The 57,671-nt window shown below is 65.5% G+C and carries 45 protein-coding genes and 1 pseudogene (1 of these 46 running past the window's edge); 19 read left to right on the top strand and 27 right to left on the bottom strand.

The window, feature by feature from the left end; all coding sequences use genetic code 11:
* Window positions 1-283 carry the 3' portion of a hypothetical protein gene (locus ABU113_RS10755; RefSeq protein WP_454559516.1) on the top strand. It extends 395 nt beyond the left edge of the window, so the window shows 283 of its 678 coding nt (coding positions 396-678); its start codon lies beyond the left edge, outside the window; its stop codon occupies window positions 281-283.
* Window positions 284-387: 104 nt separating this feature from the next.
* Here the strand turns inward: ABU113_RS10755 and ABU113_RS10750 are convergent, their stop codons facing one another.
* The 5 genes from ABU113_RS10750 to ABU113_RS10730 form a co-directional block, all read right to left on the bottom strand.
* A complete protein-coding gene (locus tag ABU113_RS10750; protein WP_454559515.1) occupies window positions 388-1,020 on the bottom strand; it encodes an isochorismatase family protein in 633 nt (210 codons plus the stop codon).
* The gene (gene leuD, locus ABU113_RS10745) at window positions 1,017-1,646 is read right to left on the bottom strand and encodes a 3-isopropylmalate dehydratase small subunit (protein ID WP_454559514.1); all 630 of its coding nucleotides are present in this window, start codon (window positions 1,644-1,646) and stop codon (window positions 1,017-1,019) included. The genes ABU113_RS10750 and leuD overlap by 4 nt, the downstream gene beginning before the upstream one ends.
* A complete protein-coding gene (gene leuC, locus ABU113_RS10740) occupies window positions 1,643-3,052 on the bottom strand; it encodes a 3-isopropylmalate dehydratase large subunit (protein WP_454559513.1) in 1,410 nt (469 codons plus the stop codon). Before leuC ends, leuD begins: the two co-directional genes overlap by 4 nt.
* Window positions 3,053-3,139: 87 nt before the next feature.
* A complete protein-coding gene (locus tag ABU113_RS10735; RefSeq protein ID WP_454559512.1) occupies window positions 3,140-4,108 on the bottom strand; it encodes an alpha/beta fold hydrolase in 969 nt (322 codons plus the stop codon).
* Window positions 4,108-4,515: a c-type cytochrome gene (locus ABU113_RS10730; protein WP_454559511.1), complete on the bottom strand. Its 408-nt coding sequence runs from the start codon at window positions 4,513-4,515 to the stop codon at window positions 4,108-4,110. Before ABU113_RS10730 ends, ABU113_RS10735 begins: the two co-directional genes overlap by 1 nt.
* Before the next feature lie 316 nt (window positions 4,516-4,831).
* Between ABU113_RS10730 and ABU113_RS10725 the strand changes: the two genes are divergently transcribed.
* Window positions 4,832-6,280 (top strand): flavin monoamine oxidase family protein, encoded by a 1,449-nt coding sequence (locus tag ABU113_RS10725; protein WP_454559510.1) that lies wholly within the window; start codon window positions 4,832-4,834, stop codon window positions 6,278-6,280.
* Window positions 6,281-6,368: 88 nt separating this feature from the next.
* Here ABU113_RS10725 and ABU113_RS10720 read toward each other — a convergent pair whose 3' ends face one another.
* The gene (locus ABU113_RS10720; RefSeq protein ID WP_454559509.1) at window positions 6,369-7,925 is read right to left on the bottom strand and encodes an FAD-binding oxidoreductase; all 1,557 of its coding nucleotides are present in this window, start codon (window positions 7,923-7,925) and stop codon (window positions 6,369-6,371) included.
* A 329-nt stretch (window positions 7,926-8,254) separates the two neighbouring features.
* Here ABU113_RS10720 and ABU113_RS10715 point away from each other — a divergent pair, with 329 nt between their 5' ends.
* Together ABU113_RS10715 and ABU113_RS10710 are read left to right on the top strand one after the other, a co-directional pair.
* The gene (locus tag ABU113_RS10715) at window positions 8,255-9,094 is read left to right on the top strand and encodes a DUF1838 family protein (protein ID WP_454559508.1); all 840 of its coding nucleotides are present in this window, start codon (window positions 8,255-8,257) and stop codon (window positions 9,092-9,094) included.
* A gap of 252 nt (window positions 9,095-9,346) precedes the next feature.
* Window positions 9,347-11,929: a TonB-dependent receptor gene (locus ABU113_RS10710; protein WP_454559507.1), complete on the top strand. Its 2,583-nt coding sequence runs from the start codon at window positions 9,347-9,349 to the stop codon at window positions 11,927-11,929.
* Between the two features lie 641 nt (window positions 11,930-12,570).
* On the opposite strand, the gene ABU113_RS10705 is transcribed toward ABU113_RS10710, so the two are convergent.
* Window positions 12,571-13,938, bottom strand: coding sequence for an ATP-binding protein (locus ABU113_RS10705; RefSeq protein ID WP_454559506.1), 1,368 nt, complete (start codon window positions 13,936-13,938; stop codon window positions 12,571-12,573).
* Window positions 13,939-13,943: 5 nt separating this feature from the next.
* A complete protein-coding gene (locus tag ABU113_RS10700) occupies window positions 13,944-14,597 on the bottom strand; it encodes a response regulator transcription factor (RefSeq protein WP_454559554.1) in 654 nt (217 codons plus the stop codon).
* Window positions 14,598-14,778: 181 nt separating this feature from the next.
* Between ABU113_RS10700 and ABU113_RS10695 the strand changes: the two genes are divergently transcribed.
* The 4 genes from ABU113_RS10695 to ABU113_RS10680 are packed head-to-tail and all read left to right on the top strand — an operon-like array spanning window position 14,779 to window position 20,523.
* A complete protein-coding gene (locus ABU113_RS10695; RefSeq protein ID WP_454559505.1) occupies window positions 14,779-15,855 on the top strand; it encodes an efflux RND transporter periplasmic adaptor subunit in 1,077 nt (358 codons plus the stop codon).
* Between the two features lie 5 nt (window positions 15,856-15,860).
* A complete protein-coding gene (locus ABU113_RS10690; RefSeq protein ID WP_454559504.1) occupies window positions 15,861-18,965 on the top strand; it encodes an efflux RND transporter permease subunit in 3,105 nt (1,034 codons plus the stop codon).
* A complete protein-coding gene (locus ABU113_RS10685; protein ID WP_454559503.1) occupies window positions 18,962-19,270 on the top strand; it encodes a DUF3240 family protein in 309 nt (102 codons plus the stop codon). The genes ABU113_RS10690 and ABU113_RS10685 overlap by 4 nt, the downstream gene beginning before the upstream one ends.
* Window positions 19,270-20,523, top strand: coding sequence for a TolC family protein (locus ABU113_RS10680; RefSeq protein WP_454559502.1), 1,254 nt, complete (start codon window positions 19,270-19,272; stop codon window positions 20,521-20,523). The genes ABU113_RS10685 and ABU113_RS10680 overlap by 1 nt, the downstream gene beginning before the upstream one ends.
* A gap of 69 nt (window positions 20,524-20,592) precedes the next feature.
* On the opposite strand, the gene ABU113_RS10675 is transcribed toward ABU113_RS10680, so the two are convergent.
* Window positions 20,593-21,327, bottom strand: coding sequence for an imm11 family protein (locus tag ABU113_RS10675; RefSeq protein WP_454559501.1), 735 nt, complete (start codon window positions 21,325-21,327; stop codon window positions 20,593-20,595).
* 11 nt (window positions 21,328-21,338) lie between these two features.
* Window positions 21,339-21,761 carry a hypothetical protein gene (locus tag ABU113_RS10670; protein WP_454559500.1) on the bottom strand — a complete coding sequence of 141 codons (423 nt, stop codon included), beginning with the start codon at window positions 21,759-21,761 and terminating at the stop codon, window positions 21,339-21,341.
* Window positions 21,762-21,777: 16 nt separating this feature from the next.
* Between ABU113_RS10670 and ABU113_RS10665 the strand changes: the two genes are divergently transcribed.
* A complete protein-coding gene (locus ABU113_RS10665) occupies window positions 21,778-21,906 on the top strand; it encodes a hypothetical protein (protein WP_454559499.1) in 129 nt (42 codons plus the stop codon).
* 6 nt (window positions 21,907-21,912) lie between these two features.
* Here ABU113_RS10665 and ABU113_RS10660 read toward each other — a convergent pair whose 3' ends face one another.
* The 3 genes from ABU113_RS10660 to ABU113_RS10650 form a co-directional block, all read right to left on the bottom strand.
* Window positions 21,913-23,889 (bottom strand): flavin-containing monooxygenase, encoded by a 1,977-nt coding sequence (locus tag ABU113_RS10660; protein WP_454559498.1) that lies wholly within the window; start codon window positions 23,887-23,889, stop codon window positions 21,913-21,915.
* 138 nt (window positions 23,890-24,027) lie between these two features.
* The gene (locus tag ABU113_RS10655) at window positions 24,028-25,686 is read right to left on the bottom strand and encodes an AMP-binding protein (RefSeq protein WP_454559497.1); all 1,659 of its coding nucleotides are present in this window, start codon (window positions 25,684-25,686) and stop codon (window positions 24,028-24,030) included.
* 132 nt (window positions 25,687-25,818) lie between these two features.
* Window positions 25,819-26,997, bottom strand: a complete 1,179-nt coding sequence (locus ABU113_RS10650; RefSeq protein WP_454559496.1) for an iron-containing alcohol dehydrogenase — start codon at window positions 26,995-26,997, stop codon at window positions 25,819-25,821.
* 273 nt (window positions 26,998-27,270) lie between these two features.
* Here ABU113_RS10650 and ABU113_RS10645 point away from each other — a divergent pair, with 273 nt between their 5' ends.
* Window positions 27,271-28,914, top strand: a complete 1,644-nt coding sequence (locus tag ABU113_RS10645) for a long-chain fatty acid--CoA ligase (protein WP_454559495.1) — start codon at window positions 27,271-27,273, stop codon at window positions 28,912-28,914.
* Complete coding sequence (locus ABU113_RS10640) at window positions 28,911-30,056, top strand: CaiB/BaiF CoA transferase family protein (RefSeq protein ID WP_454559494.1); 1,146 nt, start codon at window positions 28,911-28,913, stop codon at window positions 30,054-30,056. Before ABU113_RS10645 ends, ABU113_RS10640 begins: the two co-directional genes overlap by 4 nt.
* Before the next feature lie 106 nt (window positions 30,057-30,162).
* Here the strand turns inward: ABU113_RS10640 and ABU113_RS10635 are convergent, their stop codons facing one another.
* Window positions 30,163-32,436: a TonB-dependent receptor gene (locus ABU113_RS10635; protein WP_454559493.1), complete on the bottom strand. Its 2,274-nt coding sequence runs from the start codon at window positions 32,434-32,436 to the stop codon at window positions 30,163-30,165.
* Between the two features lie 362 nt (window positions 32,437-32,798).
* A complete protein-coding gene (locus ABU113_RS10630) occupies window positions 32,799-33,416 on the bottom strand; it encodes a TetR/AcrR family transcriptional regulator (RefSeq protein ID WP_454559492.1) in 618 nt (205 codons plus the stop codon).
* 241 nt (window positions 33,417-33,657) lie between these two features.
* Here ABU113_RS10630 and ABU113_RS10625 point away from each other — a divergent pair, with 241 nt between their 5' ends.
* Genes ABU113_RS10625 through ABU113_RS10615 form a run of 3 tightly spaced genes read left to right on the top strand, consistent with a single transcriptional unit; the run spans window position 33,658 to window position 36,357 of the window.
* Entirely contained in the window at window positions 33,658-34,563 is a 906-nt protein-coding gene (locus ABU113_RS10625) for an MBL fold metallo-hydrolase (protein ID WP_454559491.1), read from the top strand.
* Window positions 34,564-34,613: 50 nt separating this feature from the next.
* Entirely contained in the window at window positions 34,614-35,081 is a 468-nt protein-coding gene (locus tag ABU113_RS10620) for a YbaK/EbsC family protein (protein WP_454559490.1), read from the top strand.
* A 43-nt stretch (window positions 35,082-35,124) separates the two neighbouring features.
* A complete protein-coding gene (locus ABU113_RS10615; RefSeq protein WP_454559489.1) occupies window positions 35,125-36,357 on the top strand; it encodes a cytochrome P450 in 1,233 nt (410 codons plus the stop codon).
* A gap of 190 nt (window positions 36,358-36,547) precedes the next feature.
* Here ABU113_RS10615 and ABU113_RS10610 read toward each other — a convergent pair whose 3' ends face one another.
* From ABU113_RS10610 to ABU113_RS10595, 4 genes are all read right to left on the bottom strand, one after another.
* Entirely contained in the window at window positions 36,548-37,981 is a 1,434-nt protein-coding gene (locus ABU113_RS10610; protein ID WP_454559488.1) for an MFS transporter, read from the bottom strand.
* Window positions 37,945-39,453, bottom strand: coding sequence for an RICIN domain-containing protein (locus ABU113_RS10605; RefSeq protein ID WP_454559487.1), 1,509 nt, complete (start codon window positions 39,451-39,453; stop codon window positions 37,945-37,947). Before ABU113_RS10605 ends, ABU113_RS10610 begins: the two co-directional genes overlap by 37 nt.
* Before the next feature lie 19 nt (window positions 39,454-39,472).
* Window positions 39,473-40,555 carry a glycerophosphodiester phosphodiesterase family protein gene (locus ABU113_RS10600; protein ID WP_454559486.1) on the bottom strand — a complete coding sequence of 361 codons (1,083 nt, stop codon included), beginning with the start codon at window positions 40,553-40,555 and terminating at the stop codon, window positions 39,473-39,475.
* A 67-nt stretch (window positions 40,556-40,622) separates the two neighbouring features.
* Window positions 40,623-43,097, bottom strand: a complete 2,475-nt coding sequence (locus ABU113_RS10595) for a TonB-dependent receptor (RefSeq protein ID WP_454559485.1) — start codon at window positions 43,095-43,097, stop codon at window positions 40,623-40,625.
* A 299-nt stretch (window positions 43,098-43,396) separates the two neighbouring features.
* On the opposite strand from ABU113_RS10595, the gene ABU113_RS10590 reads away from it, so the two are divergent.
* Window positions 43,397-44,512 (top strand): ROK family transcriptional regulator, encoded by a 1,116-nt coding sequence (locus tag ABU113_RS10590; protein WP_454559484.1) that lies wholly within the window; start codon window positions 43,397-43,399, stop codon window positions 44,510-44,512.
* Here the strand turns inward: ABU113_RS10590 and ABU113_RS10585 are convergent.
* A complete protein-coding gene (locus ABU113_RS10585; RefSeq protein WP_454559483.1) occupies window positions 44,509-45,669 on the bottom strand; it encodes a Ca2+-dependent phosphoinositide-specific phospholipase C in 1,161 nt (386 codons plus the stop codon). The genes ABU113_RS10590 and ABU113_RS10585 overlap by 4 nt on opposite strands.
* Before the next feature lie 230 nt (window positions 45,670-45,899).
* On the opposite strand from ABU113_RS10585, the pseudogene ABU113_RS10580 reads away from it, so the two are divergent.
* The 4 genes and pseudogenes from ABU113_RS10580 to ABU113_RS10565 all read left to right on the top strand — a co-directional run.
* Window positions 45,900-46,063, top strand: a pseudogene (locus ABU113_RS10580) (IS3 family transposase); the annotation flags it as partial.
* A 155-nt stretch (window positions 46,064-46,218) separates the two neighbouring features.
* Complete coding sequence (locus tag ABU113_RS10575) at window positions 46,219-48,306, top strand: TonB-dependent siderophore receptor (RefSeq protein WP_454559482.1); 2,088 nt, start codon at window positions 46,219-46,221, stop codon at window positions 48,304-48,306.
* A gap of 17 nt (window positions 48,307-48,323) precedes the next feature.
* Window positions 48,324-48,881 carry a hypothetical protein gene (locus ABU113_RS10570; protein WP_454559481.1) on the top strand — a complete coding sequence of 186 codons (558 nt, stop codon included), beginning with the start codon at window positions 48,324-48,326 and terminating at the stop codon, window positions 48,879-48,881.
* Complete coding sequence (locus tag ABU113_RS10565) at window positions 48,878-50,188, top strand: PepSY-associated TM helix domain-containing protein (protein ID WP_454559480.1); 1,311 nt, start codon at window positions 48,878-48,880, stop codon at window positions 50,186-50,188. The genes ABU113_RS10570 and ABU113_RS10565 overlap by 4 nt, the downstream gene beginning before the upstream one ends.
* Before the next feature lie 31 nt (window positions 50,189-50,219).
* On the opposite strand, the gene ABU113_RS10560 is transcribed toward ABU113_RS10565, so the two are convergent.
* The 7 genes from ABU113_RS10560 to ABU113_RS10530 all read right to left on the bottom strand — a co-directional run.
* Window positions 50,220-50,525 (bottom strand): integrase core domain-containing protein, encoded by a 306-nt coding sequence (locus tag ABU113_RS10560; protein WP_454559479.1) that lies wholly within the window; start codon window positions 50,523-50,525, stop codon window positions 50,220-50,222.
* 143 nt (window positions 50,526-50,668) lie between these two features.
* Window positions 50,669-51,448 (bottom strand): type I methionyl aminopeptidase, encoded by a 780-nt coding sequence (gene map / locus ABU113_RS10555; protein ID WP_454559478.1) that lies wholly within the window; start codon window positions 51,446-51,448, stop codon window positions 50,669-50,671.
* Between the two features lies 1 nt (window position 51,449).
* Window positions 51,450-51,656 (bottom strand): ParD-like family protein, encoded by a 207-nt coding sequence (locus ABU113_RS10550; RefSeq protein WP_454559477.1) that lies wholly within the window; start codon window positions 51,654-51,656, stop codon window positions 51,450-51,452.
* 506 nt (window positions 51,657-52,162) lie between these two features.
* Window positions 52,163-52,468: a DUF2149 domain-containing protein gene (locus ABU113_RS10545; RefSeq protein ID WP_454559476.1), complete on the bottom strand. Its 306-nt coding sequence runs from the start codon at window positions 52,466-52,468 to the stop codon at window positions 52,163-52,165.
* Window positions 52,468-52,947 (bottom strand): MotA/TolQ/ExbB proton channel family protein, encoded by a 480-nt coding sequence (locus ABU113_RS10540; RefSeq protein WP_454559475.1) that lies wholly within the window; start codon window positions 52,945-52,947, stop codon window positions 52,468-52,470. The genes ABU113_RS10545 and ABU113_RS10540 overlap by 1 nt, the downstream gene beginning before the upstream one ends.
* Window positions 52,934-56,824, bottom strand: coding sequence for a cobaltochelatase subunit CobN (cobN, locus tag ABU113_RS10535; protein WP_454559474.1), 3,891 nt, complete (start codon window positions 56,822-56,824; stop codon window positions 52,934-52,936). The genes ABU113_RS10540 and cobN overlap by 14 nt, the downstream gene beginning before the upstream one ends.
* A gap of 3 nt (window positions 56,825-56,827) precedes the next feature.
* Window positions 56,828-57,671: TonB-dependent receptor domain-containing protein (locus ABU113_RS10530; protein WP_454559473.1), on the bottom strand; the 844-nt coding region annotated here is incomplete at its 5' end.

Genomic DNA, 57,671 nt, shown 5'->3' with positions numbered 1-57,671 from the left:
CTGCATCACGTCGTTGCTGGGCTATGGGCCGCTCAACACCGGTCCTGGCATGTACTGGTATCCGGCCAAGCTGGGGCTCTACGGCTTCACCCTGATCATCGGCCTTGGCCTGCGTTACATCATGCGGGCCTGGACTACCCGGTTCCGGGTGCTGGCACTGGGCCCGAACCCGGCCGAGGAGGCCGCGCTGGCGCGGGAAGTCGCCTTCGGCCGCTGGATGGCCTACGTTTACTGGATCACCATTTCGGGCATCTGCTTCCTGGGCGCCACCAAGCCCTTCTGAGCACGAAAAGCCTGCAACGAAAAAACCTCCGCAGGGGTCACCTTGCGGAGGTTTTTCATGTCCGGTGGCGGGCGTCGCGCGCGGCGGCGGGCGCCGGCCGCCGACTATTTCAGGCCAGCGAGGAACGCCAGTGCCTCGGCCTCGCTCACCACGTCGGCATATTTCGCGTTCATGTCGAACAGGTTGGCCTCATGAGGGGCGGCGTGACGGTCACCGCAGGCCTCGGCGATCACCGCCGTCTTGAAGCCGTGGGACATGGCGTCAACGCAGCTGGCGCGCACGCAGCCGCTGGTGGTGAGGCCGGTCAGCAGCACGCTGTCGATGCCGGCGGCGGTCAGTGTCGCGGCGAGCGAGGTGCCGAAGAAGGCGCTGGGATACTGCTTGGGCACCACCAGTTCGTCGTCGTGGGCGACCAGACCCGGACCCCAGGCGCCCATCGGGTTGCCCTGGGTGAAGTTGCGCAGCGGTCTGGCCTTCTCGAAGAAGCGCCCGCCATTGATGCCGCTGGGGTGATAGACGACGTTGGTGAGAATGACCGGCACGCCGGCGGCACGGGCGGCAGCGCGCACCCGCAGCGCGGACTCGAGGGCGCTGACGGCGCCCTCGCCGGCGAACAGATCGCAGTCGGGTTCGTAATAAGCCTGGCAGAAATCGATCAGGATCAGCGCCGGGCGCTGGCCGAAGCCGACGCGGTTGTTGTAGGCGCGCGCGTAGTTGGCGGCCAGGTCGTTGCTCATGGACGGGCTTCCTCTTCGAACAGCCAGGGCTGGACGGCGCGATGCCGGGTTTCAAACACGGCGATATCCTTGCCATGGGCGTTGAGCAAGACCGCCGTCTCGTCCCAGCCGTTGATGAGCGCCTGTTTACGATCGGGGGCAATGGCGAAGGAGAGGGGCGCCATGCCCTCGACGGCGATGATCTGCCCCGGCAGGTCGATGGTCAGCTCGGCACCGGCTTCAGCGAGGGCGGCGAGACGCGCGACATCAGCGGCGGGCAGCGTGACGGGCAGAACACCATTGCGGTAGCAGTTGGCATGGAAAATCTCGCCGAAACTGGGCGCGATCACGCAGCGGATGCCCCGCCCGAGCAGCGCCCACACCGCCTGTTCCCGGCTCGAACCGGAGCCGAAATTGGCACCGGCGACCAGGATCGGTGCATCGCGCCAGGGCGCGCGGTTGAGCACGAACTCCGGGCGTTCCTGCCCGTCGGCGGTGAACCGCCGGTCGTGGAAGGCATAGTTCCCCAGACCGTCGCGGGCAGTGATCAGCAGGAAACGCGCGGGATAAATGACATCGGTGTCGATGTTCTCCTCCGGCAGCGAGGCCGCGATACCGGTGAGGCTGGTGAAGGGCTGGATGGTCACGACAGCAGCTTTCGAACGTCGATGAGGTGGCCGGCGATGCCGGCGGCGGCGGCCATGGCCGGGCTCATCAGGTGGGTGCGTCCCCCCGGGCCCTGGCGGCCCTCGAAATTGCGGTTCGAGGTGCTGGCGCAGCGTTCGCCGGGCGCCAGGCGGTCATCGTTCATGGCAACGCACATCGAGCAGCCGGCATGACGCCATTCGAATCCGGCGGCGGTGAAAATACTGTCCAGTCCCTCGGCCTCGGCCTGTTGTCTGGTCTGTGTCGAGCCCGGTACGACAATGGCCTGCACGCCGGCCGCCACCGTGCGGCCGCGCACGACCTCGGCCGCCGCGCGCAGGTCTTCGATCCGGCCATTGGTGCACGAGCCGATGAACACCCGCTGGATCGCCACCTGCTCCAGTGGCGTGCCGGGCTTGAGGTCCATGTAGGCCAGCGCTTTCTCCGCGTGCCGCCGGGCGCTGTCGTCGGCGATGGCGGCCGGATCGGGGATCGTCGCCGTGATCGGCAGCGCCTCGTCCGGGCTGGTGCCCCAGCTCACGTGTGGCGCGATGCCGGCGAGATCGAGCGTCACCTGCTTGTCGTAGCCGGCGCCCACGTCGGTCCGCAATGTCCGCCAGTACGCCACCGCCTGGTCCCAGCGGCTGCCCCTGGGCGCCATCGGCCGACCGCGCAGATAGGCAAACGTGGTATCGTCCGGGGCAACGAGGCCAATGCGGCCGCCGGCCTCGATGGTCATGTTGCACAAGGTCATGCGGGCGGCCATCGACATCGCTTCAACCGCGGGGCCGGCATATTCGACGGCGTGGCCCTGGGCGCCAAGCGCGCCAACCTTGGCGATGAAAGCCAGCGCCACATCCTTCGCGGTGACGTGCGCCGGCAGGGTGCCAACGAGCTCGACCCGCATGGTCCTGGCCTTGCGCTGCTTCAGGCACTGGGCAGCCATCACCGTGCCGCACTCGCTGGCACCGATGCCGAAAGCCAGCGCGCCGAACGCGCCATGGGTGGTGGTGTGGCTGTCGCCGCAGACCAGTGTGATGCCCGGCAGGGTGAAGCCGCTCTCGGGACCGATGACATGGACGATGCCCTGGCCATCGCCCGTCAGCGCGCGATAGGGCACGTCGAACGCGGCGGCGTTTTCCTCCAGCTCGGCGACCTGGGCGCGTGCCAGCGGGTCGGCAATGTCGCCGCCACGCTGCCGGGTCGGTACTGCATGGTCGGCAACCGCGAGGTGTGTCCGTGGCCGGCGCAGTCGCCGGCCTGCCGCGCGCAAGGAGGCAAAGGCCTGCGGGCTGCTGACTTCATGGACCAGATGGCGGTCGATATAGAGCAGGGTTTCGCCGGTGGGCAGCTCGGCGACGGCATGGCTGTGCCAGAGCTTGTCATAGAGGGTCTGTGGAGCCGTCAACGCATCGGTTCCCGTGGCAAGAATCGTGGACAAGGAGTCACGACAGGGCGGGTTGCCACCTGGTGTCCCGCCCTGTCGTGCATGTTATCAGCGATTCGGCGTGGCGGCTTCAATATAGGCCGACAACAGTTGCTCGAAGCGCTCCGGCACTTCAACCGGCGGATAGTGGCCGACATCCGGCATGATGACCCGCGAGATCTGGGCCTGCTTCAGATATTCGGCGATCCGGTAGGCGGCCGATTCCGGCAACAGGTGATCACTTCCGCCCCATAGCAGCAGGGTCGGCGCCTTCACCTGCGACATCAATGTCGTGGCTTCCTTGCCATCGCCGATCCGGGCCACCATGGCGACAGGATATTTCTCAGGCGTGCGGCGGTTGAAGTCGTAATATTCCTCGCGCTTGGCGGCGGAAATTCGTTTGGGGTCGCCGGCGAAGTACGACAGGTACTCGTTCCAGAACGTCATGTCCTGGAAACCGGTCGCCTTGGCTTCCGCCTGCGCCTTGATGAAGCTTTCCGGCATCACCAGGTGGTCGGTCTTGACGGGGTCGGATGGCGTGTTGGACAGGATCAGCCGCTCCACCAGGTCCGGCCGCCTGGCGGCAAGGAACATGCCGAGCGTGCCGCCGGAGGAGACGCCGACGAAGGTGATCTTGTTGACACCCAGCTGCGCCAGCAGTTTCTCGGCGATGTCGGTCGGCTGTACGTTTTTCGCCACCTCGTCGGACACCCGCCCGGAAAGGCCGTAGCCCGGAATATCGTAGCGGATGACCCGGTATTTCGACTTCAGGCGATCGGCGATGCGGTCCCAGGTGCGCAGCGAACTGGCCGAGCCATGGACCATCAGGATCGCCGGCCCCTGACCTTCGTCCTTGTAATAGACCTCGGCACCGTCAATGTTGGCGATACGGCCGGCCGGGTCCTGGTACTTGGCGCGCAGCGCCTCGATGGTCAGGTAGGGCTTGTCGGATTGGGCGGGGGACTGAGCGAAGGCGGAGGCGCCCAGCAGGGTCGAGGCCAGCGCGATCGCGGCGACGGTGCGGCGTACAGCGGACATCACTTGCCTTTCAGGGTCGAGAGATAGGCGATCATGTCCGCCCGGGCCTTCGGGTTGGCCATGCCGGCGAAAGCCATCTTGGTGCCCGGCACCATCGCCGAGGGTCGCTTCAGCCAGGTGTCGAGCGTCTCGGGTGTCCAGGTGATGTTGGCCTTTGTCAGCGCCGGCGAGAACTTGTAGCCAGGAACCGCGGCCGCCTTGGCGCCAACGATGCCCGCCAGATTCGGGCCGACGCCGTTCTTGCCGCCAACATCGACGGTATGGCAGGCGCGGCACTGCAGAAACAGCTTGGCGCCCGCCTTGGCGTCGCCTGCCGGTGCCGCGGCCTGGGCGCTGGTGGCGGCCAGTGCGAGGAACGTGCCGGCAACGATCGCCGAAAGAGAGCGGTGGGATTTCCTGTGGTGCATCACGCGACTTCCCTCTTTACCTCATTACATGCATACCCGCCGCAGCGCGGACGAGGATGCTGTCATTGTTGATTTAGCCTGTTTTACATGAGCGCAGTCTGAACAGTGCCAGGCTGATGGCCCTCGGTGTGCAGCCTAGCGGCACGCATGATGGCTTCGGCGATGCCGGCAGTCGTTATCCGCCTAGTGGTCAAGGGGGATCGCCGGATCGACAGCACCCGGTCGCCGGTGTCGTCTCAGGCAGAGAAAGCGCGCCAAAACGGCTACGGTAAATGTGGTCGACGCGTCGAGCAGTCAGGGAGCCTTGCAGATGGAAATGAGCCGACGGACCTTCACGCTGGGAGCAGCCGCGGTGGGTGCTGCCGCCGCCATGGCGTCGCCCGCGCAGGCCGCCCGTAAGGCAGGCAAATCGGCCACGACGCGGCCGCTCGACGCCATTGTGCTGGGCGCCGGTGTCTCCGGCCTCAATGCCGCCTGGCTGCTGGAGCAGCAGGGCCTGAAAGTGCTGGTGCTGGAAGGCCGGCAGCGGGTCGGCGGCCGTGTGCACACGCTGTTCGATCTGCCAGGCGTGCCCGAAATGGGCTTCAACTCGATGGGTGACGGCTATGGTCGCGGCATCGATGCCGCCCATCGCGCCGGGGTCGAGCTGATCGAGGTCGGCAAGCGCTACATGCATGGCAAGCCGCAGGAGCTGGTGCTCGACGGCAAGCCGCTGACCCGCGAGCAGTGGGCGGCCGCGCCGTTCAATCCGCTGCCCGACGCGCTCAAGACGTCGATGCCGTGGGAAGTCACCAACAAGCTGATCGCCATGCACAATCCGCTGGAGGACTGGGCGGCGTGGCTGGACCCTGCTAACGCATCGCTCGACATCTCGCTCCACGCCTTCCTGACCCAGCAGGGGCTCAGCGATGCGGCCATCCGGCTGGTGAACGATGTGTCACCCTACTATGGCATCAATGCCTACGATGTTTCCGCCCTGATGCTGGAGTTCAACTCCGGGTTCGTGATGACGCAGATCAGTGCCGGACCGAACTCCTGGGCGATCAAGGGCGGCAACGAGAGATTGCCTCAGGGGATGGCGGCGCTGCTCAAGGGCGAGGTGCTGCTGGGTAAGGAAGTGGTGTCGATCGACAGCCGTACCGATGTCGCCGAGGTGCGGTGCGCCGATGGTTCGGTCTATCAGGCCGGACGTGTGGTCTGCTCGCTGCCGTTCTCGACGCTACGGCATGTGGCGATCACGCCGGGCCTGAGCGGCGCGCAGGCGCGGGCGGTGGCGACATTGCCCTATCAGCCGTTGTCGATGGCCTTCCTGACCGCAACCGAGCCGTTCTGGGAGCATGACGGCCGGGCGCCAGGCATGTGGACCAACTCGGCGCTGGGCACGGTGCTGCCGCAGCGGTTCGGGGCGACGGCCGACGAGGTGACCGGCCTGCTGGTACAGGCGCGTGGCGGCCTTGCCCGGCTGTGGGACCGTCTGGGCACGGAGGCCGCGCTGGCAAAAATCGTCGCCACCTTCGAGGAACTGCGTCCGGCGGCCAGGGGCAAGCTCAAGGCGCACCGGCTGTTCAGCTGGGAGGCGGAATATTTCAATGCCGGTGACTGGGCCTATTTCGCGCCCGGCCAGATCGCGTCTTTCGTGCCGACCATGGCCGAGCCGCACGGGCGTATCCATTTCTGTGGCGAACATACGGCGACCGGCGCCCGGGGGCTGGAAGGGGCGCTGGAATCGTCGGAGCGGGCGGCGCTGGAGATCCTGTCGCTGTGAACGGGTGACGAGGCCCGCGAACAGGAAAGGGCGGCCTCGGCCGCCCTTTGTTTTTCACCAGCCGGTAATTCGCCAGCCGGCGCGTCCCTTACAGGCCGAGCGCGCCGGGGTTCATCAGGCACTGAGGGTCCAGTGCCGCCTTCACCGCTTTCAGCAGGGCGGCGGCCTGCGGGTCCAGCCGCGGCTGGTAGGGGTAGGCGCGCCCGAGCTGGAAATGCGCCGCGCCGTGCTTCTGCATCAGGGCAACCGCGTCGCGCTTCAGGCTGTCGGCGGCCGCGCGGGCCTCGGGATTGGCGGGGTAGTCCGGCAGGCCGGCCAGATACTCCTCGCCGAGCGTCCGGCGATGATAGTCGGTGCGCGCATCCGGCCAGTAGATCGCGATTTCATAGAGAAAGCCGCTGGGGCCGGTGGGGCTGAACATGGTGCCGGTCCAGACGCCGTGCTTGTCCATGTCCGCCTTTCGCGCCGCCAGCAGGGCCTGGAAGGCTTCGTGGAAGGCCACCACGTCGTTCTGGTTAAAGACGCCGTGGATGGGTACCCAGCGTTCGCCTTTGGGGCCGAGGATATTGCCCAGCGGCGCGAACGGCATGGAGCGGACGAAGGCCGGCACGGTGTTGGCGATCTCGCGGCCATGGGGCGCGATGATCGCGCGCAGCCGCTGGGCACGCGCCCAGGTGTCGGCCTTGTCGACGCCTTCGAGAATGAAATGCGCCATGTAGGCGCCGGCGCGCATGGCGCCTTCGCCCGCCAGCGCCATGCGCATCAGCTGCTTCAGGCCGGCGATCTTGCCGGGGGCCTTGCGCATCACCTGGGCCGCGATTTTCAGCCGCGCGCCCACCCCTTCCTGACGGGCGATCTGCCCCTGCGACAGGGCGAGGTCGAGGCCGAACAGCGAGTCCTCCAGCTTTTCCTTCTGCGCCAGCCGGACGGCGGCGTGGCAGCTGGCGAAATCGTCGAAGGCGAAGCTCAGCGCCTCGGCTTCGCTGCGGGCGGCGATCAGGGGCAGGGTGATCCGCGTCTTGATCCCGAGCGTGCCGCAGTCGCCGGTGAACAGGCCGGTCAGGTCGGGGCCATAGAAGCGGGTCGCCGAGGTGATGCCGGTGCGGATCAACTCGCCCGTAGCGAGCACCGCCTCGATCGACAGCACGGATTCGGCGGAAATGCCGTAGGCGGCGGTGCCATGGCTGACGGTGTTCTGGCTGATGCTGCCGCCGATGGTGGCGGCGATGCCGGAGAACGGTCCCCAGAACGGCGTGCGCAGGCCCAGCGGGTCGAGCCTGGCCTTCAATGCGGCCCAGGTGGCACCGGCACCGACGGTGACCACCGCGTTGCCGACATCGACCTCAATGCTGTCGAGCGCGCCGGTGTCAATCAGCACATGTCCGCCCGGCGTGTGGATGTAGCCGTCGGTGTAGGAGGCGCCGCCACCGCGTGGCACCATGGCAACGCCGGCGGCGGCGCACAGGCGTACGGCGGCCTGGAGCGCCTCGACGGTCGCCGGGCGCACGACCAGGGCCGGCAGGCCACCGCTGCGGTAAACATCGTTGCTGAGGTAGGACAGTTGAGCCGCGTCATCGGCAACCGCGTCAGCCCCGAGCGCGGCGACGAGTTTTTCCTTCAGAAACTGCATATTCCCGGTGGTCATTCCCTGCTCCCTGCGCGGCGCTGCCGCGCTTGCGCGGTGACGCCGATCCGACTGCCGACACTACCGCGAGCGCTGGCGATAGGCACGCGCACATTGATGCCAGTCTATACTGAGGACGTGTTTGCCCGCCTGGCCGCAGTCGGGCGAGGCGGCCTGGCCAACTATCCGGTGGGCGGGCACTGCCGATTCTGTCCGCATGGCGGATGCTGGCGCGAAGGGGAGGTGCGTGCGGCGGCGACTGGCCTAACTTCACGCAGAGCAGTCTGGAGGACTGGCCGGCGGTAAGATCGGCACGCTCGCAGGACCAGGATACTTCAAGGACGGGGACGATGCAGAGACGGGATTTTCTGGGCGCGGCGGCGGCGATGCCGCTGCTGGGTATGGCCTCTGGCGCGGCGGCCGGGCGTCGCGGGTTTGACGCGAACGATCCGGCGGATCGCTTCAGGGCCTATATGCTGATGCGCGGCGCGCTCGATGAGCGGCTGGTGATCGGCTATGTCGCGGGCAGCTATTATGGCGTCGTGGGCGCCGAGGTGACGCCGCTGTGGGACGTGGTGGGTGTCACCTTCACGCGTTATCGTCGTCGCGCCGACGGTGGCTATGATGGCTATACCGGCGAGATCGCGCATTTCCTCGATCCGGCCACCGGCAAGGCGACGGGTGCTTTCCACAACCCCTATACCGGCAAGACGGTGGCCGACCCGGCCACCAACCTGCCGCCCAATCGCGTCACCATATCGCCCGAGCTGCATTTCAGCGTACCCCGGCTGGCGCCCGGCACGCGGTTCGATCATGTCATCAAGGCGCCACAGGTGCGCGGCGACGATATCTGGATCACCGAGGTGACCCGTGTGGGCGTGCCCGTGCCGGGCAGGCCCGGCGGGTTCAATTACAGCGAGTCCGTGACCCTGCATGCCCGGGTGAGCGACCTTGCCGACCCGTCGGCGATCCGGGTGCCGTGCGCGACCCACTTCACCAACATCGTCGACTGGCGGCCGTGGATGAACATGGATGGCCATCCTGGCCACCTGACCGCCATTGGCGCCGGACGCTATGGCGTGGCGCTGGAGGATTTGCCGGAAACCTGGCTGGCGGCAACGCGCGAACGCTGGCCGCAATATCTGGAAAATCCCGGATCGCTGCTCGACCCGGTCTGGCCGCCGGCTTGATCGCGGTCGGGAAACTCGGTCGCGCGCCGGCGTGGAATTCCGGTGCGCGGCGGCGCGGGATCGGCTCGTCTGGCGTGCACATCGGTCTATCGCGTGTCGGATAGATTACAGCTTGGAGGCAGCGTCAGGCCACCGCGTTTTAACATGCACGCGGATCGATATTCATGGGGGCGGCTATTCGGCTTATACGGCCGAGAGGAAAAGACCCCTTCGATACAATCTCATTTACCATCTGGAAGGGACAGGGACGAAATGACCACAACCGATAAAAAGCGCAAATGGGGTGTTTCCATTCTCGCGCTGACGACCGCCGTGACCGGCTTTGGTGAGGTGGCGCTGGCGCAGGATACCGCGACCGCGGCATCCGGCTCGAATACGGTGGACTTCGGCGAAATCGTCGTCACCGCCCGCCGTCGCGATGAAAGCATCCAGAACGTGCCGATCGCCATCACGGCGATGACGGCGGAAGATCTGGCCAATCGCAACATCAGCAACCTGAACGACCTCACCAACACCACGCCGGGTGTGGCGATCACCTCGATCGCGGGCGGCACCATGCAGATGATCTACATCCGCGGTCAGTCGCCGGCCAACACCACCAACGATCTCAACGTCGAGGCCAACGTCGGCGTGTTCATTGACGATATCTACCAGACCAGCCGCAACACGCTGGACATGATCTCGGTGCTCGATGTCGGCCAGATCGAAATCGCCAAGGGTCCGCAGAGCGCGCTGTTCGGCCGTTCGACCTTTGCCGGCGCGATGTCGATCTCGACCCGCCGCGCCGCCAACGAGTTCGAGGGCAATGTCCAGGCAACCGTCGGCACCGACGAGGATTTCCGTATTCGCGGTTCCATTTCGACGCCGCTGAGCGAAACCCTGACGGCGCGCATTTCGGCCGGCTATCTGACCTATGACGGCTATGGCAAGAACGCCGCCAACACCAGTGACAACCTGGGCGGTACCGAGAAATACGCTGTCACCGCGTCGCTGGAATTCGCGCCGACGCCGGAGTTCTCGGCTCGCCTGGCCGCGTTCATCACTAGCTCCAAGACCGAGCCGTCGGCCGTGTCGCTGATGCCGCTGGCAAACTTCAATTGCGGTACCACCAATGCCGCCACCGGTCTGCAGACGCAGTACTGCGGCGAGTTGGAAGCGCAGAAGGTTTCCGACATCACCCCGGAAATTCCGCGCACCTCCGCCAAGACCCGCCAGGTGTCGCTGAAGATGAACTGGTCGGGTGAAGATGTGGCGATCACCAGCATCAGCGGCATTGCCGGCGCGGAAAACTGGACCTACAACGACTATGACGGCACCTCGGGCGGCACGCTGTTCGGTGTCTGCACCCTGGGCGCGTCGTGCAGCCCTGCCGGCGCTTACGAGCGTCTGGTGCGGGTCAACCTGCTGACCTCCAACCGCGAGCGGGTGCGGACCTTCAGCCAGGAATTCCGCCTGCAGTCGAACAACGACTCGCCGTTCCAGTGGATGCTTGGCGCCAACTACTTCATGTCGAAGGTGCCGCTGACCGCGATCGGCATCGCCACCGATGCCTCGGAGCTTGCCGCCAACGAGCGTCTGGTGCAGGTCAGCCAGATCACCACGCCGGCCGCGACCGGTACCGGCGCCTATGATTTCACCGCCAACCCCTATCTGGCCAGCGATCCGATCTATGGTCAGACCTTCTCCAGCTACACCGATGCGCAGACCCAGACCACGTCGATGTTCGCGGCGCTGGGCTATGATTTCGGCGGTCTGCGGGTCAACGCCGAAGGTCGCTACAACGTCGATCGCAAGCGCGCGCGGGTCAATTCAGTGTCGAACCCGCTGAGCCAGCCGGGCGTGAACCTGCCGATCGACGGCACCCATGTGCCGGACGAGGGCTATTTCCCGGTCAACGGCACGCCGTACAAGCGCAAGTTCACCAGTTTCACGCCGCGCTTCACCATCGACTACAAGGTGACGCCGGACGTGTTCCTGTTCGCCTCCGCCGCCAAGGGCGTGCGTTCGGGCGGCTTCAACACCGGCAATCCGGTGAGCGCCACCGGCATCCTCGCCGACGAAGTGTCGTACGACGAAGAGGAGAACTGGACCTACGAACTCGGCGTCAAGTCCGAGTGGCTTGACCGTCGCCTGCTGATCAACGCCTCGGTGTTCCATGTCGACTGGACCAATGCCCAGGTGTCGGCGTTCACCCAGAACCCGACAGCGGTCAACCCGGTGCGCATCGTCCGCAATGCCGGCAACATCAAGACTGACGGCTTCGAGATCCAGACCCGGTTCCGTGCCACCGACATCTTCAGCTTCGGCGGCAGCGTGGTCTACTCGGATCCCAAGTTCAAGGCCGGCGCCTATGACGGCTCCATCGTTACCCAGTGCGTGATCGGTTCCGGCGAGACCGCCACCGCGGCACCGGGCTGCCCGGACATCGTGCTGGTGACGCTGCCCAACGGTACCGTCCGTGCCCTGCCGTCGCTGGAAGGCAAGCGGCCGGCCCGTTCGGTCAAGCTGCAGTGGAACCTGCATGCCATCGCCGATGTGCCGCTCAATGACGACTGGCACCTGATGGGCCGTGTGGATGTCAGCTATACCGGGCCGACCTACTACAACCTGATCAACACCGGCGAGTTTGGCGAGCGGACGCTGACCAACGTGCGTGTGGCACTGGAAAGCGACCGCTACAGCATCGCGCTGTGGGCCAACAACCTGTTCAACAAGACCTATGTGGGCAACGCCATTGCCCAGCCGCGCTCCGGCGTGCCGTTCACGTTCAGCGTGCCCGAGATCTATCTCGGCGAGAAGCGTCGTGTCGGCCTCACCGCCGGCGTGAAGTTCTAAGCGCCGTGCGTCCGGGGTGGCTGCGGCGACGCGGCCACTCCGGCGCCTGGCCGGCCTTCCATCAGTCGGCGGCCTGAATCCGGGCGTGCAGGACGGGGGAACACTCCCCTGTCCGCACGCCCTTTTTCATGTCCGCACGCGGCTTCTTGCGGGCCGGGGGCAGGGGGGGGAATGACAGCCGCCCGGCAGGCAGCGCCCGCGCCGGCGTTGCCGGGCGGGGTGAGGGTACGCACAACACAGGTCCAGCAGACCCGACAACACACGCACGCGCCAGCAACACACAGGAACGACCGACCGGCGCGGGGTTGCCACCCTTCGTGCCCGGGACTCGATGACAGGTTCCGCGGCGTTGGCGACGGAAGGCTGTCGGTACATCGAGTTTTGGTCGGTGCCGGCGACCGGGGTCGTTGGTCCAGCGTGGGGCGACGGACCGGACCGCGTCTGGCACCTGTGCCGATCTTTCTGCGAGGCCTCGGCTTGTTCACCGGGACACCCGCGCCAGGTCGGTGCGGATCAGGAGGCCCTTTGAGGGACCACCCACCCGCCGGTTCACCCCCGCGTCGCGAGCGCCGAGGATGGTCGCACTGTCTCACGGAAAATGCCGCGCGTCAATAGGTAATTGACGATCAATACTGGCGGCGTCATGACATGTCCGGCGACGGGCGCGGCGCTGGCAGCCTGACCCCCGCGCGCAGGCCGCCGAGGGGCGAGGCGGCGAGATGGATTTCACCGCCGTAGAGCTGCACAAGATCACGCACGATCGAGAGTCCCAGGCCGGCACCCGGCACCCGTTCGTCCAGCCGTTCGCCGATCTGGAACACCACTTCTACCGCCTCCGGCGGCAGGCCAGGCCCGTCGTCGTCGACATGGATGATCACATGCGCGCCGTCGGGGTCGAGCGTCGCCTGTACCGCCACCGCCCGGGTCGCCCACTTACAGGCGTTGTCGATCAGGTTGGCGAGAATCTCGTTCAGGTCCAGCGGGTCGCAGACCACGCGGCTGTCGGGTGCGACGTCGATGGTGAAGGCGATCCCCCGCTCGCTGTAGAGCCGCTTCAGGGCACTGACGATCGCCTGCACCGTGGCGTCCACCGGCGCCACCACGCCCGGCACCGAACGCGAGGCGGCGGCACGGGCGCGGGCGATCTGGTAATCGATCTGCCGCTGCATCCGCTGGCACTGCTGGATGATCACCTGCGCCGCCTCGTCCGCGCCACGAGTGGACAGCCGGTGCGCCTCGTCCACCAGCACCGCCAGCGGCGTCTTCAAGCCGTGCGCCAGGTTGCCAGCCTGGGCGCGGGCACGCGCTACCATCTGGGCGTTGGCGTCGATAAGGCCGTTGAGATCGTCGACCAGCGGCTGCACCTCGGCCGGAAAGCTGCGCGGCAGTCGGGTCGCCTGACCGCTCTTGATCGCCGCCAGCGCCCGGCGCAGGCTGTTCATCGGCTGCAGGCCGAATGCCACCTGCAGCACCGCCGCCGCCACCAGTGCCAGCGCCAGCAATCCCAGCGAGATCACCAGCGCACGGTTGAAATGCGCCAGCACGCCATCGACGAACAGCAGATCGGCGCCGATCTGCACCCGCACCGGCGGCGCGCCAGCGAGCGAGACCGTGCGATCATAGACGATCACCTCGCCATGGGCGCTGGCCAGCACCTGGCGGCGCGTCATTCCCGCCGCCGGCGGATTGCGCGTGACGGGCAGCAGGTGCTCGACCACCGACGGCGAGGTGAGCACGACCTTTCCCGCCTGGCTCACCTGCCAGTAGAAGCCGGTGCCCTGCTGCTGGAAGCGCGGATCGCTGAGCCGGCGATGGATACCAACTCGCCCTTCTTTCACCTCCAGCAGCGAGATCAGCTCGACCAGGTGGCCTGACAGCTCCGCATCCACCAGCTCCACCACATGCTCACGAAACAGCGCGGAAATGGAAAAGCCAGCCAACAGCGCGCCGAGGCTGATCCACAGCACCGCGCCGGCGATCAGCCGGGTCTTGAGGCTATGCAGGATCACGCGCTTCATCCCAGTCGATACCCCAGCCCGCGCAGGGTCTTGATGACATCGCGGCCGAGCTTGCGACGCAGCCGCCCGACATAGACCTCGATGGTGTTGGAATCGCGCTCCTCGTCCAGCGTATAGAGATGGTCGAGCAGTTCCGCCTGGGAGATCACCCGCCCCTGACGGTGCATGAAGTAATTGAGCAGGCGGAACTCCTGCGCCGTGAGGTCAACCGGCTGCCCGGCCTGCCGCACGCTGCCGGAGGCCGGATCAAGCTCGATGTCGCCGTGGCGCAGCACCGGCGAGGCAGTGCCGGAGGCCCGCCGCAGCAGCGCGCGCAGCCGGGCGGCGATCTCCGGCACATGAAACGGCTTGGTGATGTAGTCATCGGCGCCGGCGTTCAGCCCTTCGACCTTCTCGGTCCAGCTGCCACGGGCGGTGAGGATCAGTACCGGCATCTCGCTACCGGCCTTGCGCCAGCGGCGCAGCACGTCGAGCCCCTGCATACCGGGCAGACCGAGATCGAGAATGGCGGCGTCAAAGTCGTCGCGCCGGCCCAGCGCGTAGCCGTCCTCGCCATCGAGCGCGACCTCGGCGGCAAAGCCATGCCCCGCCAGCCCGTCGGCCAGCCGCTTGGCGATGTCGGCATCATCCTCGACGACCAGAATGCGAATGATGAAACTCCCAGGGGTTTTGGGCTCTACAAGGGTTCTGCGCTCTATAGGCCGCCAAGCTGAATGACGGCTGACAGGCACCACCGTCCGGCCGCTGTCAGCCAGCGTTCAGCTTGGCGTCAGGATGGCGACAGCGACATCAAGCATAAGCGGCCATCCTCAGGCAACGTCTGGAATGCCCATGCCTCGCCTTACCCGCCTCCTGCCGTCCACCGCCGTGGCCGCCCTGCTGGCCACGCTGCTGACCAACACGTTGTTGGCGCCGCGTGTCGAGGCGGCACCGATCAAGCTGACCGCCACCCAGCAGAAGAATATCGGCATCCGCACCCAGGCCATCGTCGCTGGTGGCGAGTCTCCCGTCGTCGTGCTGGCCGCCGTGGTCACGGCACCGGCCAATGCCCGCGTCGCGGTTGCCGCGCCGTTCGCCGGCACTGTCGCCAGTATCGAGGCGCTGGAAGGCCAGAGCGTGCGCGCCGGCCAGCCGCTGGCCACCCTGTTCAGCCGCGACATGCTGGCCAGCGAGGCTGCCCTGACCCAGGCCCGCGCCGAGCGCATCGCCGCCGCCGCCAACGCCAGGCGCGTCGGCCAGCTGGTGCAGGAAGGCATCGCCGCCGCCGCCCGGCTGGAAGAGGCCCAGGCGCGACTGGCCGCCGCCCGGGCCATGGAAGCCGAGCAGCAGCGCCTGATGACGGTGGCGCGCCCCGTGGCCGGCCAGCCCGGCACCTACCGGCTCGCTGCACCGATCGCCGGTCGGGTCGCCCGCGTCGATGTCAGCGTCGGCAGCGGGGTCGAGGCGATGGCCAGCGCCTTTGTTGTCGAGCGCACCGAGCGATTGTGGCTGGAGGCCAGATTGCCGGCCGCCGATGCCGGCCGGGTGCGCCCCGGCATGGTGGTGAGCGTGGGTAATGTGCGCGGCAAGGTGCTGGCAGTGGGCAGCGCCGTCGATCCGCGCAGCCGCGCGGTGGTGCTGCGGGCGGAAATTCCCGGCACCGCCGGTCTGCTCACCGGCCGCGCGGTGGCGATGACCGTGCTCGCCCCGGCCCGGCCGGACGTCCTGTCGGTCCCGTTGAGCGCCGTGGTGCGGCTGGCGGCGCGCGACATGGTGTTCGTTGCCCGTGGCGGCGGCTTCGAGCCCGTGCCGGTGCAGGTGTCGGGGCGCGGCGAACGGACAGCAGCGGTCAGCGGCGCGCTGAAGCCGGGCGAGGCGATCGCGGTGGCCGGGCTCTCCGAGCTCAAGGCCCTGGCGACGCAGGACTGACGGCCATGCTGCAACGTCTCATCGAGTTCTCGCTGTCGCAGCGGCTGCTGGTACTGGTGCTGGCGGTGGTCGCGGCGGGCTTTGGCGGCTATGCCTTCTGGAAGCTGCCGATCGACGCCTTCCCCGACATTTCGCCGACGCAGGTCAAGATCATCCTCAAGGCCCCGGGCATGACGCCGGAGGAAGTGGAGGCGCGTGTCATCACGCCGCTGGAGATGGAACTGCTCGGCATCCCCCGGCAGACCATGCTGCGCGCGGCGGCCAAATATGCCATCGCCGACCTGACGCTCGATTTCGAGGACGGCACCGACGTGTTCTGGGCCCGCGCCCAGGTCGCGGAGCGTCTGGCCGCCGTGCGTGACTCGCTGCCCGAGGGCCTGGGTGGCGGGCTGGCGCCGATTTCGACACCGCTGTCCGACGTGTTCATGTTCACCATCGAGGGCGGCAACCTCAGTCTGGAGGAACGACGCACCCTGCTTGACTGGACCATCCGGCCAGTGCTGCGCACCGTGCCGGGAGTGGCTGACGTCAACACGCTGGGGGGGCGGGTAAAGACCTTCGACGTCGTGCCCGACACCGCCGCACTGGCCGCCGCCGGGCTCGGCATCGCCGACCTGCGCGAGGCGATCGAGCGCAACAACCGCAACGACGGCGCCGGCCGCCTGATCCAGGGCGAGGAAGCACTGGTGGTGCGGGCGGTGGGCGCCATGCAGGGTGCTGACGATCTTGCCGCCACCATCGTGCGCGACGACGCCCAGGGCCGTATCCGGCTCGGCGATGTCGCTGCCGTCGCCACCGGCAGCCTGACCCGCTACGGCGCCGTCACCCATGACGGCAAGGGCGAGGCGGTGGAAGGCATCGTCATCGCCATGCGCGGCGCCGACGCCAGCGCCGTGGTGAAGGGAGTCGAGGCCCGGCTGGAGGAGCTGAAACCCAGTCTGCCCGCCGGCGTACGCATCGGCGTGTTCTACGACCGCTCCGACCTCATCAGCCGCGCCGTCAAGACGGTGGAGAAGGCGCTCGTCGAGGCGACGGTGCTGGTGGTGGTGTTGCTGGTGCTGTTCCTCGGCAACCTGCGGGCCGCCTTGGTGGTGGCGGTGTCGCTGCCCTTCGCGGCACTGCTGACGTTCCTGATGATGCGCTGGGCCGGCCTGACCGCCAACCTGATGAGCCTGGGCGGCCTTGCCATTGCCATCGGCATGCTGGTCGATGGCGCGGTGGTGGTCGTGGAAAACGCCGTCGAACGGTTGGGGCATCATGGCGACGGCGCCCGGGTGCCGATGCTGCACCGCGTCTATCGGGCCGCCAGCGAGGTGGCGACGCCGGTGACCTCGGGCATCCTCATCATTGCCCTGGTGTTCCTGCCGCTGCTGTCGCTGCAGGGGCTAGAGGGCAAGATGTTCGGGCCGGTGGCGCTGACCATCATTTTCGCGCTGGCGGGCTCGCTGCTGCTGTCGCTGACCCTGATCCCGGTGTTGTCCTCCATGCTGCTCAAGCCCGGCACCCATGGCGAGGCCTGGCTGATGCGCCAGCTGCTGCCACGCTACCGCGCCGCGCTGCGCTGGGCGCTCGACCATGTGATGCCGGTGTACGTCTCGGCCGGCGTGGCACTGGCGGTGGCGGTCGGCGCCTATCTCGCGGTGGGCAAGACCTTCATGCCGACCATGGACGAAGGCGCGGTGCTGCTGCAGCTCAACAAGCTGCCATCCATCTCGCTCGACCGCAGCGTCGAGGGCGACCTCGCGGTCAGTCGCGCGCTGATGCGCCAGGTGCCGGAAGTCACCGGCGTGGTCGCCCGCGTCGGCTCCGACGAGCTGGGCCTTGATCCCATGGGCCTCAACGAGACCGACGGCTTCCTGGTGCTCAAGCCCAAGGAGGACTGGCGGGTGCCCGACAAGGAGTGGCTGATCGAGCGCATCCGCGCCGTGATGGCGGGCTTCCCGGGCATCGATTACGCCTTCACCCAGCCTATCGAGATGCGGGTGTCGGAAATGCTCACCGGCAGCCGGGGTGACCTCGCGGTGAAGATTTTCGGCCCCGACCTCGCCACGCTGGGCGATCTGGCCGGCAAGGTGCAGACGGCCATCGCCGCCGTGCCGGGCGCCAACGAGGTATACACGCTGGCCAATGACAATGTGCAATATCTGTCGTTCGAGATCGACCGGCTGGCCGCCGGCCGGGTCGGCCTGAGCATCGACACCGTGCAGGAGGAGTTGCGGGCGCGGCTGGAAGGCACGCAGGCCGGCATGATCGTCGAGCCGGGTCGGCGCACCGCCATCGTCATTCGCGGCGAGGACCGGATGCGTACCGACCCCGACTGGTTCTCGCGGCTGGAAATCCCGACGCCCGATGGCGGCAGCGTGCAGGTGGCCGACATCGCCCGCATCAGCCAGCCGGAAGGGGCGGTGAAAATCGATCGCGAGAACGCCTCCCGCTTCGCCGTCGTGCAGGCCTATGTATCTGGCCGCGACCTCGTCGGCTTCGTCGAGGAAGCCCAGGCCGCCGTCGCCGCCAGGGTGCCGCTGCCGGCGGGCTACCGCATCGTCTGGGGTGGCCAGTTCGAGAATCAGCGGCGCGCGGCCGCCCGGCTGGCCGTCGTCGTGCCGGTGGCGCTGACGATGATCTTCTTCGTGCTGTTCGCCACCCTGCGCTCGGTGCGCCAGTCGCTGCTGATCCTCGCCAACGTGCCGTTCGCGCTGGTGGGGGGCATTCTCGCCCTGTGGATTTCCGGCCAGTATCTCTCGGTGCCGGCCTCGGTCGGCTTCATCGCGTTGCTGGGCATCGCGGTGCTCAACGGCCTGGTGCTGGTGACCCATTTCAACCAGCGACGCGACGCCGGCGACGACCTTGACACCGTGGTGTTCGAGGGCGCCATCCGCCGGCTGCGGCCGGTGCTGATGACCGCCAGCATCACCGCCTTCGGCCTGATCCCGCTGCTGTTCGCCAGCGGGCCGGGATCGGAAATCCAGAAGCCGCTGGCCATCGTCGTCATCGGCGGTCTGGTCAGCTCGACGGCGCTGACGCTGATCCTGCTGCCGATCCTCTATCGCGCCTTCGGCATCGATCCCGCCGACCGCGCGTCGCCCCTCCAGCAAGGAGACGCCGCATGACGACCCCGCTCGTCAAGCTGACCCTGGTCTATCCCACCGAGGTCGACGAGATGCTGGTGGAAGCCCTGCTCGACCTGGAGCCACCGCTGAGTGGGTTCACCACCCACCGGGTGGATGGGCACGGCACCCGCTTCGATACCGCCACGGTGGGCGAGCGGGTACGTGGTCGCACCGCGCGTGTCATGCTGATCACCATATTGCCGCCCGACCGGGTGACGGCGGTGATCGACCAGGTGCGCGCCACCCTGCGCTTTGCCCACGGCACCTGGTGGGTGGAACCCATTTCCGAATTTGGACGGTTGTGATGCGCGTGCTTCTGCCCTGCCTTGTCTTTCTTTCCCTGATGCCACCGCCGGCGTCGGCGCAGGAATTCCTGCCGGCGCCTGAACTGGCGGCGCGCTCGATCAACGACCATCCGCTGGTGGCGCGGGCCGAGGCGGCGTTGCGCGCGGCCACGGCCGATGCCCGCCGTCTGGCCGCCGGTGACCACGAGTTCGTCGCCGCTGCCGGCTATACCCGCCGTGACATCGAAGGAGACCGACGTTACGACGAGTGGGAGGGTTCGATCTCGCGCGCCTTCAGGCTGCCCGGCAAAGCCGGTCTCGATCGACGGGCTGGGGTACTCGGCATCACGGCGCAGGAGAATGCGCTTGATGACGCCCGCCACCAGACCGCGCTGAAGCTTGCCGATGTCTGGATGGCGTGGGTCGGCGCGGAAGCGCACGCGCATCTGGATGCTGAAGATGTGCGCGCCTGGGAGCAGGAACAGGCCGCGATGGCGCGCCGTGTCGCCCTCAGGGATGCCGCGCCGCTCGATCTCGACCGCATTGGGGCCGGATTGGCGCTGGCGCGTACCGCGGCGGTGCGATCGGCCGGTCAGGCGCACGTCGCACGTATGGCGCTGACACGCGAATTTCCGGGTCTGTCGCTCCCGAAGGACGCGCCACGCCCGAAAGATCCGGCACTGCCGGAGCGGGGATTGTCGGCGTGGTTCGACGTCATCGTCGCCCGCAGTCATGAGTTGCACTTCGCCGAGGCCGAGGCGGAACGTCAGGCGGTGCTTGCAAGGAGGCAGGCGCTTGATCGGTGGGCGGACCCCAGTGTCGGCGTGCGCGTCTTTTCGGAGCGGGGGGGCGCGGAAAATGGTGTGGGGTTATTCTTGTCAGTACCGCTGGGCGGCCCTCACCGTCGGGCGCTGGCGGACCGCGCCCTCGCCGAGGCCAGCGCTGCCGTCGTTGATCTGGAGATGACACGTCGGGAGATCGAGGGTGTTGCGGAGCGCGACATCGCCGAGGTGGAAAGCAGTTTCAGTGCCTGGCAACACGCGCGGCAGGCGCTTGACGCCGGCGAGCGTGCATTTGTCCGCACGCGTCGGGGCTACGCGCTGGGCGACATTGATCTCGCCGATCTGCTGACTCTTCGTCGCCAGCAGCAGGAGCTGGCCCGAGCCGAATTGCAGGCGCGCATCGACGCCAACGTCGCGTTGCTGAAGTTGAGGATTGATGCCCACGAACTCTGGCTCCAGCCCCATAAGGATCACCCTGACGAACAGATGTAGTGGCGGCGGGCGCTTGCCGCCTTCCGCGCTTCGCGCTCGCCGAAGGGGCGTGCTCGGCTGATGCGGGGTTCAGGCGCCGTAGGGCTTTTTCAGCGCCTCGAAAGCGGCGCGATGCTCTCTTTGCGATGCCGGTACCAGCGGCGTCTCGAAAACAGGGACGGCCAGCCCCGAGGCAACGATGGCATCCCGCAGCTGCGGTGAAATGAAACGGCGCCCCCCAAGACCTAGAATGCCGAACAGGTGGTCACTGACCGACGGCACGGTCAGGCAAAGTCGCTGCCATCTACCCCAAACCTTCCGTTTCCCGTCGATGCTCCAGCGAAAGTCCGAGACCGAGCGCTCGATGTCGTAAATGTCGAGGCGGTTCCAGTGGTGCACCCACCAGTAACCCTCCAGGTGCTCGCCCGAACCATCATCCGGCGAACCGTCGTCCGGGCGGGCCGGGATGTGCAACGTCACCGGGAAAAACTCGATCTTGTCGGTGACGAAAGACGACAGCAGGGTCTTGAACGCCTCGGAGACAATGTTGGGCCGGTTCCACCCGCCCCAGAAGTCAAAGGGATAAGAAAATTCATCCATGGTCCGGTTGGATCGCAACCGCACCGGGGGAATGAATTCGCCCGCCAGGGACTCTTCCTGAGAATCGCGCCCCAACAGTGACAAAAACCGCGTCTCCCGCCCCGGCCACGGCGCCAGGTCGATCGCACGGGGTTCAAAGCTCGCCACATGCGGCCTCAGCTCGTAGAGGAACTCGCCACTGAAATCCTCGGGAAGATCGGCCAGATCGGGTTCATGGATGCTCATAGCGTCTGCTCCTAAAGGTTGGGGGCAAAGGACCATAGCTGGCCGCAGGATATGCGCTCCAGCTTAAACATGCCCGCCACCTGATCGTCCGGCGTGAAATAGCGGTGGACCACCGGCCATCCACCCGCTGGCTGGAAGCCGCGCGCGATAGACACCGACAACCAGTTGTACGCCTTCTCCAAGTCCTGCTTGACGCCACACCCAAAGGCGTAATGCAGCGCCAGCAGAAACTGGGCGCGCGGCATAGCTTGCCTGGTGGGGTCGGGTGATGCCGAGATGCGGGCGCTTTCCGCAAGGCCAGCCGCCGCGGATCGATATGTCGCTGAATAGACCATATGATCATGCGCGGCGCGATTGAGCCAGATCGCGGCCTGCTCATACAACCCGGCTCGCCCATAGCGATCGGCCAGCCCCATCTGGGCCTGCACCGCCATGTCGGGCTCCAGCGGGATGACCACGCGTTCCGCCCGCATCACCGTGTCGTCCAGCCGGATGCGCGCGGTGCAGACCGGCCCGCGCGACGGCCGCCGCCGGCACATGGTCCGGCAGGCGTCGGTGCTGGAGTGCGTCCGGCCGTAGCCGTGGTCAGGCCGAGGCAGCCGCCGGCGGCGTGGCGGGCTCCTGCTCGGTCGGCGCGGTCGCGGGAATGAACTGGAAATCCCCGGGTTGGGCCTTGCGGGTCATGCGCCAGAAGGCGTCGTTGCGCCACGGCGTAATGGCGATGACGCGGCCCTGCGCGTTGCGATACCAGTTCTCGGTGCCCGGATGGGTCCAGACCAGTTTTTCATGCGCCGCGTCGACCTTGGCCACATAGTCGTTGTAGGTCTGTTCCCGCACTTCCACCGCCGCGGCGTCGTGGTCCAGCATCGTCTGCAGGATCTGCAGCGCATAATGGGTCTGATTCTCGATCGACCGGATCATGCTGCCGCCGTGCCCGGCACCGACGTTGGGGCCGAGCAGGATGAAGAAATTGGGGAAGCCCGGCACCACCGTGCCCAGATAGGCGGCCGCATTGTCCTGGCCCCAGAATTCCTTCAGCACCCGGCCGTCGCGACCGACCACCTCGTAGGAACCCAGCACGTTGGCGGCCTGGAAGCCGGTAGCGAGGATGAGCACATCCGCCTCGATGGTCTCGCCGTTGGCGCTGGTCAGGGTCGAGCCCTCAATGCGGGCCAGCCGGTGCGGCACCAGACGGACATTGTCCCGGCGCAGGGTCTTGTACCAGCCGTTGTCCAGCAACATGCGCTTGGCGAACGGCGGGAAGTCAGGCAGTACATGTTCGAGCAGATCCTGGCGATCACCCAGCTGCTCGATGACGTAGCGGGTGAAGTGCTGGCGGTGGCCATCGTTGATGGCATTGACCGAGCGGGCCGGTTCCTTCCAGTCGGGGTCACGGAACAGCGTGCCATGAACGCGGTCGTTGAACGTCCACGACAGGCGCTGCTCGTACCAGGCGCGGTAGAGCGGCAGCACCTGGATCAGGTAACGCACGCCCCTGGGCACTTCCTTGCGGAACTGCGGGAAGGGGGCGGCCCACTGCTTGGAACGGGCGAAGATCGTCAGGCTGGCCACCTGGTCAGCGATGGCCGGCACCACCTGCATGGCGGAGGCGCCGTTGCCGACCACCGCGACGCGCTTGCCGGTGAGATCGACATCCTCCGGCCAGTCGGCGGTATGGATCACACGACCCTTGAATGACTGAAGCCCGTCGATTTGCGGCACCAGCGGCATGTTGAGAATGCCGACGGCGCTGAACACCACATCGGCGTAGTGGACTTCCTCAACACCATCGGCGTTGATGACGGTCACTTGCCACTGATTGGTGTCGCTCTGCCATCGCGCCTTCTTCACCGTGGTCCGGAAGCGCACCAGATCGTACAGGCCATATTCGCGCGCGGTGTCGATCAGGTAGCGGGATATTTCCTCGCGCAGCGGGAAATAGTGCGACCAGTCGGTGCTGCGAAACGAGAAGGTGTAGGTGAGGTTTGGGGTGTCGACGCCGCAGCCCGGATAGCGGTTTTCCCACCAGGTGCCGCCGATTTCGTCATTCTTCTCGAAAATCTGGCAGGGAATGCCGATTTCCTTCAGGCGGATGGCGGCACAGATGCCCGACACCCCGGCACCGATGATGATCGCGCTCAGGGGCCGCTTCACCGCCGGCGGCGCGGCCGGCTCGTCCAGCTTCATGGTGGCGGCGATGACCTCGCCATATTCTTCCGGCACAGGCTCGGCCATGGCGGCCGTCAGCATCGCGGCAAGCTGCTGGTTGCTCGGCCGCGGCATGGCCAGGGGCTGGCCATCGAGCCAGGCGGTCACGGCCGCGAAGGCGGCATCGCGGATTTCCTGCTGCACGTCCTCGGGCAGGCCGGCGGAATCATTGTCATCAAGGCCAACTCCGCGGCGCGGTGTGTAAGGGGCATCCAGCCATTTCATATCGCCCGTCATCTGCACCAGGCACATCAGCAGGGAGGGAATATTCGCCTGATCGACACCGCTACGCAGCAGGGCAAGGTCAACCTGGGCCTTGTCGATCGGACGGTCGGTGATTTTCTCCACGGTCACATGCTCCCCTGAAAGTCTGGCGCCACTCCGGCAGGACGGGCGATCGTCCCGATGGCGCGGGTTTGTACCAATAATTTAAAATAACTACTCATTAGTAGTAATAGTTGTCAATGTGCTCCTGCCAGCCTCTGGTGCCGCCTAGCTCGTCAGGGTCTCGCGCCGGATGCGCATGCCGGCGCTCTCCCGGTCCCAGGTGTCCGCGGTCACGCCGTCGCGGCGCAGCTCGGCTTTCATGATCTTGGCCGACGGCGTCTTGGGCAGCTCGTCCATCAGCCGGATGTAACGCGGCACCATGAAGTAGGGCATGCGCTTGATCAGGAAGGTCGCGAGCTCGGCGGGGTCGATGGTGGCGCCGGGCACGGGCGCGACAATCACCATCACCTCGTCTTCGGAATATTCGCTTGGCACGGCGATGGCGGCGGCCTCGCGCACATGCGGGTGCGCGCAGACCTCGACCTCGACCTCGAACGACGAGATATTCTCGCCACGCCGGCGGATTGCGTCCTTCACACGATCGACGAAGTAATAATAGCCGTCGGCATCACGCCGGAAGGCGTCGCCGGTGTGGAACCAGCCATTGGCCCAGGCCTTGGCGGTGGCTTCCGGATTGCGGTTGTAGCCGCTGTTCATCGCCCACGGGCGGTCGGTCCGCACCAGCATTTCACCGATTGCGCCCACCGGCACCTCGCAGTCCCGCTCATCGACCAGGCGCACCTCGACCCCGGGGCGTACCCGGCCGCAGGTGCCGCGCTTGGTGGGGTTGGCCTCGGAAACGATTGGCGAGGAAATCTCGGTCATGTTGAAAATCGTGTAGACGTCGATACCGAAGCGGGCCGTGAAGGCAGGCGCGTCATCGGTGAGCGGCACCATGAATGCCAGCCGCACCTTGTGATCCCGGTCCTCGGGCAACGGCGGGCGCTTCATCAGGAAGGTCGCCATCACGCCCAGCAGAAACACCACCGTGCACCCGGTCGTGCGGGCGATCTCCCAGAAGCGGTCGGTGGTGAACTGCTCGACGACGGCGACGGAGGCGCCGCGCGCCAGCATGACGAACGGCGGGCCCATGCCGCCAATATGGAATATCGGCGCGACGCAGAGATAGCGATCATCGGCGCCGACCATGGTCCAGGTTTCGGGGCCGGCGTTGGAATACATGTGCAGATAGGATGACAGCACCCCCTTGGAAGGTCCGGTCGTGCCCGAGGTGTAGATGATCGACTGGATGTCCCAGGGGTCGATCGGCCGCTCCAGTGGCGCCAGGTCGCTTTCGTCGCCGTCCAGATCGCCGAAGTGCGCCACGGCGAGGTCGATGTCGGGGAGGCCGGCACCTTGCGCGCCGGTGACGACCAGTGTCTCCAGTTCGCCGCGCTCGACCTCGTGCAGCCGTCCGACCAGATCCGGGTGGGCGATGATCAGCCGGGCGCCGGAATTGGTCAGCACGTGAGCGAGCAGATTGCCGCGATAGGCGGTGTTGAAGGGTACGAAAACCGCGCCGAGATAATTGATCGCGTAGAAGGCCAGAATGGCGTCGCGGCCATTGGGGAGCCAGACCGCCACATGGTCGCCCTGACGCACGCCGAGTTTCTGCAGGCCGACGGCCTTGGCGATGGTGCGTCGGCGGGTCTCGGCGAAACTCCAGCATTCGCCGTCCTCGAACACCAGGTGGGTCTTGTCCGGCTGTGCGCCGGCCCAGCGGTCGAGCAGATAGCGCAGGACGCAGACATCGCGGTCGGGAATGCGCGGGTCGGCGAAGTCACGCGGCTTGAGAGGCTGCGAGGTCGAGTTGATCTGGGACATGTTTTGCTCAGCTTCCCTGTCAGCGGGGGCGGCTGGCGCGTCACCTCTGGCCTTGCCGGCATCGGGGTGTCCGCACCATCGCCCTGACTATCCTGGCGCACCGGTTGGTCCGGCGCTGCCAGAGGTTGTTATTCAGGCGGCCCGCCTGAGGATTTCCAGAATGTCGGCGGGGGAGCGCACCGGCCGGGGATTGGTGCGGCCCCAGATGTCCAGCATGGTGTATTCGGCCACCTTCTGGAACTGATCCGCCTCGACGCCGACTTCCTTGAGCGTGCGCGGCATGCCGAGGCTGCGGATGAAGGCGTCCAGGCAGTCGGCGGCGGTGGCATGGGTGCCGCCGAGGCAATCGCGGATACGCCGCTGCAGGCTGTCGTCGTGCTCGGCGTTCCAGGCCAGGACATAGGGCGACATCACGCACGACGTATAGCCGTGCGGCACATTGCAGGTGCCGCCCAGAATATGACCGATGGCGTGGCTGGCGCCCATCGGTACGCCGCCGATGATGGAAATCATGGATTGCCAGGCGCCGACCTGACATTTCAGGCGGCCTTCGAGGTCGCCGGGGTCGGCCTTGACGCGCGGCAGGCCCTCGACCAGCAGACGCAGCGCACTGTCGGCCAGACCGTTGGCGAAATCGTTGGACTGGTATGAGGCCAGGGTCTCGACGGCATGATCGACGGCCCGGACGCCGGTGGACAACCACAGCCATTCCGGCGTGTGGACGGTGATGGCGGGATCGAGAATGACCATGACCGGCGCCATGCGGCGATGCTCATAACCCTGCTTGTGCATGGTCTTCTCGTCGGTCGCGCCCGAGAGCGCGTTGAATTCACCACCTGACAGAGTCGTCGGGATGCAGATCACCGGGATATCGGGACCGATCGTCAACGGGTTGATGACCGCGCCGGAATCATCGACATACGTGCGCAGCGGCTCGAAGCCATCGACATCCCGGACATTGTGGCGAATCAGCAGCGGCACGATCTTGGCGGAGTCGGTGACCGAGCCGCCGCCAATGGAGACGATCAGATCGGCGTTCGCGGTGCGCGCGGCATTGGCGGCCGCCAGGACATCGGAACGTGGCGCGTGGGGGGCGATGCCGCTGAAGGTGCCGGCATGCGTGGTGCCGAGCGCGGATTCGATCCGCGAGATTTCGCCGGTGTTACGGCGCAGGCTTTCGGAGGCGAGCAGGAACACCCGCCGGGCGCCCAGCGCCCTGGCCTGGTCGACGATCGCATCGCTGGCGGGCCAGCCCATGGTCACGCGTTCGGTGACGGTGAACGTCATCTGGCGAGCCGTCGGCACGGTCATTCCATCCTCCCCAATTCGCCCTTGTCGCTTTAGCGGGCTTTGTCACGATGCGCCAATACCATATAGTAGAAAAATATACCGTTCAAACATTATAAGGGCCTTATTTGACGACAATGGTACCGGATAGTAGTCGGGATGGACGGCGTCTGCGGCGGGGTCATGCAGCCAGGGTGGTTGAGGTTTCGCGGCGACGGGCAGCAGCGGGCGCCGTTATCCGCAATGAGCAAGCATGTGGAGCGGCGCCGTGCCGCTTCGGGGGGAGACGCACACAGCATGACTGAGAACGCAGCATTGCCGGGGCTGATGCAGCACCACGGCCTGACCGTGGATCGCTTCCTTGATTTCGCGGCCCAGTGGCACGGCGATGTGCCGGTCAACGGACGGGATACACGCGGCGGCCGTGAAGAGACAACGTATCGCCAACTGCATCGCCGTGCCCGCCAGCTCTCGGCGGCGCTGCGAGCGACGGGCATCAGATCAGGCGACCGGGTGGCGACCCTGGCGATGAATCACCTCCGTCACGTCGAGGCCTGGTATGCGATCATGGGCGTCGGCGCGGTGTGCCATACCGTCAACCCCAGACTGTTCGACGAGCAGATCGCCTATATCATCAATCATGCCGCTGATCGCATCCTGATGGTCGATGCGGCGTTCCTGCCCACCGTCGGCCGGATACTTTCGGGCTGTCCGTCCATCGAGACGGTGATCGTCTTTCCAGACGGCAGTGCCGACGGGCTGCCGGCCGACCGCCCGGCCGCATGCATCGACTACGAGGCTTTTCTCCAGGCCGGCGCCGGCCTGTCGGTCGCATGGGGTGAGGTCGACGAAACCGCCGCTTGCGGCTTGTGCTACACCTCCGGGACGACGGGCGCGCCCAAGGGCGTGCTCTATTCGCATCGCTCCAACTACCTGCATACGCTCGCCAGCCTGCAGCATGATTTCATGAACCTGTCGGCCACGGACTCGGTGCTGCCGATCGTGCCGATGTTTCATGCCAATGCCTGGGGTCTGGTGTTCTCGGCGCCGGCGGTTGGTGCCAAGCTGGTCCTGCCGGGCGCGCGGCTGGATGGTGCGTCGCTGCATCGGTTGATCGAGGAGGAAGAGGTAACCTTTTCGGCCGGGGTGCCGACCGTCTGGCAAGGACTGCTGCAGCACCTGGCGGCATCCGGCGGGCGCCTGTCCACGCTCAAACGGGTGCTGGTGGGCGGGGCAGCCTGCCCCGAGGCGCTGGTGCGGGCCTTCCAGGACGATCACGGCATTGAGGTGCTGCATGCCTGGGGCATGACCGAGACGTCGCCGGTGGCGGCCGCCGCGGCACCTACCTGGTTTACCCGCCGGCTGCCCGTGGACCAGCAGCGTCGCCAGGCCCTGAAGCAGGGTCGGCCGATGTTCGGCGTCGATCTCGCGCTCAAGGGCGATGCCGGCGATCCGCTGCCGCACGACGGCGAGACGCCCGGGTATCTGATGGTGCGTGGTGCCACCGTCGCGGAACATTATTTCGGCGATGATCGCGAGATACTCGATGCCAACGGCTGGTTCGATACTGGCGACGTGGCGACCATCGATCCGCACGGCTTCATGCGGATCACCGATCGTTCGAAGGATCTCATCAAGTCCGGCGGCGAGTGGATCTCCTCGATTGAAATCGAAAACCACGCGGTCAGCCACCCCAAGGTGGCAATGGCGGCGGTGGTCGGCGTCGAGGACGAGCGCTGGGGCGAGAGGCCGCTGCTCGTCGTGCAGCTTGTCGAGGGCGAGAATAGCTCGGCGGAAGAGCTGCTGGGGCATCTGGAGGGGCGGATCGCGCGCTGGTGGATGCCGGATGCGGTGATGTTCGTCGCCCGGGTGCCGCTCGGCCCCACTGGCAAGATCGACAAGAAGCGCATCCGCGCCGAACTGGTGGGAGACGCCGCATGAGTGGCCCGCTTCGGGACCTGAAGGTGCTGGAGTTCGCCGGCCTCGGCCCCACCCCCTACAGCTGCATGATGCTGGCGGACATGGGCGCGCAGGTGCTGCGGATCGACCGGATCGATGCCGGCAGCAGTCCCGTCGACATGAGTCGCGAGCTGCTCAACCGTGGCCGGCCGTCGATCGCGCTCGACCTCAAGTCGCCTGACGGCATCGCCTTCGCGCGGGAACTGGCCGCGACCGTTGATGTCCTGGTGGAGGGCTTTCGTCCGGGCGTGATGGAGCGCCTAGGCCTGGGACCGGCGCCACTGATGGCGGACAATCCCCGGCTGGTCTATGCCCGCATGACCGGCTGGGGCCAGGAGGGGCCGATGTCGCAGCAGGCCGGCCACGACATCAATTATCTCGCGCTGACCGGCGCACTGCACATGATGGGGCCGGCGGATCGCCCCCCCGTGCCGCCCATCAATCTGGTCGGCGACTATGGCGGTGGCGGCATGTTTCTCGTCACCGGCATCCTGGCCGCACTGCTGGAGCGCGCCAACAGCGGGCGTGGCCAGCAGGTGGATGCGGCCATGGCCGACGGCGCTTCGCTGTTGCTGACCCAGATGTTCGGCTGGTCGAGGATGGGGCTCTGGCGCGAGGAGCGCGAGGGAAACCTCCTCGACGGTGCCGCGTACTTCTACCGCTGCTATGAAACGGCCGATGGGCGTTACATGGCCGTCGGCGCGCTGGAGCCGCAGTTTCACGCCAATCTGATCCGCGGGCTGGGGCTCGATCCCGAGGCCTTCGCCAATCATCTGGACCGGCGGCACTGGGCCGCGCGCGCCGCCGAGCTGGCGGCAGTGTTCAGGACCCGTAGCCAGGCCGACTGGGTGGCGACGTTCGAGGGTATCGATGCCTGTGTGTCGCCGGTGCTGACGATGGCTGAGGCGGTGAACTATCCCGCCAATGTCGCGCGTCGGGCCCACGAGACTCTCGCCGGCATCGAGCAGCCGGCGCCGGCGCCGCGGTTCTCGCGTACACCGGCATCGTTGTCGACACCGCCGGTTCTGCCTGGGGAGGGCGGGGCGTCGCGGCTGGCGGACTGGGGCGTGCCCGGGGCTCGGCTGGACATGTTGCGCGGCGCCGGGCTGCTTCGCGCGTCCTGATACCGCGTGCGCACTCGCCAGTCCCGCCGACGGGACGCCGGCCGGCCACGAAAAAGGGCCGCTCCTTCCATGGAAGGAGCGGCCCGGCAGGTGCCATAGGCAGGGACTAGAAGCTGTAGCCGATCGTCAGGCCGTAGGTGCGCGGCGGCATCAGCGAGCCGACGCGTACCGAACCGTAAAGTGGCGCCGACACGATATTGTTGGCGATGATTTCCTTGTCGGTCAGGTTGCGTACCCAGGCCGTTGCCGACCAGTGTTCGTCCACGGACTTGAAGCTGGCGCTCAGATTGACCAGCGCATAGGCCGCCTGGGTGGCGTCCTGGTTGTTGAACTCGGTGAAATAGACCCGGTCCTGCCAGTTCATTTCCGCGCGCAGGTCGAGGTCGCCGGCGTCACCCAGCGGCACCGTGTAGGTCAGGCCCGCGCCGAACGAGAATTCCGGCGCGTTGGGCAGCTGGTTGCCTTTCAGACTGACCAGCGCGCTGTTGGTCGGGCAGCGGCCGTAGACCGTACCGCCATCTTCCATGCCGTCGCGATAATAGCCGGTGCAGAAGCTCTTGAACTTGGCGTTCAGGTAGGTCGCGAAGGCATCGAAGTTCAGGCCGCGGGCGATTTTGGCCTGAAGTTCGACCTCAAGGCCGTAGTTGCGCGCCGAGGCGGCGTTGATCGTCTCGACGATGCTGTTCTCATTGACGAAACCGACCTGAAGATCCTTGTAGTCATAGTAGAAGGCGGCGGCGTTAAGGCTCACCCGGTCGTCGAACGCCTTGGTCTTGAAGCCGGCCTCGTAGTTCCAGACAAATTCCGGATCGATGACGTCGTTCTGGCTGCCGACGTTGATGACGCCCGACTTGAAGCCGCGGGTGACGGTGCCATAGAACAGCACGCCGCCGTCCGTGCGATATTCCACCAGCAGCTTGGGTGTCACCGCGCCCCAGCCTTCGGACTTGTCGGTGGGGATGGTGATGCCCAGCGCGTCAAACTGGAAGGTGCCGACGCCGGACTTCTTTTCGTAATTGTAGCGGGCGCCTGCGGTGACCCGCAGCTTGCTGGTGACGTCGTAGGATGCCTGCAGGAATGTGCCGTAGGCGTTGGTCTTGACGGTGCCGTTCTGCCAGTAATAGCCATCGTCGAAGGTGTCCGCCGGCAGGCCGAACACCAGGCCGAGATTGACGGTGGGAACCTGCACGCTGCCGAACAGCTTTTCATGGAAATACATGGCGCCCGCCATCACTTCCCAGCTGTCGCTGGTATAGGTCAGCGTGAATTCCTGACTGAACGTCTTGCTCTTCTCGTCGTAATTGTTCTGACCGAACATCCAGACGTCCGACACGTCGAGGTCGTCGCGGTTGAAGCGCTTGAAGTTTCGGTATGCCGTCACCGACTTCAATGCCCAGGCGTCGTGGCTCCAGTCGACCAGCGCGGTGATGCCTTCGCCATGGCGCCGGTTGATGGCGTCTTCGTCGGAGTAGATGTTGCGCAGATCGGCTTTCTCGCCGCGCGCGGCGTAATAGTCGAAGATGGTCTGGCCGCCCAGCAGGTTGTGGGCCAGGGAGTCCTCGGGAACGACGGTGGTGCCGAAATAGTGAAAGGCGTAGTTGTTGTCGTCCTCGTGGAAATAGTCGCCCACCAGCGTGATCTGCAGGTCATCGCTGGCCTCGAATAGCAGGCTGCCGCGTACCGCCTGGGCATCGCGATCGTCGACGTCATTGCCCGTGACCAGGTTCTTGCCATAGCCGTCGCGCTTGTCGAGCTTGCCGGCGACACGGAACATCAGACGGTCATTGCCCAGCGGGCCGCCGACGGCTGCTTCGAGCGACATCGCGTCATAATTGCCATAGGTCGCCCGGACATAGCCTTCGAACTCCGGTGTGGGTTTCTTGGTCACCATGTTGATGGCGCCAGCGGTGGCCCCGCGACCGTAGATGGTGCCTTGCGGACCGCGCAGCACTTCCACCTGCGCCAGGTCGTAGAAGCCGGCGAGCTGGGCGGAGGGGCGGGCGATCATCGCGCCGTCCTGCAGGAAGGCGACCGCCCCGTCGGCGCCGAGGTCGATGCTGGTCATGCCGATGCCGCGAATGAACGTGCGGTTGACACCGAACTGGTCACCCACCGACAGGTTGGGCACGGAGGCCTGGAGGTCACCAATATCCTGGATGCCGCCAGCACCCAGTGCATCGGCCGTGATCGCCGAAATGGCGGCGGGGGTGTTCAGGATGGTGTCCGCCCGCTTGGTGGCGGTGACAACGATATTGGGTAAGGCGTCGTAGGCTTCTTCGGCCTGCGGCGCGGCGGCTTCCTGGCCATGTGCGCTGGCACTGGCCAGCATGGCGACGAGCATGGCGGTGTAGGAAATCTTGCCGGATTCGATAGCGAGCACTGGCGTGGTCCTCCCTGTGGAAACGCGATTGTTCTGGGTTGGGTATCGATCGGCCGGGCGGGTTGTTCGCCCGCGGGGGACGATGCATGCCCCGTCGCAGCGTGTGCGTGCGGGGACAGCGTCGTGCCGCGCGAGCAGGCGGGCGCCACCTGGGCCTTCGTTGAACTTTGTGTACGGATTGTTCAGGCGCGGCTGCGTGCGCGACTTGTGTGCATGCAGGCCATTCGCCGGGCGTTGGCTGCCTCCTCCCCATACTCGACGTCTGGTCGGTTTATTGTTGTAAATGCATATCTACCGATGAGTAGATGCATTTGCAAGGGGGTTCGTGCGGGATGCAGCGTGCAAAGGGGCGGGGAAGGGCGTCAGGCGCGGGTCGGGGTGACCATGCGCATCGCCAGCCCGATGGTATGCATGACGACTTCGGTCGGCGACCACTTGCCACCTGGCCGATACCAGTTGGAGATCCAGCTGATCAGGCCGCTGATGCTGTTGGCGGTCATCGCGGCGTCGCCGATCTCGAATTCGCCGCCGCGCGCGCCCTCCTCAAGCAGCGTGGCCACTTTCAGGTCGAAGCGATGGCGCATGTCGCGGATGCGGCGGGCGTCCTCGGGGTCGAGGTTCTTTTCCTCGCGCTGGTAGACGACGATATATTCCTGATTTTCAATGATGATGTGCGCGACCTTGTCCACCAGCAATTTCAGGCGGCTGCTGGCCGAGCCGCCCTGCGCGAGCGCCCAGTCCAGCGCCTCCAGCGATTGCTGAATGCCGATCTGGCAGATCTCGGCGAGCAGTTCGCCCTTGTTCTTGTAGTAGGAGTAGATGAACGGCTTGGTGACGTGCAGCCGCTCCGCGACGGCATCGAGCGTCGTCGATTCATAGCCGTTGGAGAAGAACAGGTGGCTGGCTTCCTCCAGCAGGCGACGCCGCTTGAAGGCGGCGACCTCGTGTTTCAACTGCCTGGTTTCTCGAGCGGTCGGCATCGCGTGTTGGTGTCCATTCGCGCCGTGATCGGCCGTTGTCGTGGGCTTCGATCGTTAGGCCAATGGCTTGGCGTTGGCAACTCTCGGGCGTCACCAACTCGCGACCCGGCTTGACGCAGGGTTGCATTGAAGTTACCAATGAGTAGAAAATAAAAATTGTTAGAACATTGAATTTCCTGAAAGTAAGCCTGTGCCGGCCGCAACCGGCGCCAAAGCGGATCAGGAGACGGGGGGGGAGGTCGTGGACAGTTTTCGCATTGGCGACATTCGCGTCAGTCGTATCGAGGAGTGGCAGGGCACCTTCGCGCCGCCCGACTATCTGTTCCAGGGCTTCGAGGTGGCGGCGTGGCAGTGTCATGAAGAACAGTTCGTGCCGGAGTTCTTCGACCCCGCTTCAGGCAAGTTGTTCGCATTCTTGCAGAGCTGGGTGCTGGACACCGGGCGGCGGCGCATTCTGTTCGATACCGGTGCCGGCAACGACAAGGATCGCCCCAACCTGCCGGTCTTCGGCAACCTGCAGACCGACTTCCTCCAACGGCTGGCGCGGGCGGGCTATCAGCCCGGCGACATTGATGTCGTCGTCTGCTCCCACATCCATGTCGACCATGTCGGCTGGAACACGCGCCTGATCGATGGCGTCTGGCAACCGACATTCCGCAACGCACGCTATGTCCTGCCCGCCGCCGACCGCGATTACTGGGACCCGAGGATGACAACCGCCGGTCCCGGCACGATTGGCACCGCGGTCAATGCCGGGATGTTCGAGGACAGTGTGCGGCCGATCATCGAGGCGGGCCGGGCCGAGTGGGCGTATGACGGCTTCGAGGTCGCCCCTGGCATCGTGCTGCACGCGCGCCCCGGCCACACGCCCGGCAGTATGGTGATGGAAGTCAGCGACGGCGACGATCTCGCGCTGTTCGTCGGCGATATCATGCACCATCCGGCGCAGATCTTCCGGCCCGACTGGAACAGCATTTTCTGCGAGGATGCCGAGATGGCGCGACAGAGCCGGCGCCAGGTGCTGGAGGACGCCGCCGTGCGCGAGGCATTGGTCGTGCCCGCGCATTTCGGCGGGCAGCATGTGGTGCGGGTGATGCGGGAAGGCGCCGGCTTCCGGCCGGTATTGCGCCCCCTGGCGGACGGCTGATCCCGAGCCCCACCAGCGGCGGCAGGCAGCACAAGGAAAGCGTCTTCACCATGAGTATCGACTCCGTGCGACGGTTTTTCCAGCAGCAAGCGCCCGACATCCGTGTCCGGGAAGCGGCGCAGAGCACGGCGACGGTTGACGAGGCGGCTGCGGCCCTGGGCGTCTTGCCGTGCCGGATTGCCAAGACGCTGGCCCTCCATGTCGGGCGACCAGCGCTGGTGGTGATCCCCGGCGACGCGCGGCTGGACAATGCGAAGTGCCGGGCACTGTTCGGCGTCAAGGCGCGGATGCTGGATGCCGGGGCGGTCGAGCGCCTGACCGGCCATCCGCCCGGCGGTGTCTGCCCCTTCGGGCTGCCTGAACCGATGCCGGTCTATTGCGATTACGCCTTGCGTGCCCATGGCACGGTTTTTCCCGCTGCCGGTGCGCCCAACAGTTTCGTCGAGCTGACGCCGGATCGTCTGGCGGCGCTGGCGGCTGGGGCATGGGCCGATCTGGTGCGGGCCACGGCGGACTGAAGCCGGGATTGCGACATAAGACAGAAGAAACGGGGAGTATTCAATGAACGCGCATGAGCCGATTGCCTCTTTCGATCCGATGGCGCCCGAGCTGATCACGGATCCCTATCCCACCTTTGCCGCGTTGCGGGAGAACGACCCGTTCCACTGGTCCGGTACTGGCTATTGGGTGGTGTCGCGCTACGACCATGTCCGCGAGGTGCTGATGAACCGCAAGGACTTCGGCACCGGTGATTTCGAACGGAACCTGTCAGCCTTCTACGGCCCGGGCTTCCGACTCACCGATCACCCGGCCTATCGCTGGCTGTCGGAGGTCTTCATCTCCCAGGATCCGCCGCAACATACCCGTATTCGGGGCCTGGTGACCGGCGCGCTCAGTGCCAGGCGTGTCCGGGCGATGGAGCCGCGCGTCCGGGCCATCTGCCAGGAACTCACGGCGGCATTCGTGGCCGACGGCGAGGCGGAACTGATGGCGCAGTTCGCCTACCGGCTGCCGGTCATGGTGATCTGCGATCTGATGGGGATCGACTATCATGATCCGGCGATCGCCGATCTGGTGGCCGGCATTCCCGAGGCCTTCGTGGTGTTCGAGGCGCGCAAGCTCTCGGCGCAGGAGCTGGCGCTGGCCGACCGTCGTATTCTGGAACTGGAGGCGTTTTTCCTGGCCCGGTTCGAGGAACGCCGGCGCTGCCCGCGTGAGGATCTGCTGACATCGCTGGCCAACACGGAGTCGATGCCGGACGGCTTGTCCGTGCACGAGGCCACCACAGTGGCCATCGCGCTGTTCGGTGCGGGCTTCGAGACGACCGCCAACATTATCGGCAATGGCCTCTATCACCTGCATCGGTGCTCCGACCAATGGCAGGCCCTCGTCGCCGATCCGGCCCGGCTGGCGGCCTCGGCCGTTGAGGAGGCGTTGCGCTATGAGAGTTCGCTGGTGGCGACCTACCGGACGGCGCTTCAGGACACCGTGATCGACGGGCAGCCCGTCAAGTCGGGGCAGCGTGTGCTGACCCTGATCGGCGCCGCAAATCGCGATGGCCGCAAGTTCGCCGATCCGGACGCATTCGATATCCGTCGCGGAGCGGCTGACCATCTGTCGTTCGGTGGCGGCATCCATTTCTGTGTCGGCGCCGAGCTGGCCCGCATCGAGGGGCGAGTGACGTTCGAGCATCTGGCGACCGTGATCCCGCACATGCAGCTGAACCTGCAGGCCGCGACCTGGCGGGACAATTTCCTGTTCCGGGGGCTGACGCAACTGCCGGCCCGCTGGTAGGCGGCGCACCGTCGTCCGCGAGGCAGGCGCCCGCCCGGACGGATTGAGCGGCTGTCTGCCGTGATGGCCTCGCTGACCGCCAGACCGTCCAAACAGGCGGGATCACCTCATAAGTGCATTCCAACGGGAATTCTGAAACCTGGCATTCGGCATCCGGAAATTTTCCCAGAGCCACGAACTGATACAGACTCTAGGAGTTCGTAGCCTCGTTGATCGGGCCAGAGCCCCGTTCGCGCTCGATGATGAACAAGCCGAAGCCGGCGACCACGCAGCACAGCGCTCCCATGCCTGGCAGGACGGCCATCAGGCAAATCAGTGCCTCGCTGTCGCCGTCACGAAAGGCGACGCCACCCAGCGCGGTGGCGAGCAACAGGCCGCCGGCGGCCAGGGACAGCTTGCTTGTGGCTGCGAACAGCCCGTAACTGAATCCGGCGCGGTGCCGGCCGAGGCGTGCCACTGTTTCGCTGAAGGCTGCCCACTGGACCATGCCGACGCCACCGTTGCCGAGTCCGAACAGGAAGGCCGCGCCCGCCGAGGTGGCGGGGCAGCGGGCACCGGCAGACCAGAAGATCGTCAGCGCCACGACCTGAAGCAAGGCATTGGCCAACATCACCTTGCCGCCAGGTGTTCGCGCGCTCAGACGTAACCAGAGGGGCTGACCGACCACGATGCCCACCGCCATCAGCATGATCACGGCACCGCCCCACCAGGCGGAACGCAGGGCGTAGGCGGCGAAATAAGGCTCCAGTTTCCCGAACGCCGGCGTGAACATCGAGGTCGCGACCATGACCAGCAGAAGCAGCCGGAAGTCGGGAGGCAGTCGCCCGCGGGTGGCGGAGGGCAATGTCGGTGGCGGCACCGGCGGTGCGGCGGCAGGTGTGGCGGGCGGCGGCGGGTGGTGCCACAGACGTGCCAGCAGCCAGGCACTGCCGATGGCGGCCAGCGCGAACAGCGCCGCGAGCCCCAGGAGAAAGGTGACAGCGTCCGGGGCGCCCCGCTGCGCGACCAGGGGGCCGATGGTCGTGGCGACAACCAGCGTCGCGGCACCGCTGAACCAGATGCGGATGGAGGCCAGGCGCAACCGGCCAGGTCTATCCTGCGTCGCCAGCGCCATCAGCGCGTTCTGCGGGATGTCGTAGGTGGCGAAGCCGAGACGGAAGGTGATACTGGTCGCGAGCGCGTAGCCGAAGCGGCAGTGCGCCGGTAGCCAGGCGCCCACGAAGACCGCGATCAGACTGATCGAGCAGATCACTGCGCCGACGAGTTGCAGGCGGCTGGCTGACGCGGCGCTTGCCAGATATCCCGCCAGTCCGCGGCCAATGAGGAGATCGATGGCGGCACTGAGCACGAACCCGCTGGCGATGACAGCCCCCATGTGAGGTGGGGACAGGCCGACGATCTCGGTGAGGAAGTAGGCGAACAGCAGTTCGCTGGTGTACCAGAACAGGCTCTTGCCGAGGTGAGCAAGGCCGTAGACGAGCGTTTCAGCGCGGTTCTCCGCACGTCCCAGGATGGCACACCTCCTGCCGTTCAATGCCTGCTCCCATCGCAGTTCCGTGTGGCGGGGGTGTGAAGCCGCCGGCGGTGTCAGCAGAATGGCGCGATATACCAGGCGGGATGCCATTGCGCTTTTTCCGGCGCGTCGAGCATCGGCTGATAACTGTCACCTTCCTGGCGAACCGTCAGCACCATGCCGCTGCTGGACGACAACAGCCTGAATCCCTGCGCTGTGGAGTCCGTCGGGTAATAGGCGTGCCATATCTGTGCTGGCGCCAGCTGGGGTTCGATGAGCGTCTCGCTGTACAGGCGGCCGCCGCGTTCGGTCAGTACGGTGTTGGTCGCCTCGTTGAAGAGGATGTAGTTACCTGGTCCGAGCTTGCGCAGTGCCTCACGCTTTACCACCGTCCATTGCTGACGCATCGGGTAGGCGGGGCCACAATGTCCGCGCGCGGTCCGTACCGGTTCCCCCGGCATGCCGGCCTCAAGATTGACCTCCGGATCGGCCGTGACCGCCAGTGTATAAGGACGGTCGGCACTGAGGATTTCCGGCGCCGGGGACTCCTTGTTGCCGCAGACGGTGATGGCACGCGCTTCCTGCCGTTCGCTGCCGTTCAGGTGCCTGCCGGTGTTACACGGCGTCAGCGTGTAAGGACTGCGCGGGTTCAGCGAGATGTGGAGGGCTGTCTCGATCCACCCGCGAAGCTCCTGTGGTGTGAGCGCGCGTCTGAAAAGGTGGACCCCGCCAAGGCCGGGCAGCACGGGCGCCGCCAGACGGTCGTTCGAATAGTCCATCGAGCCCAGCAACGCCTTGTTGGCCGGCAGGAAAGTCTTGGGCTGACGGCCATCAGGGTAGGCGGTAATCGGCCAGCCGGTTTCGATGAGGCTGGACTGCATGGTGACCGGACGAGCACCGTCGGGACGATGGACCTGATCGACTCGCAGTTTGCCATCCTTCTGGAATGTCGCGGCGAGCGCCACCCATGCCGGCGTATCCGGCGTTGCCGGTATGGACGGATCCCACAGCGGGAGCCAGTGCGATCGGTCCTGGCCGACGGGACCGCCACGACCGACCAGCAGCTTGTTCCCCTTGATGCCGAACGCCACCATTGTCGCCGCCAGCGGTGCCTTGCCCGCGCGTTGGAAGGCGGCGCTGAACAGCGTGTAGAGTTTGTCCGGGTCGCGCGGGGCATCCGTATAGTAGATCATGACAACCGTAGAGCCGCCGCCGGGGTTTTCGCCCATGGTGCCCAGATCGATATTCAATGGCAGGAAACGGATATCCCGGCTCTTGTCATTCTGGACAAGATAGGCATGGGGCGGGGTCGACGTGGACGCCATGCTGGCATTTTCGGGTAGCGACTGCGTGCGTCGCTGGTTGCCGGCGTCCGAGATGATGAGGCAGCCGCGCCCCTGGGTGTTGCCGCAGGCAGCTTCGTTCCAGACCTGAATGCGAGCCTGAAGGGCGGCCTGGGCTGCCCGCGTGCACGACACAATATCGGTGCATGTCGCCTGTGCGCCGCCGCTGGCGCCGATCAGCGCGGTCAGCAGGAGCAGCCGGCGATAGTGGATGCCGATACGCATGTGGCTGATTACCATGGTGGTCTCCCGACTGTACCTATCGCAGTTGATCGAGATTTCTGAGATGACGTGCCGCCAGATAACTGTGGAGGAACTCGACCGTATCCGCGGTGATCCAGTTCGCGCCGATCTGGAGCTGGTATTCGAAGCTGCCGGAGTAATCCAGGTTTCGGGACGTGTCGTCGGCGTCGGTGTTGCGGCTCATGCAGCACAGCCCGCTGGAGAACGCCACTCCCTCGGGGTAATCATTCCAGCCCGGAAACCCCGGTACGGTTCTGCCGGCCTGCTTCAGGCGTTCGATCCATTTTGCCGCCGTCTTCTGGGTGCTGGATTCCATCACGGCCTCAAAGCCGATGGCGTGGGGGCTGTCGAAATATTGTGCGAGCACGCGATCCCCATTCGGCTCGTCATCCGGATGCATCACCGGCATGAAGTGAAATACATCGTTCGCCGTCAGCGCGAGGTCGTTCGCCAGCACCTCCGGTGAGGGGATTTCCTTTGCCTTGAGCTTGAACACAGTAGCCCGGCGCAGTGGAACACCGGTGGCCTGCTCGATCCGCCTGAGCACTGCCCACGAGGCCTTGAGGGCCTGATACCCCGATACGGACCCGGCCTTCGGGTCGCCGCCAGGCGGGCTCTTGAGGTCGATGATCAGCACCGCACCGCGCAAGCGGGTCGTGTGCTCGCTGGCGTCAGACAGGTATCCCGCAAAAAAGCGGAACATGGCTTCCAGCGATACAAGCTGATGATCCGTGACGATGCCGTGGCGATCGCGCAGGCGGACCGTTTCGAGCGTCGCGTCCCGGTAGGAGGCGAGTGGCCCGTGCGCTTCGGTCAGACGGTCCAGATTGTAATCATGCATCAGCCAGGGCGTGCCGCTGCCGTTGAGCCGGACGTCGATTTCCACCGTCTCGAAACCGGCACGCAGCGCACGCTCGACCGCGTCGATCGTATTCTCCGGCACGTCCTCCCAGAGGCCACGATGTGGCGTGAGCAGCACCAGGTCGGCCGGCGTAGAACGAAGCGCCGCCATGACCTTGTCGACGTCGTAGATTGCCTCGGCATGAACAGGGAACGTCGACAGGAGCAGACAGGTGATGGCGAACAGCGAGCGTCTCATGGGCGTTCCTCGATCTTGGAAGGGAAGGGTCATTGCCCGGGCCGGCATCCACCGGTACTGCGGGCGCTTACATCTTCCACTTGAAGCCAAGCCACCAGGCGCGGCCGTACTGAACCTGCTCATACCAGTTAGGCAGGCCGGTGACCTTGTTGGCGTTAGTGAAACGCTGCTTGTTGTTTGCGAGATTCCAGACCTCTCCGATGATCTCCAGACCATCGATCACGGCAAGACCGACCTTGGCATCGAGCTGCTGATAGTCGTGGACGATGAGATCGGCGGCGCCGTTGATGCTCAGTTCCTGGGTCTGTCGGCTGACGTGGCGCCAGGCCAGGCGTGCCGAGAGTCTTCCATCCTCGTAGAACAGCGTGGCATTGGCCAGGCGTCTGGACATGCCTGGTGGCGCGGTTCGACGGGCAACCGCCCCGGCGGCATCGAGCAGCTCGATGCGGCCGCTGTTGAAGGTGACGTTCGCGCTGACGCCGAGGTGGGCCAGAGGGCCGGGCAGGAAATCCAGCCGGTCCTTCATCAGGCCGAACTCGACGCCGGTGACATGGGCACGGCCAGCGTTGGTGGGCTGCACGAAATAGGAGTCGACATCGTCCCCCAGGTCGTTGGTGAAGGTGTACGGTGTCTGCAGATCGAAAATCTCGTTCCGGATCTCCTTGTGGAAACCGGTGACCGAGATCAGGCTCCTGCCGCCATCGAAGTAATATTCGGCGGCGGCGTCGATGTTGGTCGAGCGGCGCGCCCTGAGGTCGGGGTTGCCGCGCTCGAACACGCCGTTGTCCTTGGGCGGCGTCTCGCCACGCGCGAGGTCGCGGATATCTGGCCGGCCGATGGTGCGGCTGGCACCGAAGCGTAGCAGCAGGCTATCTCCCGGCGTGAAGGTGACGGCAAGGGATGGCAGAAAATCCTCATAGTGGCCTGCTGTGCGGATCATGTCGCCATCGTCGACACGATTGAAGCGATTGAGCGCGCGGGTGTCGGTGGCTTCGTACCGGACACCGCCGACGACATGCAGGCGGTCACTGGTGTAATTGAGCAGGGCGTAGGCGGCCGCGACCCGTTCGCGCACCTGATAGTCGTTGCCGTTGCCGGTGCTTTCCCGCCGGGCGAAGCTGGTTTCGCCCAGCCCCTCGACATAGGCGCTGAGCGCCGCGATGTCACTGAGCACAATCCGCGCGTTGCTGGTGCCCGGGAAGCTATAGTCCTCGGCGGACAGGAATTGCGGCAGGTTGAGGCCGGCGACTGGGTTGCGCCAGCGGAAGTAGCTGGACGTGTAGTCGACCGAGGTTTCCTTCCATTTTCCGCCGAGCTTGAAGCCCAGGCCGCCCGTCTCGGGGGCCTTTCTTTCCCAGTCGGCGCGGACAGTGTGCACGTCTTTCTCCAGCCGTTCCTGGAAGTGACGATAGCCGTTGAAGCTGTAGGAGGACGGGTTGACGAAGGCGTCATAGCTCGCCGGCGCCAGTTCGTAAGTATAGGCGGTACCGTCATAGTCGTAGGTGCCGCCCAGCGGGCCACTATAGAACCAGTCGACACGCGGATCGTCCTGCCAGGACGCGCTTGAGGCGGTCGAACCCTTGACGCTGAAGCTGTCGCGGTCAGTGACGGTGACATCGATGCCCGCCGTTGCGGTCAGCGCGCCATCCACGCCGTAGCGGACGGCGTCGTTGCGCACCGTGGCCTGGGCCCGTGTAAAGGTTCCGGCGGCCGCATCCGAGCGGGCGGCGTAGAGCGCGTGCTTGTTCTTGTCGACCCTGGTTTCCGAATCGAAATAGCTGAGTCCGACGTAGCCCTGGATCTGGTCGCTGGGCCGGAATTCGACCTTGCCGGCGACGCCATAGCTGGTTTCATGCCGCTGGTAGAAATAGCCGCCCACTTCCTGTGGCAGAACGTCGGCTGTCGCGCCACTGGTGTTGAAGGCGTAGGGTTTCAGGTTGTCGCGGTGGACGTCGCGGACATTGGCGTCGAGGACAATGCCGAACTTGCGATCGGGCCCGAAGGCGTGTCCGGCGGACAGGTTGCCCTTGAAAGAGCCCCGGGCGTTGTCAGGGGGCACGTCTTCCTCGTAATAGCCGCCGGAGCCTCCAAGGGAGAGCCAGGATTTTTTCTTATCCAACGCGCTGCGCGTGACCAGGTTGACGGTTCCGGCGATGGCATCACCATCAAGGTCGGGCGTCGCGCTCTTGATGACCTCGACCTTGTCGATGAAGCTCGAAGGCACAGCCTCAAGATTGGCGCCGCGCAGATTCTGGTCCCAGGTGCGGGAGGGCGACGAGGCCTCCAGGCCGTCCATGGTCAGGTTGACGAACTCCTGATTGAGGCCCCGCATGCCGATATACAGTCCAGCGCCTTCGTCCTGGAAAGCGGTGAGGCCCGGCACCCGGCTCATGGCCTCGGCGAGGTTCTGGTCGGGGAGTTCGTTGAGGTCGTTGGCCGCCAGCACGTCGCTGATCGCATTGGCCTCGCGCTTCGCCGCGACGGCGCGACGGTTTGCCAGGCGCTGGGCGGTCACCACGATATCCTCCGCCTGGCTGCTCATGGACTCGCCTTGCGCCCGCGCCGTTGACGGCATCATCGTCTGGGCCATGCAGCAGGCCATCACCCCTGCTGATAATGACCGCGTCATCCGGCGCCGGATCACGCGACGACGCTCAATCTCACCCTGTTCCATAATGGCCCCGCATTTATCCTGAATGGTCGATATGCCCGGCCGCCCGGCCTGGCCATGGGACCTCCTTACGGGGTCAATGTGACATTTTTAATAACATAACGTGATTTAATATTCGCTGGCGCAGTGCGCGACGTTAGCTATTAGAGGAGCGACAGGAAGGACCGCGCATGATCCCAGACGCCGAGCTCAACCCAACCCAGCGCCGGGTGCTGGACCTTGTCTGGCGTCATCAGCCAATTGCACGCGTGGACATCGGGCCGCGCGTGGGCTTGTCGACCATGTCAGTCACCCGCATCATCAAGGAGCTGATGGACATGGGTCTCTTGGCGGAGGGCGTGCTGCGCAACGGCGGGCGAGGCCAACCTTCGCGTCCGCTGACCATCCGGGCCGATGCCGCCTATGCCGCCGGCGTCTATTTCTCAAGGCATGTCGCCCAGGTCGGGCTGATCGATCTGGCAGGGCAGGTCGTGGCGCAGATCGGGCTCGGCGCGGAAGTTGATACGCCACGGGCTCTGGCGCTGGCGACGAGCGAGGCGATCGACGGACTGGTAAAGGTTGCCGGCATCGATCGGTCCCGGCTGGTGGGTGTCGGTTTCGCGCTGCCGGGTGACTTCATTTCCGACCGCAAGCGGCTGAATGCCCACGTGCTGTTTCCCGGCTTTCGCGGTGACGACCTGCAGGCCGAACTGCAGGCGCACGTCAAGGAACGCGTCTATGTCGAGAATGATGCCGCGACGGCGGCGCTGGGCGAACGTCTGCTCGGGATCGGCCAGACCATCAACCACTTCTTCTTCGCCCATATCGGCCACGGCATCGGCGGCGGTCTGGTCATCAACGGGCGTCTGTATCGCGGCGCACGTGGCAACGCAGGTCTGATCGGCGTCCAGTTTCCCAACGACGGGCCGCGGCCCTCGGGCCAGGATCTGCTGGCGACGCTGTGTGCGAGTGGCATCGACATCCATGATTTCTCCGGTCTTGAAGCGCTGCGGCCGCAGACCTGCCCGCCACTCAAGGCCTGGATCAGCCGAGCCGCAGCCCAGCTCCGTCACGGATTGTGGATCACCGCCCGAATCCTCGATCCGGAAGCCGTCATCATCGGCGGGCGGCTGCCACACCATATTCTGCAGGAGATCGTTGCCCGAGTGGACGACGACAGCTTCTGCAACGAAGGGGTGCTACTGCCGCGTCCGCGCGTGTTCGCCTCGTCGCTGGGACCGGCCGCCGGCGTCGTCGGCGCCGCGGCGGTATCGCTGTACCAGCGCTATCTCGCTGTGGACGACTAGTCGCCTGCGGTGCAGTCGCGGTCGGTGCGCACGGGGTTGCAGCGGACGTAAGGGTTGCCGGTTGTGTCGAAACGCGCCTGATAGGGGCCATAACGCGGATCGGGGACGGGGAAATCCGTGGCGATGAACTGGGCGCCGCTGGCGAATGCTCGTTGGGCGCGACGATAGTCAGTGTGCCGCGCCTGCTCGGTATGGGCGTCGGCCCGCGTGTAGACGAGGAAGCCGCTGCGAATCAGGCGCTCGATGTCTCCGGTCTTGGGGGAGGGGCGTATCAGCCACGCCGTCAGTGGATCATGCTCGTCTCTCGCGACGAAGATCAGGGGCGTCTCACCGGCCTCGCCGACAAACGCGGCGTAGGCGTCCTGCCTGGCGACGTCGTCGAGCAGGAGAAACACGATGCGCCCGCGCGATGATGCCAGTGTCGGCCAGCCCACCGTTCGCACGGCGGCGTTGACGCTGGGAAATCGGCCCTGGACATCGCGCGGAAGCAGCAGGTCGTCTTCGTTGAAGACAGTGCGGATCTCGGCATGCAGGCGCCGCCAGGAGTCTTGGTCGAATGGCGTGGACGCGGTGGGCGTGTAACGGCCGCCGATCGCCGGGCGAATGCCTTCCTTCGTTTCGAGCTGAATGAAGATCGGCAGATGGCCGGGATGCGCGCGCGACCAGTCGTGGATTGTCTCCAGGCAGCGGACGAACCGCAGGCAGCGACTGCGGACGTCGATATCGGCGGCATGGAAGACCTTGAAGCCCGGGCGGCTCAGGTCCCCTTCGGGATCGACGGGTGCCGGCGCGTGGGCAGGCGGTGTCCCGGAAAAGACCAGCGCGCCCGGTTGCGCGAAGCGGCCCCCGGCGGGATCGTCGTGGAGGTCGAGTTCGAGCACCCGCACGCCGCGGTCGAGCTGAACGTCGAGCGGGTCGTGCGTATAGGCGAGAGCCCGTGTCAGCCGCTCGGCCGGCCACGATGCGCTTTCGTGGTAGCCGCTCGCGTGCATTGCCGCGAACACCGCACGGTCCGGTTCGATGTGGTAGGCGTTGTGGACGCCGATGAACTGAAGATCATTCAAGCGAACGGCATCGGGGTCATTGCCGGCGGGGGCGGTGGCGATCAGCAGGCTGGCGGCCAATGGCGTAACCAGCGTGCGCAAGGTCTGAATCATGATTGAAAATGTCCTGCGGGGCGGCTGTTAAATCTCGTGTAGTTATTTAATGTGGCAGTTTCAGTACCGACGCAAGCCCTCTCGACATGATCGGGTGTCGGTGCGGGTCGCTGTCGTGGACGTCGGTGGCAATGGTCGCGGCGTGCGCCGTCATGACGACGACACCACCGTCCGGGCGGGGTGTGACGTTCCGCCCTGCTCACGCAAACCTGGTTGGCGGCGAGCGCGTCGCCGCCGTCATGGCGATCTGGCCGCCTCGCGAGCCGGATGCGTCGCCTGACCACTCGGACCAAGTCCGTCAGTATGTCAGCGAGCAGTTCCACCGGCTCATGGCCGACATTGGCGTCACCTGCTCCCTGGGCAGGCGGGCAGCGTCCCGGGCAATGCTGCGATGGGGGACGGCGAATTGCCTGAATGAATGGACCGGAGACGCGTGGTCTGCGCCGGCATCGCCAGTCAAGAAAGAGTTTGCAAATGAGAGTGCGTCGCATTAGTTGTTCTGCCCGCGCGCCGTCCGTTGCAGGGCCGCGTGGCTAAGGGGAGTTGACCATGAAGAACCTGAAGCGGGTCCTGCTTGCGGGAAGTGTGATCTGGCCTTTACCCGTGCAGGCGGAAGATGCGGACGTCGCGATGACCCAGCGCTCCGAGATCGTGGTCACGGCGGCCCGTCAGACCAGCGGCGCGGCGACCAAGACTGACACGCCGGCGATCGAGGCGCCGCAAGCCATCAGTATCGTGACCGACGACCTCTATTTGGCGCAGGGTGCGATCTCGGTGGCCGATACGCTACGCTATCTCGCGGGCGTGCAAGCCAACAGCTATGGACCCGACAGCCGGGTCGATGGCGCTTTCGTGCGGGGCATTGATGTGCTGCAGTTTCGCGACGGCATGCGGGATCTGTTCAGCTACTACGCGAGTATCCGCTCCGATCCCTACAATTTTTCGCAAGTCGAGTTGGTGCGTGGTCCGGCATCGGTGCTGTTCGGATCGGGCTCGATCGGCGGACTGGTCAACATGGTGTCCAAGATGCCTGAATTCGAGGCTTCCGGCGAACTGGCGATCCGCTACGGCTCATTTGATCGCAAGGAGATGCTGGGCGACGTCACGGGGGCACTGGCGGAAGGACTGGCTGGCCGGCTTGTGGTGCGCATGCGTGACGCCGACACCCAGACAGATCATGTTTCCGATGATCGGGTAATGATCGCGCCGTCAATCACCTGGAGGCCGGGCGGTGACACCTCCATCACGCTCATCGGCCTCTATCAGGAAGACGATGGCGGCTCGACGGCGCAGTTCCTGCCGCTTGTCGGTACGCTTTATGACAATCCCAATGGTCAGCTCGATCACGACCAGTTCATCGGCAAGCCAGGCTGGGATCGTTACGATGGTCGGCTGCTGCAAGGCACGGCGATCGTCGATCACCGGTTGGGCGATCAGGTCAGTCTCAGCCTGAAGGCGCGCTACATCGACAGCAACCTGACCTATTTCACGCATTATCCCAACAATTACAGCAATCCGACCAATCCCTTCCTCGACGAGGACCAGCGGATCATCGGCCTCTATGCTGACGGCAGCTACGCTCGCATGAACGTGTTCTCGACCGACAACAACCTGCGGTTCGACTTCAGGACTGGTGACAACATCCGGCACGTTGTGTTGGCCGGCATCGACTACAGCTGGAACCGGGTGCGGAAAACCGGGGGATTTGGCTACGAGGTCATCGATCTCTACGACATCGATTATGACGCGATCTCCGACTGGGGCGGCGGCCTGCCCGACATGTACCCGCTGAGCCACGAGGATACCCGGCAGCGTCAGGTCGGTATCTATGTCCAGGACCAGATCCGGCTGTGGGACCGCGCCTCGGTGGTGGTTGGCGCGCGCCGCGACCATGTCCGTACCCACGCGCAAGGCAGCGCCGTGGAAAAGGCAAGAGCGACCACGTTCCGCGCTGGCGTGATCGCCGAGCTGGTCAAGGGCGTATCGCCCTTCGTCAGCTACACCGAGTCTTTCGATCCGATCTCCGGCACCACCAGCGATGGCAGCCCGTTCAAACCCAAACAGGGTCGCCAGTATGAAGCCGGCATCAAGTTCCATCCCGACGACATGACGCTGGTCACGGTGGCCGGCTACCATATCAGGGAGAGCAATCGCCCGATTGATGACCCGGACAATCCGCTCGGGCAGATCCAGGCTGGATCGCTGACCTCGAAGGGTTTCGAGATCGAGGCCAGTCGCCGCCTCCCGGGCAGCTTCGAGGTCATCGCCGCCTACAGCTACAACAAGGCCGAGATCGACGGCGCAGGGCATCAGCTGGATAACGTACCCAAGCATAACGCATCCGTCTGGGCTACCCGCAATGTCGCGCTGCCCGCTGATCTTGATCTGCGGCTGGGCGCGGGCATACGCTATTCCGCGGCCAATTATTCCTACGGCGCTGCCTACCCCAACGGCGTGAAGACGCCATCCTACACCCTGGTTGATGCACTTGCCGAGCTGACCTGGCGCCAGTGGCAGCTGTCGATCAACGCCACCAACCTGTTCAACAAGAAGTACTATGCCGCCTGCCTGGCGCGCGGCGACTGCTTCAATGGCGCCGATCGCAACGTGTTTGCCACCGTGGCATATCGCTTCTGATGGCCGGGACGCTCGCCATGCTCTGGGCAGGCAGCATTCTGGCGGGCGGCGCCGTGCTCGCGCTGCGCCTGGCCTGGGGGCGGCCGATGCGCACCTGGCCGGTTCTTGCTTGTGCGTGGGCGTTGCTGGCGGCGGGACTGGGCTGTGGCGGCCTCGCGCATGGGGCCTGGGGGTTGGCGGTGGTCTCCCTGGTGACGATGGCCGTGGCCGGGCTGTTGCTGCTGATCGCCGCGACGACCACCGCGGGCAAGACGCGTCGGCCCGCGGAGCGGGGCGGTCACGCACCGCGGCAAGAGCCCCGTCATATCATGCGGCGGATGACCACTTTCCTGCTGGTGGTGCCGCTCGCCTTCGTGGTGGCGTTGCTGGGCGGTCTGGCAGGGCGCGGTCTGGCCGGTCTCGCCGGCTGGCATGAGGCGGATAGCAACACCCTGACCCTGTTCGCGGTGCCATTGTTCTGGGCATTGCTGGCGGTGGCGCTACTAATGACGGGTGTGCGCCAGCGGCAGCTGACGCTGCTCGGCGTGCCCGCCCTGGGCAGTCTGGTGCTCCTGCTGATGGCTCGCCTGCCATGACGGGGGAGCGGGATTCGGTGGAGACGGGTGGGGCGCCTGACAAGCAGCCGCATGTCCGCAAGGCCCTGTCAGCGCATTCGGCGATCGGCCTGCTGGCCGCGGCCTTGCTCTATCTGGTCTGTCTCACGGGCACCCTGACGGTGTTCTACGAGGAATGGCAGCGGTTCGAGCAACCGGACGCTCCGGAGATGTCGTCCATTGCGCCCGACGCCGTGCAGGCGGCGGTGGCAGCTGTACTGGCCAGTGAACGGGGGCAGGCGCGTACCACCCATCTTTATGTTCATCTGCCGGTCGATGCACTGCCGCGCACCACCGTCACCACGGACCATCAGGCGGTGCATGTCGACCGGAACGGACAGGTGGTGGCACCTGAGGAAAACGCCTGGGCGGAGTTTCTCCTCGACTTGCATTACCGGCTGCATCTGCCCTCGACGCTCGGCTTGACAATCGTCGGTGCGCTTGGGGTGATGATCGTGGCGCTGTCAATCTCGGGGGTGCTGGCACATCCTCGCATCTTCCGCGATGCGTTTCGGCTGCGCGCGCGCGACGCCGGCGGCGTCGGGCTGGCCGACTGGCATAACCGGCTGGGAGTATGGACATTGCCCTTCACGCTGGCAATCGCGCTGACAGGGGCGATGATCGGACTGGGCTCGGTAAATGGTTATGGATTGGCAGCGGGATTCTACAAGGGTGATATCGAGGCCGTCTACGCGCCGATCTTCGGCGGCGAGGCGAAGCCGGACCTCCGCCCGGCGGCACTGCCGCATGTGGCGGCGGCGCTGCAAGATATCCAGCAGCGTTTCCCGGATGTGCGACCTATCTATGTGGTGCTGCATGACCCGATGACGGTCGGCCAGCATGTCCAGATCATCGCTGAGCACCCGTTCCGGCTGATCTACGGCGAGACTTATGATTATGACGCGCGCGGTCGTTTTATCGGCACGGCCGGCCTGTCGGACGGCGCGCTCGGGCAGCAGCTCGCGGCGTCCACCTATAATCTGCACTTCGGAAACTATGGTGGCCTGAGCGTCAAGATCGCCTATGCCGTGTTCGGTCTTGCCCTTACCGTCATCACCGCTACCGGCATGTCGATCTGGCTTGGCAAGCGGCGCCGCCGCGGCGTCGACGACTCCCGTCTGCGTGCTGCGTGGAGGGCTGTAGTCTGGGGCGTGCCGTTTGCTCTTGCCATGTGCCTGACTGCCCGGCTGGTGGTCGGAAACGCAGTCGCGCTGCCGGTTCTGTTCTGGGGGATGCTCGGGTTGATCCTGCTGGCGACGGTTGCGCTGCATCGCCGCTGGGAGCCATGAACGGTCGCCACCCCGTGGTCCGAGTTGAGTGTCAGTGCAAGAGCGCCTTCGGTGCCATGATCGATCGCCGGTGGCGCGGTGCGGCGCCGGAGGGCGGCCATGGCTGTGTCGCCGTTCTTGTGGATGGCGGAAGAAAGCTGAGCGAGCCGTGCGATCGGACGGTGTTGTGATGCCGTCTCCAGGCTTCGATCAGACGGCAGGCGTCGGCCAGAGTGTGGAGGATATCGCCGTTGCAGCACTCGTCGCGTATCGAGCCACTGAAGGACTCGCGGCAGCACCTCTCCCGCGGGCGGCCGGCGCCGCCATCCGCCCTGTGCCAGCGTGAGCTCTGCCTCAAGCGACTTGTCGATGATCTCCCTCGGCCTGTGCTTCCGAGCTATTCCATTCCTCAGTCCTGGCCAAGACTGGGATTGTCGATGGAGCACTACAAAGGGGGGCGGATCACGCTTCCTTTCTCAACTGGGGAGGTCCTGCCCTGCTTCATCTGCGCCGCGCCAGCATCGGCACCTCATCACGCCGCAGGGTCAGGACCTCAAATCCATTCTTCGTCACCGCGACGGTGTGCTCGAACTGGGCCGATAATTTTCCATCAGCGGTTACCACTGTCCAGCCGTCGTCGTCCCCAACAGTCCTGTGGGTGCCCTGATTGATCATCGGCTCGATCGTGAACACCATGCCTTCCTGCAAAGGCAGGCCCGTTCCCGGTTTGCCGAAGTGCGGCACCTGCGGCTCCTCATGCATCTCGCGACCAATGCCGTGGCCGCAATAGTCCCGGACAACGGAGTAGCCATGCTTTTTCGCATGGCGTTCGATGGCATGGCCGATGTCGCCCAGGCGTGCGCCCGGTCGCACCCGGCCTATGCCTTGCCACATGGCGTCCTGTGCTACGCGGACCAGCCGCCTGGCGGCGGGAGCAACCGCACCCACCAGATAGGTCTTGCTCGAATCCGAGATGAACCCGTTCTTCTCTAGGGTAATGTCGAGGTTGATGATGTCCCCGTCACGGATCGTCACCCCGTGGTCGGGCACCCCATGGCAAACCACCTGGTTGATCGAGGCGTTCAGCACATAGGCAAAGTCGTACTGCCCCTTGCTTGCCGGTCGCGCGTCGAGATCGACGGTGATGAAGCGTTCCACCAGGTCATTGACGGCCATTGTCGTCACGCCGGCCAACTGCTGCTGATCCAGCATTTCGAAAACCCGGGCCAGCAACTGCCCGGAAATTCGCATCAATGCCAGTTCATCAGGCGTCTTCACCATATCAGGCGGCTGCTACCTCAGGGATATGCACCTGGGCTGCGACCAGCTGTGCCTTGATGATCTCGTTGAACGACAGGGTGGGGTTGGCTTGCGCCAGCATGCCCACCTTCATCCAGAATTCGGCCTGCGCATTGATGGAACGGCACATGACGGTGCTCGCACGGCGGATTTCCTCGTGCAGGTCGTCATCGATCTTGACAATGCCCATGGGCCTACTCACCCTCGAATATATGTAATATATATATTTCGTATATAGAGTTGTCAAATGCCATCACGGCACTGTTCCCGGCCGGCATGGCCGCCGTCTGCGCGCCGTCTGCGCGCCGTCCGCCGCCGACCCTTCGCGGCCGTTCAGTAACGGCAACGCCTGCCACAGTGGCGTTGGGCGCGAAGAGTGGGTCGATGGTCTCCAGGGAGCTGGCCCACAATCCGCGACAGTTTCGAGTGCGCCAACGGCCGTGCCGCTGTGACCGGATGGCTTTGCTTTCAAGGCCGGCACGATGGAGAGACAGTGGCCGCCACGAGTGCCGGAGGGGGGCTGCGCGGGCGGTCCCTGGCGGGGCCTGCGTTGCTCTGCATTTGCCCTGAAGCGCCGTTCCGCGCCGGCAGAGCTGACAGGGCCGGGGCAATCTTCTCAGGGGTGGCAGGGAGACAGACGCCGCCGCAGGGATAAGGGATGCCGGGTCCAGGCAACAGCGCCGGGGCGGCAACGCCTCACTCGGGAACATACACCAGATTGCCGTCCGGTAATCGATAGGTCACGCCGGCCTTCACGCCGCCGCCAGTACCCACCTTGTCGCTGGCGGTGTAGCGTTCGAGGCGTTCCCCGTTCTTGATGGTGATGGTCATGTCCTCCTTGCCAGGGTTCTCCACCACGATCACCTGCTTTGCCTGGAAGGGGTTGAGCGGGTTGCGGGCGATCAGCACCATCAAGACGGCACAGATCACCAGGAAAAGGTCGACCAGGTTGACGACCGAAAGAATAGGATCGTCTGCTTCATCATCTTCAAGAAATCGCATCACGCGCTCTCCTTGCCGGCTGTTTCAAGAGCGAGCAGCTCCTCCAGCAGCCAGCGGCGGCGAATGGTGTAGACGAAAAAGGAGATGGAAGCCGCCACCAGCGCCAGGATGACCGAGGAGAAGGCAATGACGAGGTTTTTGCCGACCGCGGCACCGTCGTTGCTGCCCAGTGCCAGCAGGGCCGGACCCATGGGTATCATCGTCGCAACCAGTCCCAGCATCGGCGCACTGCGGGAAACAATACGCAGCCACTCAAGTCGGCGCATGACGAGCATTTCTAGGTCGTCACTGGCGCAGCCGGTTCGGTTCTGATGAGCGGTCAGGGGGCGATTCGGCCGTCCCGCCAAGCGCGCGAACGCTTCCACAGTGAATCGACCGAGGCTGACCAGCGAGAACGCCAAGGCTGACAGGATCAGCAGAATCACCGGCACAAGAAACAGGCGAGAGGCATCATAAAGCGTTGCTTCAAGCGTGAACATGGAGAGCCTTTTCGAGGTTGGAGGACCGGCGGGCGCGACGTTCGAGCAGGACACCGGCGAGGAAGAGGGCGAGAAGGGTGGCGAGGGCCGGGACTTGGCCGCGCAACGTCATGGACGGCATGGGTGGCGCGAGCTGCTGGCGTAAGAGGATGCGCCCGGTCGGAGGTGTGGGGGCCTGGGCTAGCGGTGGTTGAGGGCGTGGAGCATCGGCTTTAGAGTCGCCATCGACGCGGACGCCCGGCGCGGATGGCGTTAGCCCGAAGCCTTGTGCTGTCAACTGCCGCGCGGCGGCGCGTTCGGCGGCGGCGACGCGCGACTGCAGATGGGCGCGGCGCTGTTCCAATGACTGGCGGGTTGCCGCATCGGGTTGCCAGTAATCGCGCCGGATCGCCTCCAGCATCCGCTCGACGAGTTGCAGCTGGGCGCTGGGGTGCACCCGCTCAAAGAAGCTATTCATTTCCAGCTTGCGATTATCACGCACATAAGTGTCATGCATCGCCTGCCACTGGTCGGCACGCACGCTGGCGGGATCAGCGACCTGCCAGCCCCAAAGATTGTTGACGACTCCGGCGATCGCGTTGGCACCGGCGTAGCCCTCGGCCTGCATTGCTTTGATCCATTGAGGGTTCAGGTAGCGGACGCGCAGTTCATTCGAGAGAAAGGCGCCGGCGGTGGTGACCCGGGACTCGCTGCCACGCATGTCGGTGACAAACAGGTCGGGCGCCTTGCCCGTTATCCGTCGGACCGCGAGCGAGAGCCCGCCCAGGTGTTCGAAGGGGTGATCGGTGGAGACCATGCCGTGGAGGTTGGACGAGCGCACCAGGACGGCCGCATCGACACCCTCCAGTTGCCGGGCGAACAAGGAGGTTGCCTCCAGTGACAGCCCCCAGTTTCGCGCGCCATAGGCGTAACCCATACGCGCGATATAGGGATCGGCGAGGTCGACCTCGTCTCGCCAGTCGGCTGCATCGCTCTTGCCGCCACGGGTCAGCCGGTCCGGCAGCCCCGTGCCATAATCTCCGGGAGCATTGGTGAAGATGCGCAGACGGGAAAGTGTTCGTGCCCGCTCCAGTGTCATGCCATCGTCGGCGAGCTTGGCTTCAAGCGCCCGTGCATGAGCCGCTGGTCCGGTGTCCTCGTCCAGCGCCGCGATCCGATCGATGCCATCGGCGAGCAGGCGCATGAAGGCGTCGAACTGGTCGCGATAGACGCTGGTCGGTTGAACCAGTACGTCGATGCGCGGGCGACCCAGTTCGCTCAGCGGCACGATATCCAGTCGTTCGACGCGGCCACCCCGGCCCCAGACCGGTCGCAGACCGAGTGCGTGCAGCAGCTGGCCTTCACCGATGCCGAGCGTCCGGATTGTCTCGCCGGAGAACAACGAGACGGCGGTCTTGGTCGGCAATGCGCCGTTGTTCTTCTCGGCATAGGCCGCAAGCAGGCGACTGAATGCCCGGCCGCCTTCCTCATAGGCCGCCTGGGCGGGAATCTTCTCGGCCTCGAAGGCATAAAGATTGCGCCCGCTTGGTACCTCGGGATTACGCACGGGATCACCTCCCGGCCCGGCGCGAATGAAGCCCCCGGCCAGGCCGGCCCGCAGCGCCTGCGTCTCACCCGGCGCGGCGAGATTCTGGTCATAGGCGAGAGCCTGCTCGATCTGCGCGCGCAGCGCCGGGTTGGCGATCGCGGTCACGTCGCCGCCCGCGCGCAGATAATGGTGCAAGATGCGATAAGGCACACTGTCGCGGATCGCTGCCGCGTCCTCGGCGAAGGCTTCGACGGGATCTTGAGCCAGCACTTTCAGATATGCCGGGCCGAGTTGTTGCATCACCGTCGTTAGTCGCTCGTCATCCGAGCTTGGTTCTCCGAAGACATGCAGCCCGAGCGGGGTCGAGGTGCGGGCGAGTTGATGAAGATGGTCGTGCAGGGCGGTGTAATAGCCATGGAAATCGCGGGCGACGGCGTCATCGTCCCATCCCATGTCGGCATCGAGATGTGACTCGCGAGCCTGACGGACGATATCCCGTGCGATGCGATCTCGCACCGGGCCCACGTCAAGCTGGGCATAGTCATGGATAAGCGCATGAATATCGCGCAATTCCTCATAGAGACCGGACGGCGCGAAGGCGGGTGTCTGGTGGCTAATGGTGACGGCACGGCCCCGGCGTCGCGCCTGAAGGGCCTCGGCGACTTTGTCCTGGATATAGGGGTAGAAGACCGGGAGATCGCCCAATAGCAGAAAGGGCCAATCGGCCGCCCAGAGGCCGCGGTCCTTGCCGGGTGTCCATTCCTGCGTGCCGTGCGTGCCAAAGTGAATGATAGCGTCAGCCTGTGCGGCCGCTCGAATCCAAAGATAAGTCGCGAGATATCGATGATCCGGCGGGGATGCCTGATCGTGATAGGCTCTGGCGTCATTGCCGCCGCGCGGCGGTTGTGGAAGGATCAGCAACTTGCCGAGCGCCAGACGCGGGATAAGGATCATGTCGCCGTGGACCGCCGGACTGGCTTCGGGTTTGCCCCACCGCGCCTCGACCTCGGCTTGGCGTGAGGACGGCAACTGCGCCAGCCAGGCCTTGTAGGTGGCAAGCGGCAGTCGGGCCGCAAGACCCTGACCGGCCAGTGCTTCCAGCGTTTCAGGGTGATAAAGGCCGCGCAGCAGCGCCTGACCGCCTGCGATCATGGTCTTTTCATCGATCTCCTGCACATCGTAGCCCGACGCTGCCAGATCGCGGCTCAGCTTGGCGAGGGTCTGCGGCAAATTGAGATTCGAGGCCGCCATGTTCTTCTCGCCGGTCGGATAGTTCCAGAAGAACAGTGCCAGATGCTTCTCCCGTGCCGCCTTGTCGCGAAGAGCCACCAGCCGGGCGATCTTCGCCGTCAGCAACTCGACCTGCTCGGGAATCGGGACGACTTCACCATTCTCCACCGCGCCCAGCACGAGGGGGTCGGATATGCCCCAGCCCTCGGGCACGCTCAGCATGACCGGCGCCGACATGCCGGTGATGCCGGACATCGACGCACGCCATTGGTCCGGTGTCGCGGCGCGTTCGGACAGTCCTTGCAGGACGGGTACGTCGAGCTGTTCGAACTCCGTCTTGCGAGCCTCGCCGTCCTGCATGTGGGTGAAGTTGATCAGCACACGGGCGTTGAGCTGGCGCACGACTTTGCTCAGCGCCTGAGGGTCGCGCTCGTCGTACCAGAAGAAGGCCGCCAGCAGGCCATGGGCATCGGCGCTGGCCGCAAGAGCGGTCAGGAGCCGGGTTTGCATGTCTCGAATCTGGCCCTCGGATACCGCGAAGGCTGCCACCGGCCGGTCACCGCGCAATATCGCCCAGGCACGGAATTCCTGCGCTGTCGCGAACGGGCCTGGCGCATCGGGATGATAGAGGCCGGTCGCCGGCAGGCGTTGCGGGAGTGGCAGATCACCGAGGTCCTTACCTGCAAGAGCGCGCGGCAGCGCGGCGACGAAGGCCCGCAGGTTGGGCTCGCCGCCGCCGGCATAATAGCCGATCAGCTGTCGGGCCACCGCAGGGTCAAGGTGACCGAAGCCCGTTGCGCCGCCGCCGACCGCAAGCCAGGGGGTGGCCAGTTGATCGAGTGACCCCAACGCTTTTTCGATCGCCGCGCGATCGGCGGGCCGGGGGCTATCCACGATCAACATGGCGACCCCGTCGAGGGGAATGGCGCTTGCTGGGCTTTCCACACGGCGCCAGTCCAGTTGATAACCGGCGTCAACGGCCCATTGTCCCAGTTGCTCGAACTTGGCCGGGAGCACGAAGTCGGTGCTCACAATGCGCACCAGCGGCGGCTCCGCAGCACGCAAAGGGGGCGTTGCCAGCAGGAACAGGATGAACAGCAGTCCGAGGACTCGCGGCATCAATCAGTAGCTCGCGCCGAGGCCGATGAACAGGACGCGTCCGGGCTCAGCGAAGCTGTAGAGGGCCGAGTCCTCCGCCAGCCGCTTCTTGAAGACATTGTCGATGCCCGCCTTTAGGGTCAGTCGTTCGTTAACGTCACGGCTGACATCCACCGACCACAGCTGATAACCATCAAGACGAACCGGCAGACTGTTCTGGTAGACGGTCTGCTTGCCGATATAGCGGCCACGAACATTGACGTCGCTCCCGGGCATCACCGTCCATGCCAGGGCCCACTTGACGCTGTGATTGGGCCGCTCGGCAAGTTCCTGGTCCGTCGAAAGATTACGGGGGTCAACGTAAGTATAGCTGGCGGACAGAGTCAGGCCATCGACCGGCGCCCACTGGGCACCGATCTCGGTACCGCGAATGCGCGCTTTCTCGACATTGACATAGGCACGGCGCTCGCGGCCGCGGATGCCGCAGTTCTCCACGCAGGTCGTCTGGATCAGCCCTAAGAGATCATTCTGGAACGCTGTGGCTGTCACATGCCAGGTCGTGCCGTAATAGGCGATGCCGGCCTCATAGCTGGTGCTGGTCTCCGGCTTCAGGTCGGGGTTACCGGTGATGATGAAGCGCCCGCCGGCGGCAACGGTGATATACTCCAGAGACAGCTGCTTGAGACTTGGGGCTTTGAAGGCTTCGCCGACACCGCCCCGCAGCACCAGACCCGCCAGGGGTGATCGGCCCCCACGGACGGGTCCAATTTGATTGTTAGTGCAATGATGGTCGTGGCGCCAGCGCGGGCGGCATCGCTGGTTGGGGTTGCAGGGCCGCCCGCGCGAATGCCGGGATGAAGACCTCCGG

The sequence above is a fragment of the Parapedomonas caeni genome (assembly GCF_041060555.1).
GTDB lineage: Bacteria > Pseudomonadota > Alphaproteobacteria > Sphingomonadales > Sphingomonadaceae > CAUJIW01.
Note: the sequence above shows the minus strand (reverse complement) of the source record. Positions and strands in the feature narration are given on the sequence as shown.

What these genes read in the sequence shown, in the direction of transcription:
- ABU113_RS10565 (WP_454559480.1), top strand. Translation starts at nt 48,878, where the DNA reads ATGACGGGGGAGCGGGATTCGGTGGAGACGGGTGGGGCGCCTGACAAG.
- cobN (WP_454559474.1), bottom strand. Translation starts at nt 56,824, where the DNA reads ATGCCGCGAGTCCTCGGACTGCTGTTCATCCTGTTCCTGCTGGCAACG.
- ABU113_RS10735 (WP_454559512.1), bottom strand. Translation starts at nt 4,108, where the DNA reads ATGTCCGCTGTACGCCGCACCGTCGCCGCGATCGCGCTGGCCTCGACC.
- ABU113_RS10670 (WP_454559500.1), bottom strand. Translation starts at nt 21,761, where the DNA reads ATGGCGGTGCAGGCCCAGATGGGGCTGGCCGATCGCTATGGGCGAGCC.
- ABU113_RS10615 (WP_454559489.1), top strand. Translation starts at nt 35,125, where the DNA reads ATGAACGCGCATGAGCCGATTGCCTCTTTCGATCCGATGGCGCCCGAG.
- ABU113_RS10630 (WP_454559492.1), bottom strand. Translation starts at nt 33,416, where the DNA reads ATGCCGACCGCTCGAGAAACCAGGCAGTTGAAACACGAGGTCGCCGCC.
- ABU113_RS10640 (WP_454559494.1), top strand. Translation starts at nt 28,911, where the DNA reads ATGAGTGGCCCGCTTCGGGACCTGAAGGTGCTGGAGTTCGCCGGCCTC.
- ABU113_RS10725 (WP_454559510.1), top strand. Translation starts at nt 4,832, where the DNA reads ATGAGCCGACGGACCTTCACGCTGGGAGCAGCCGCGGTGGGTGCTGCC.
- ABU113_RS10585 (WP_454559483.1), bottom strand. Translation starts at nt 45,669, where the DNA reads ATGATTCAGACCTTGCGCACGCTGGTTACGCCATTGGCCGCCAGCCTG.
- ABU113_RS10575 (WP_454559482.1), top strand. Translation starts at nt 46,219, where the DNA reads ATGAAGAACCTGAAGCGGGTCCTGCTTGCGGGAAGTGTGATCTGGCCT.
- ABU113_RS10720 (WP_454559509.1), bottom strand. Translation starts at nt 7,925, where the DNA reads ATGACCACCGGGAATATGCAGTTTCTGAAGGAAAAACTCGTCGCCGCG.
- ABU113_RS10680 (WP_454559502.1), top strand. Translation starts at nt 19,270, where the DNA reads ATGCGCGTGCTTCTGCCCTGCCTTGTCTTTCTTTCCCTGATGCCACCG.
- ABU113_RS10750 (WP_454559515.1), bottom strand. Translation starts at nt 1,020, where the DNA reads ATGAGCAACGACCTGGCCGCCAACTACGCGCGCGCCTACAACAACCGC.
- ABU113_RS10685 (WP_454559503.1), top strand. Translation starts at nt 18,962, where the DNA reads ATGACGACCCCGCTCGTCAAGCTGACCCTGGTCTATCCCACCGAGGTC.
- ABU113_RS10665 (WP_454559499.1), top strand. Translation starts at nt 21,778, where the DNA reads ATGACCACGCGTTCCGCCCGCATCACCGTGTCGTCCAGCCGGATGCGC.
- ABU113_RS10605 (WP_454559487.1), bottom strand. Translation starts at nt 39,453, where the DNA reads ATGGTAATCAGCCACATGCGTATCGGCATCCACTATCGCCGGCTGCTC.
- ABU113_RS10650 (WP_454559496.1), bottom strand. Translation starts at nt 26,997, where the DNA reads ATGACCGTGCCGACGGCTCGCCAGATGACGTTCACCGTCACCGAACGC.
- ABU113_RS10675 (WP_454559501.1), bottom strand. Translation starts at nt 21,327, where the DNA reads ATGAGCATCCATGAACCCGATCTGGCCGATCTTCCCGAGGATTTCAGT.
- ABU113_RS10545 (WP_454559476.1), bottom strand. Translation starts at nt 52,468, where the DNA reads ATGCGATTTCTTGAAGATGATGAAGCAGACGATCCTATTCTTTCGGTC.
- ABU113_RS10645 (WP_454559495.1), top strand. Translation starts at nt 27,271, where the DNA reads ATGACTGAGAACGCAGCATTGCCGGGGCTGATGCAGCACCACGGCCTG.
- ABU113_RS10710 (WP_454559507.1), top strand. Translation starts at nt 9,347, where the DNA reads ATGACCACAACCGATAAAAAGCGCAAATGGGGTGTTTCCATTCTCGCG.
- ABU113_RS10550 (WP_454559477.1), bottom strand. Translation starts at nt 51,656, where the DNA reads ATGGGCATTGTCAAGATCGATGACGACCTGCACGAGGAAATCCGCCGT.
- ABU113_RS10590 (WP_454559484.1), top strand. Translation starts at nt 43,397, where the DNA reads ATGATCCCAGACGCCGAGCTCAACCCAACCCAGCGCCGGGTGCTGGAC.
- ABU113_RS10695 (WP_454559505.1), top strand. Translation starts at nt 14,779, where the DNA reads ATGCCTCGCCTTACCCGCCTCCTGCCGTCCACCGCCGTGGCCGCCCTG.
- ABU113_RS10610 (WP_454559488.1), bottom strand. Translation starts at nt 37,981, where the DNA reads ATGGCATCCCGCCTGGTATATCGCGCCATTCTGCTGACACCGCCGGCG.
- ABU113_RS10540 (WP_454559475.1), bottom strand. Translation starts at nt 52,947, where the DNA reads ATGTTCACGCTTGAAGCAACGCTTTATGATGCCTCTCGCCTGTTTCTT.
- ABU113_RS10595 (WP_454559485.1), bottom strand. Translation starts at nt 43,097, where the DNA reads ATGAGCAGCCAGGCGGAGGATATCGTGGTGACCGCCCAGCGCCTGGCA.
- ABU113_RS10715 (WP_454559508.1), top strand. Translation starts at nt 8,255, where the DNA reads ATGCAGAGACGGGATTTTCTGGGCGCGGCGGCGGCGATGCCGCTGCTG.
- ABU113_RS10730 (WP_454559511.1), bottom strand. Translation starts at nt 4,515, where the DNA reads ATGCACCACAGGAAATCCCACCGCTCTCTTTCGGCGATCGTTGCCGGC.
- ABU113_RS10655 (WP_454559497.1), bottom strand. Translation starts at nt 25,686, where the DNA reads ATGTCCCAGATCAACTCGACCTCGCAGCCTCTCAAGCCGCGTGACTTC.
- ABU113_RS10690 (WP_454559504.1), top strand. Translation starts at nt 15,861, where the DNA reads ATGCTGCAACGTCTCATCGAGTTCTCGCTGTCGCAGCGGCTGCTGGTA.
- map (WP_454559478.1), bottom strand. Translation starts at nt 51,448, where the DNA reads ATGGTGAAGACGCCTGATGAACTGGCATTGATGCGAATTTCCGGGCAG.
- ABU113_RS10570 (WP_454559481.1), top strand. Translation starts at nt 48,324, where the DNA reads ATGCTCTGGGCAGGCAGCATTCTGGCGGGCGGCGCCGTGCTCGCGCTG.
- ABU113_RS10600 (WP_454559486.1), bottom strand. Translation starts at nt 40,555, where the DNA reads ATGAGACGCTCGCTGTTCGCCATCACCTGTCTGCTCCTGTCGACGTTC.
- ABU113_RS10620 (WP_454559490.1), top strand. Translation starts at nt 34,614, where the DNA reads ATGAGTATCGACTCCGTGCGACGGTTTTTCCAGCAGCAAGCGCCCGAC.